Annotated in this window: 49 protein-coding genes and 1 pseudogene (1 of these 50 only partly in view); 22 read left to right on the top strand and 28 right to left on the bottom strand. The window is 64.8% G+C overall.

Annotation, left to right across the window (positions count from 1 at the left end; genetic code table 11):
• Positions 1–22: 22 nt before the first annotated feature.
• Positions 23–2,023, bottom strand: a complete 2,001-nt coding sequence (locus tag C7449_RS17630) for a DUF2075 domain-containing protein (RefSeq protein WP_210204752.1) — start codon at positions 2,021–2,023, stop codon at positions 23–25.
• 272 nt (positions 2,024–2,295) lie between these two features.
• Between C7449_RS17630 and C7449_RS17625 the strand changes: the two genes are divergently transcribed.
• The 5 genes from C7449_RS17625 to C7449_RS17605 all read left to right on the top strand — a co-directional run bounded on the left by C7449_RS17625 (position 2,296) and on the right by C7449_RS17605 (position 7,415).
• On the top strand, positions 2,296–3,123 hold the full coding sequence (locus C7449_RS17625; RefSeq protein WP_108004211.1) for a transporter substrate-binding domain-containing protein: 828 nt from the start codon (positions 2,296–2,298) through the stop codon (positions 3,121–3,123).
• 130 nt (positions 3,124–3,253) lie between these two features.
• Positions 3,254–4,534 (top strand): NAD(P)/FAD-dependent oxidoreductase, encoded by a 1,281-nt coding sequence (locus tag C7449_RS17620; RefSeq protein WP_108004210.1) that lies wholly within the window; start codon positions 3,254–3,256, stop codon positions 4,532–4,534.
• Positions 4,535–4,559: 25 nt separating this feature from the next.
• Positions 4,560–5,531 carry an amino acid ABC transporter permease gene (locus tag C7449_RS17615; RefSeq protein ID WP_108004209.1) on the top strand — a complete coding sequence of 324 codons (972 nt, stop codon included), beginning with the start codon at positions 4,560–4,562 and terminating at the stop codon, positions 5,529–5,531.
• A complete protein-coding gene (locus tag C7449_RS17610) occupies positions 5,521–6,399 on the top strand; it encodes a DMT family transporter (RefSeq protein ID WP_108004208.1) in 879 nt (292 codons plus the stop codon). Before C7449_RS17615 ends, C7449_RS17610 begins: the two co-directional genes overlap by 11 nt.
• A 284-nt stretch (positions 6,400–6,683) precedes the next feature.
• Positions 6,684–7,415, top strand: coding sequence for a GntR family transcriptional regulator (locus tag C7449_RS17605; RefSeq protein WP_108004207.1), 732 nt, complete (start codon positions 6,684–6,686; stop codon positions 7,413–7,415).
• A 168-nt stretch (positions 7,416–7,583) separates the two neighbouring features.
• Here the strand turns inward: C7449_RS17605 and C7449_RS17600 are convergent, their stop codons facing one another.
• The gene (locus tag C7449_RS17600) at positions 7,584–8,423 is read right to left on the bottom strand and encodes a fumarylacetoacetate hydrolase family protein (RefSeq protein ID WP_108004206.1); all 840 of its coding nucleotides are present in this window, start codon (positions 8,421–8,423) and stop codon (positions 7,584–7,586) included.
• Positions 8,424–8,545: 122 nt separating this feature from the next.
• Here C7449_RS17600 and C7449_RS17595 point away from each other — a divergent pair, with 122 nt between their 5' ends.
• Positions 8,546–9,244 (top strand): GntR family transcriptional regulator, encoded by a 699-nt coding sequence (locus C7449_RS17595; RefSeq protein ID WP_108004205.1) that lies wholly within the window; start codon positions 8,546–8,548, stop codon positions 9,242–9,244.
• 140 nt (positions 9,245–9,384) lie between these two features.
• On the opposite strand, the gene C7449_RS17590 is transcribed toward C7449_RS17595, so the two are convergent.
• On the bottom strand, positions 9,385–10,896 hold the full coding sequence (locus tag C7449_RS17590; protein ID WP_108004204.1) for an efflux transporter outer membrane subunit: 1,512 nt from the start codon (positions 10,894–10,896) through the stop codon (positions 9,385–9,387).
• 741 nt (positions 10,897–11,637) lie between these two features.
• Here C7449_RS17590 and C7449_RS17585 point away from each other — a divergent pair.
• Together C7449_RS17585 and C7449_RS17580 are read left to right on the top strand one after the other, a co-directional pair.
• On the top strand, positions 11,638–11,856 hold the full coding sequence (locus tag C7449_RS17585; RefSeq protein ID WP_108004203.1) for a hypothetical protein: 219 nt from the start codon (positions 11,638–11,640) through the stop codon (positions 11,854–11,856).
• Between the two features lie 314 nt (positions 11,857–12,170).
• Positions 12,171–13,727, top strand: coding sequence for a VOC family protein (locus C7449_RS17580; RefSeq protein ID WP_108004202.1), 1,557 nt, complete (start codon positions 12,171–12,173; stop codon positions 13,725–13,727).
• 50 nt (positions 13,728–13,777) lie between these two features.
• Here the strand turns inward: C7449_RS17580 and C7449_RS17575 are convergent, their stop codons facing one another.
• The 3 genes from C7449_RS17575 to C7449_RS17565 all read right to left on the bottom strand — a co-directional run bounded on the left by C7449_RS17575 (position 13,778) and on the right by C7449_RS17565 (position 16,713).
• Positions 13,778–14,338, bottom strand: a complete 561-nt coding sequence (locus tag C7449_RS17575) for an NADPH-dependent FMN reductase (RefSeq protein ID WP_108004201.1) — start codon at positions 14,336–14,338, stop codon at positions 13,778–13,780.
• A 141-nt stretch (positions 14,339–14,479) separates the two neighbouring features.
• Positions 14,480–15,433, bottom strand: coding sequence for a ring-cleaving dioxygenase (locus tag C7449_RS17570; RefSeq protein WP_108004200.1), 954 nt, complete (start codon positions 15,431–15,433; stop codon positions 14,480–14,482).
• A gap of 479 nt (positions 15,434–15,912) precedes the next feature.
• Positions 15,913–16,713, bottom strand: a complete 801-nt coding sequence (locus C7449_RS17565; RefSeq protein ID WP_108004199.1) for a DeoR/GlpR family DNA-binding transcription regulator — start codon at positions 16,711–16,713, stop codon at positions 15,913–15,915.
• Positions 16,714–16,968: 255 nt separating this feature from the next.
• On the opposite strand from C7449_RS17565, the gene C7449_RS17560 reads away from it, so the two are divergent.
• The 5 genes from C7449_RS17560 to C7449_RS17540 all read left to right on the top strand — a co-directional run bounded on the left by C7449_RS17560 (position 16,969) and on the right by C7449_RS17540 (position 25,769).
• Positions 16,969–17,853, top strand: coding sequence for a phosphotransferase (locus C7449_RS17560; protein ID WP_108004198.1), 885 nt, complete (start codon positions 16,969–16,971; stop codon positions 17,851–17,853).
• Positions 17,854–17,861: 8 nt separating this feature from the next.
• Positions 17,862–20,309: a GcvT family protein gene (locus tag C7449_RS17555; protein WP_108004197.1), complete on the top strand. Its 2,448-nt coding sequence runs from the start codon at positions 17,862–17,864 to the stop codon at positions 20,307–20,309.
• A gap of 381 nt (positions 20,310–20,690) precedes the next feature.
• Positions 20,691–21,911 carry a polysaccharide biosynthesis/export family protein gene (locus C7449_RS17550; protein WP_170115927.1) on the top strand — a complete coding sequence of 407 codons (1,221 nt, stop codon included), beginning with the start codon at positions 20,691–20,693 and terminating at the stop codon, positions 21,909–21,911.
• 218 nt (positions 21,912–22,129) lie between these two features.
• Positions 22,130–24,160 carry a capsular polysaccharide biosynthesis protein gene (locus C7449_RS17545; RefSeq protein ID WP_108004195.1) on the top strand — a complete coding sequence of 677 codons (2,031 nt, stop codon included), beginning with the start codon at positions 22,130–22,132 and terminating at the stop codon, positions 24,158–24,160.
• Positions 24,161–24,323: 163 nt separating this feature from the next.
• The gene (locus C7449_RS17540; protein WP_108004194.1) at positions 24,324–25,769 is read left to right on the top strand and encodes a capsular polysaccharide export protein, LipB/KpsS family; all 1,446 of its coding nucleotides are present in this window, start codon (positions 24,324–24,326) and stop codon (positions 25,767–25,769) included.
• A gap of 153 nt (positions 25,770–25,922) precedes the next feature.
• On the opposite strand, the gene C7449_RS17535 is transcribed toward C7449_RS17540, so the two are convergent.
• The 8 genes and pseudogenes from C7449_RS17535 to cysD form a co-directional block, all read right to left on the bottom strand.
• Positions 25,923–26,957: a DUF2793 domain-containing protein gene (locus C7449_RS17535; RefSeq protein WP_108004193.1), complete on the bottom strand. Its 1,035-nt coding sequence runs from the start codon at positions 26,955–26,957 to the stop codon at positions 25,923–25,925.
• A 300-nt stretch (positions 26,958–27,257) separates the two neighbouring features.
• Entirely contained in the window at positions 27,258–27,689 is a 432-nt protein-coding gene (locus tag C7449_RS22160) for an ABC transporter ATP-binding protein (protein WP_245414436.1), read from the bottom strand.
• 94 nt (positions 27,690–27,783) lie between these two features.
• A pseudogene (locus tag C7449_RS22155) lies at positions 27,784–27,927 on the bottom strand (ABC transporter ATP-binding protein); the annotation flags it as partial.
• Complete coding sequence (locus C7449_RS17525; protein ID WP_108004192.1) at positions 27,924–28,715, bottom strand: ABC transporter permease; 792 nt, start codon at positions 28,713–28,715, stop codon at positions 27,924–27,926. The pseudogene C7449_RS22155 and the gene C7449_RS17525, both read right to left, overlap by 4 nt.
• A 39-nt stretch (positions 28,716–28,754) precedes the next feature.
• Complete coding sequence (locus C7449_RS17520) at positions 28,755–30,146, bottom strand: hypothetical protein (RefSeq protein WP_108004191.1); 1,392 nt, start codon at positions 30,144–30,146, stop codon at positions 28,755–28,757.
• A gap of 197 nt (positions 30,147–30,343) precedes the next feature.
• Positions 30,344–31,141, bottom strand: coding sequence for a 3'(2'),5'-bisphosphate nucleotidase CysQ (gene cysQ, locus C7449_RS17515; protein WP_108004190.1), 798 nt, complete (start codon positions 31,139–31,141; stop codon positions 30,344–30,346).
• A gap of 146 nt (positions 31,142–31,287) precedes the next feature.
• A complete protein-coding gene (gene cysN / locus C7449_RS17510) occupies positions 31,288–33,171 on the bottom strand; it encodes a sulfate adenylyltransferase subunit CysN (protein ID WP_108004189.1) in 1,884 nt (627 codons plus the stop codon).
• A complete protein-coding gene (gene cysD / locus C7449_RS17505; RefSeq protein ID WP_108004188.1) occupies positions 33,171–34,070 on the bottom strand; it encodes a sulfate adenylyltransferase subunit CysD in 900 nt (299 codons plus the stop codon). Before cysD ends, cysN begins: the two co-directional genes overlap by 1 nt.
• 423 nt (positions 34,071–34,493) lie before the next feature.
• On the opposite strand from cysD, the gene C7449_RS17500 reads away from it, so the two are divergent.
• From C7449_RS17500 to C7449_RS17470, 7 genes are all read left to right on the top strand, one after another.
• The gene (locus C7449_RS17500) at positions 34,494–35,396 is read left to right on the top strand and encodes a branched-chain amino acid ABC transporter permease (RefSeq protein WP_108004187.1); all 903 of its coding nucleotides are present in this window, start codon (positions 34,494–34,496) and stop codon (positions 35,394–35,396) included.
• 4 nt (positions 35,397–35,400) lie between these two features.
• Positions 35,401–36,792, top strand: coding sequence for a high-affinity branched-chain amino acid ABC transporter permease LivM (livM, locus tag C7449_RS17495; RefSeq protein ID WP_108004186.1), 1,392 nt, complete (start codon positions 35,401–35,403; stop codon positions 36,790–36,792).
• Between the two features lie 20 nt (positions 36,793–36,812).
• Positions 36,813–37,676 (top strand): ABC transporter ATP-binding protein, encoded by an 864-nt coding sequence (locus tag C7449_RS17490; RefSeq protein ID WP_374828299.1) that lies wholly within the window; start codon positions 36,813–36,815, stop codon positions 37,674–37,676.
• Positions 37,676–38,401, top strand: coding sequence for an ABC transporter ATP-binding protein (locus tag C7449_RS17485; RefSeq protein ID WP_108004184.1), 726 nt, complete (start codon positions 37,676–37,678; stop codon positions 38,399–38,401). The genes C7449_RS17490 and C7449_RS17485 overlap by 1 nt, the downstream gene beginning before the upstream one ends.
• Positions 38,402–38,517: 116 nt before the next feature.
• On the top strand, positions 38,518–38,862 hold the full coding sequence (locus C7449_RS17480) for a DUF6867 family protein (protein ID WP_108004183.1): 345 nt from the start codon (positions 38,518–38,520) through the stop codon (positions 38,860–38,862).
• A 118-nt stretch (positions 38,863–38,980) separates the two neighbouring features.
• Positions 38,981–40,099: a branched-chain amino acid ABC transporter substrate-binding protein gene (locus tag C7449_RS17475; protein WP_108004182.1), complete on the top strand. Its 1,119-nt coding sequence runs from the start codon at positions 38,981–38,983 to the stop codon at positions 40,097–40,099.
• 351 nt (positions 40,100–40,450) lie between these two features.
• Positions 40,451–41,251: a diguanylate cyclase domain-containing protein gene (locus C7449_RS17470; protein WP_108004181.1), complete on the top strand. Its 801-nt coding sequence runs from the start codon at positions 40,451–40,453 to the stop codon at positions 41,249–41,251.
• A 163-nt stretch (positions 41,252–41,414) separates the two neighbouring features.
• On the opposite strand, the gene C7449_RS17465 is transcribed toward C7449_RS17470, so the two are convergent.
• The 8 genes from C7449_RS17465 to C7449_RS17430 all read right to left on the bottom strand — a co-directional run bounded on the left by C7449_RS17465 (position 41,415) and on the right by C7449_RS17430 (position 50,988).
• A complete protein-coding gene (locus tag C7449_RS17465; RefSeq protein WP_108004180.1) occupies positions 41,415–44,729 on the bottom strand; it encodes an efflux RND transporter permease subunit in 3,315 nt (1,104 codons plus the stop codon).
• Positions 44,730–44,895: 166 nt separating this feature from the next.
• Positions 44,896–46,101 carry an efflux RND transporter periplasmic adaptor subunit gene (locus tag C7449_RS17460; protein ID WP_108004179.1) on the bottom strand — a complete coding sequence of 402 codons (1,206 nt, stop codon included), beginning with the start codon at positions 46,099–46,101 and terminating at the stop codon, positions 44,896–44,898.
• 323 nt (positions 46,102–46,424) lie between these two features.
• Positions 46,425–47,417: an ABC transporter substrate-binding protein gene (locus C7449_RS17455; protein WP_108004178.1), complete on the bottom strand. Its 993-nt coding sequence runs from the start codon at positions 47,415–47,417 to the stop codon at positions 46,425–46,427.
• Positions 47,418–47,442: 25 nt separating this feature from the next.
• Entirely contained in the window at positions 47,443–48,312 is an 870-nt protein-coding gene (locus C7449_RS17450; protein WP_108004177.1) for an ABC transporter permease, read from the bottom strand.
• Positions 48,309–49,193, bottom strand: coding sequence for an ABC transporter permease (locus tag C7449_RS17445; RefSeq protein ID WP_108004176.1), 885 nt, complete (start codon positions 49,191–49,193; stop codon positions 48,309–48,311). Before C7449_RS17445 ends, C7449_RS17450 begins: the two co-directional genes overlap by 4 nt.
• A gap of 4 nt (positions 49,194–49,197) precedes the next feature.
• Positions 49,198–49,533 carry a hypothetical protein gene (locus tag C7449_RS17440; protein ID WP_108004175.1) on the bottom strand — a complete coding sequence of 112 codons (336 nt, stop codon included), beginning with the start codon at positions 49,531–49,533 and terminating at the stop codon, positions 49,198–49,200.
• Entirely contained in the window at positions 49,530–49,982 is a 453-nt protein-coding gene (locus C7449_RS17435; protein ID WP_245414432.1) for an endonuclease domain-containing protein, read from the bottom strand. The genes C7449_RS17440 and C7449_RS17435 overlap by 4 nt, the downstream gene beginning before the upstream one ends.
• Before the next feature lie 208 nt (positions 49,983–50,190).
• The gene (locus C7449_RS17430) at positions 50,191–50,988 is read right to left on the bottom strand and encodes an ABC transporter ATP-binding protein (protein WP_108004245.1); all 798 of its coding nucleotides are present in this window, start codon (positions 50,986–50,988) and stop codon (positions 50,191–50,193) included.
• 125 nt (positions 50,989–51,113) lie between these two features.
• On the opposite strand from C7449_RS17430, the gene C7449_RS17425 reads away from it, so the two are divergent.
• Positions 51,114–51,539, top strand: coding sequence for a cupin domain-containing protein (locus tag C7449_RS17425; RefSeq protein ID WP_170115926.1), 426 nt, complete (start codon positions 51,114–51,116; stop codon positions 51,537–51,539).
• A gap of 215 nt (positions 51,540–51,754) precedes the next feature.
• Here the strand turns inward: C7449_RS17425 and hydA are convergent, their stop codons facing one another.
• The 4 genes from hydA to C7449_RS17405 are packed head-to-tail and all read right to left on the bottom strand — an operon-like array spanning position 51,755 to position 55,078.
• Positions 51,755–53,209 carry a dihydropyrimidinase gene (gene hydA / locus C7449_RS17420; RefSeq protein ID WP_108004172.1) on the bottom strand — a complete coding sequence of 485 codons (1,455 nt, stop codon included), beginning with the start codon at positions 53,207–53,209 and terminating at the stop codon, positions 51,755–51,757.
• Positions 53,210–53,220: 11 nt separating this feature from the next.
• Positions 53,221–53,586: a type II toxin-antitoxin system PemK/MazF family toxin gene (locus C7449_RS17415; protein ID WP_170115925.1), complete on the bottom strand. Its 366-nt coding sequence runs from the start codon at positions 53,584–53,586 to the stop codon at positions 53,221–53,223.
• Positions 53,583–53,795, bottom strand: coding sequence for an antitoxin MazE-like protein (locus tag C7449_RS17410; RefSeq protein ID WP_108004170.1), 213 nt, complete (start codon positions 53,793–53,795; stop codon positions 53,583–53,585). The genes C7449_RS17415 and C7449_RS17410 overlap by 4 nt, the downstream gene beginning before the upstream one ends.
• Before the next feature lie 32 nt (positions 53,796–53,827).
• Positions 53,828–55,078, bottom strand: a complete 1,251-nt coding sequence (locus C7449_RS17405) for a Zn-dependent hydrolase (protein ID WP_108004169.1) — start codon at positions 55,076–55,078, stop codon at positions 53,828–53,830.
• A gap of 280 nt (positions 55,079–55,358) precedes the next feature.
• On the opposite strand from C7449_RS17405, the gene C7449_RS17400 reads away from it, so the two are divergent.
• A complete protein-coding gene (locus C7449_RS17400) occupies positions 55,359–56,009 on the top strand; it encodes a TetR family transcriptional regulator C-terminal domain-containing protein (protein WP_108004168.1) in 651 nt (216 codons plus the stop codon).
• 16 nt (positions 56,010–56,025) lie between these two features.
• Here the strand turns inward: C7449_RS17400 and C7449_RS17395 are convergent, their stop codons facing one another.
• Together C7449_RS17395 and C7449_RS17390 are read right to left on the bottom strand one after the other, a co-directional pair.
• Positions 56,026–57,444 carry a GGDEF domain-containing protein gene (locus C7449_RS17395; protein ID WP_170115924.1) on the bottom strand — a complete coding sequence of 473 codons (1,419 nt, stop codon included), beginning with the start codon at positions 57,442–57,444 and terminating at the stop codon, positions 56,026–56,028.
• 119 nt (positions 57,445–57,563) lie between these two features.
• On the bottom strand, positions 57,564–57,671 hold the 3' portion of the coding sequence (locus C7449_RS17390) for a DMT family transporter (protein ID WP_245414431.1). The gene runs 831 nt beyond the window's last position; 108 of the gene's 939 nt are visible here — the last part of the coding sequence; its start codon lies beyond the right edge, outside the window; it ends in the stop codon at positions 57,564–57,566.

Below are 57,671 nucleotides of genomic sequence, written 5' to 3'. Positions count from 1 at the left end.
TTCAACGTTCCGAGAGAGTTTCTTAAAGCTCAGGAATTCCGCACGCTTTTAAGAAGGCCATTGTCTGGTTGTAGAAGGATGGCGGCCGCGTGTAGTCGCGTTCATCACCTTTGGGGACGAAGATCACCATACCCTGCCGCGCCCTAGTCAATAGGACTCGATAGGCATTGGCCAGGTAAACGCGGCGGTAGGTGTCATTGATGCTCTGCCACTTGGACCCTTTGAAGGCGAAACACCCCCAACCATGGCGCTCCATCCGGAAATCCGCGTCCCAGCAAACGCCAGCCCAGTCAACCTCAAGCCCCTGGATATCAAACTCCGTCGCGACTTCCTCCAGGTAGTAGGATGAACGGATATCCTCTTTGCCGTTGAGAAACCAATTTGCCGGATCAATGCTTGCCTTCACGTGAATGCCTTCAGGCTTAAGCCGTGTGGCACCGGACGAGGCGACAAGCCCGAGCCGCTCCGAGCCCCTGGCGTGTTGTCTCAACCATTCCCTGGCGCATTGGATGTCACGTGTGAGTGCGAGCGGATAATTGCGGAGCGTAGAATAAATATCTCTCGCCCGCGCAGCATCACCTTCGATAACGGCGCCAACAAAGTCAGAAAGCCTTTCGGCTCGGTAAGAGCGGACTGAGACCGCGAGGTGTAACCCGCGTTGTTCCTCCGCATTGAGGTCGGTGAGTTTTTTACCGAGATCTTTGCCCCAGCTATAGTTGTCGTGCGTTAGCTGCCCTGAATGATATATGTCCCAATGTCGAAAACGCTTCGCTAGCGCATCGAACCATTCCGTGAGCCCTGCCTCGCCGGTGTTGATTTCTTGACCGCCGCCGATCAAGCAAACAATTGTGCACCAGTCTTTCCGGCGATCCATCACGCTAATGAGGAATTCGGGCTCGGACATATCGAAGCTCGATGCGCCCCGCTTTTGCACCATGAATTTTTCAGCGTGAGCCTGGTTCCAGGCTCGCTGGGCTTCATCGAACACGACCACATGCTCGACCGGCGGCGCGTCAGATCTCAGCCCTTCGTCGCGGAAGTGATGAATGTTTTGAATGAACGCGCTCACCTTCTGGATTGCCGCTTTCTTGTTAATCGGTTGGCCTTGCGCTCTGCTGCGTTCCACCTCATCTCTGGCAAGTGCTTCTCGCAGCACTAAGACGAGTGGTCCGTTCCCTGAAAGAAAGACGGCGTGCTCGGTCGTTCCCTCAACCTTCCGGGTCGAGATGTTGAGGCCTGCAAGCGTTTTGCCGGCGCCTGGGACGCCCGTCACAAAGCAGATCGACTTCCTTCCTCCAGTTCTCGATTTCGCGATGATCTCCGATATGCAATCCGCGGTGTGCGTCAGGTTCTTCGCTCCCGCATCTGCGCGCGAGATCTCTTCAACCGCATGCCCTTGATAAAGCGCTTGGGCCGCCTCAATGATGGTCGGCGTCGGTCTGTAGCTAGTATCAGACCACTGCCCGAAAGGTTCTTGATCTCCTTCAGAAACGCCCGGCGGCAAGGCTGTACTTTTGGAAATGGCCGAGAGCACGTAGTCGATGAGTGATCCAAGATCGTCGCAATTTGAAAACATGGGTTTCGCGACGTGATCATTGGACCAGTAAAGCTCATTGCTCTTTGGCTGTGCCTTCGTTGCGATTAGTATCGGCACGATAGCCTTGTCATGGCTGCCTTCGTGGAAGTTCTTCAGGTCGAGAGCGTAATCAACTACCTGGTCGATTGCATACTGGTAGAAATCTTCGGCGCCGGTCTTGTATTCAAGAACGAACACGACTCCTTGGATCAAGAGCACCACATCAGCGCGCTTACCCATCCTTGGAATAGTAAACTCAAAATAGACGTGCCCATATGGGAAAAGTCTAAGCTGATCCTTCAAATTCTCTATCTGGCGTATCCATGCATTTTTCTGCATTTGTTCGAGTGAAAAATTGTGATTGTTTGCCAACATTCCAAGTATATATTGGCTATCTTCTGCTATGAATGATGAAATCTTGTTTCCGTAATAGTAGCGATGCATCATTTCGTGTTGGATGTTCCGGATTCCAGAAGGTCAAATCCAACATGCAATCCATGATTTAAAGAATCGCTTACGTTCGTGTCTGCCTGATTGCAGTTCTCCTTTGCTGCCGCCCCACGCCACCCACCATCCTCATTCCGCATCGCCTCATGCCGGGCTTTCATGGGAGGGCTGCGGTTGGCTCCTTGACTCCGATCGGGGGTTTTTCTCTAATCGCGCGTTGTCAGACATCTTACCGACATTGGGGAGGCTGACGACGGCAACAGGAGGATTGCGTGAAGAAACTCATTGCACAGCTCGCGCTCGGCATCGCGACGCTCGCCTTCGCGGCGACGGCCCAGGCCGGCGAGACGCTCGACCGGGTCATGACGAACAAGACGCTGGTCGTCGCCACCAACAGCGGCTGGCCGCCGCAGAGCTATCTCGACGACAGCAACCAGCTGGTCGGCTTCGACATCGACGTGTCCAAGGAAATCGCCAAGCGCCTCGGCGTCGAGATCAGCTTCGAGACCCCGGACTGGGCGACGCTGACCGGCGGCCGCTGGCAGGGCCGCTACGATCTCGGCGTCGGCTCGGTGACGCCCACCAAGGCGCGCGCCCAGGTGATCGACTTCGCCGGCATCTATTACTACAGCCCCTATGTCTACGTCGTGCACAAGGACAGCGAGGCCAAGTCGGTCGAGGACCTGAACGGCAAGGTGATCGGCGTCGAGACCGCCACCACCTCGGAAGACTTCGTCAACCGCCGCCTCGAGATCGACGCGCCCGGCCTGCCGCCGATCGAGTACAAGCTCGAGCCCGGCGAAGTGCGCACCTTTGCCGACTCCATGCTGCCCTTCGACGACCTGCGGCTCGGCAGCGGCGTCCGCCTCGACGCGGTCATCGCGCCGGAGCAGACGGCGCTGAACGCCATCAACAACGGCTATCCGCTGCGCACGCTCGAGGGCGAATACGCCTTCCGCGAGCCGCTCGTCGTCATCGCCGAGAAGGTCGATCCGGACTGGACGAAGAAGGTCGGCGAGATCATCACCGAGATGAAGACCGACGGCACGCTCGCCGCGCTGACCACCAAGTGGTACGGCAAGGACTACGCCGCCGACTGACGCGCCAAGGCAGGTCCCGTGAGACAGGGTTTCACGCGGCCCTGCCTTTTTGTATCCAGCCATCAGACCGGACGGCGGGCGGCATCCGGCCGCCCGTTGCTCACGTCCCGCCAACCAGTGAATGCGACCCATGGCCTATCCCGACACCTACTACAAGCGAACCATCAGCGACGCCCGGGCGCGGCCGGCGCTCACCGGCACGATCGAGTGCGACACCGTCATCGTCGGCGGCGGACTGGCGGGCCTGACGACGGCGCTGCAGCTTTGCCGCGCCGGCCGGTCGGTCGTGCTGCTGGAGGCCGAAAGCGTCGGCTTCGGCGCCTCGGGGCGCAACGGCGGCTTCGTCAGCCCCGGCTTTGCCACCGGCGGCGACGACATCGCCCGCATGGCCGGCACCGAGGCGGCGCGCAGCATCCACCGGCTGTCGATCGAAGGCGTCGACTTCGTCCGCGACACGATCCGCGAGCTCGGCATCGAGGCCGCCGTGCCGCAGCCCGGCATCTCCAGCGTGCTGCGTTACGACGGCGGCGACACGCTGAAGCGGCATGCCGAGGCGATGGCCAAGACCTACGGCTACGAACTCGAATATTTCGACACCGACCGCATCCGCTCGGTGCTGAAATCGAAGCGCTATTTCCAGGGCCTGCGCGATGGCCGCGCCTTCCACATGCACCCGCTCAACTATCTGCGCGGCGTGGCAGCGGAGATCGAGCGGCTCGGCGGGCAGATCTTCGAACATTCGCCGGCCGAGCGCTGCGAGCTCGACGGCGCCGAGAAGGTCGTCGCCACCGCCGGCGGCCGGGTCAAGGCGCGGCAGGTGGTGTTCACCACCGGCGGCTATACCGGCGGGCTGAACCGGCGGCTGAAGCGCGCCTTCCTGCCGATCGCCACCTATGTGATGGTCAGCGAGGAGGCGCCGGAGCTGATCCGCTCGGCGATCCAAACCACGGACGCGATCGGCGACAACCGCCGCGCCGGCGACTACTACCGCGTCATCGACGGCGGCAAGCGGCTGCTGTGGGGTGGACGCATCACCACGCGCGCCGCCTCGACGGCCGCACTGGTCGCCGAACTGCGTGCCGAGATGACCGGCACCTATCCGCAGCTTTCAGGGCTCAAGACCGAACTCGCCTGGTCCGGGCTGATGTCCTACGCCCGCCACCTGATGCCCCAGATCGGCCAGATGCAGCCCGGCGTCTGGCACTGCACCGCCTTTGGCGGCCATGGCCTCAACACCACGGCGATGGGCGGCAAGCTGATTGCCGAGGGTATTCTCGGGGAAAGTGACCGCTACAAGCTCTTCAAGCCCTTCGGCCTCGTCTGGGCCGGCGGCGTGGCAGGGCTGGCGGTCGCCCAGCTCACCTATTGGAAACTGCAGGCACAGGACTGGTGGCGCGAGCGCGCTGCCTGACCGCCTGAGGGGGAGGGGACACGAAATGATCGGCCGACTGATACTCAACTATCCGGATGCCGCGCAGCGCGCCGGGATTTTCTTGCTGCTGGCGTTCGTCACGCTGGTGATCTACCAGCTCGGCGTCAGCCCGGCCTGGATCGGCCATCTGGTGCCGGCGACCACCGCCTGGCTGACGGAGAACCCGGCGCTCGGCCGGCTGGCCGGCGCCGTGCTGATCGCGCTGATCGCCGCGGCGAACTGGAAGGCGCTGCGGCAGCTGTCGCGCCGCCAGCAGATCATCGGCGTCTGGCTGGAGCTCTTCGTGCTCCTGATGCTGTTCTTCTACTCCTTCGACCTGTCCTTCGCCTTCATTGCCAAGAAGGTCGGCTTCCTGGTCTCGCAGGGCGTGGTGACGACGCTCTACATCTCGGCGATCTCGATCGTCATCGCAACCGTGATCGCGCTGGCCGGGGCGATCGCCAAGCTGTCGAAGAACGGCGTCGTCTACGGGCTCGCCACCTTCTACACCTCGCTGTTCCGCGGCCTGCCGCTGCTGATGCAGATCTACATCATCTATCTGGGCCTGCCGCAGGTCGGCTACGTGATCGGCGCGGTGCCGGCCGGCATCCTGGCGCTGTCGCTCTGCTACGGCGCCTACATGACGGAGATCTTCCGGGCCGGCATCGAGAGCATCAACCGCGGCCAGACCGAGGGGGCGACGGCGCTCGGCCTCAGCCCGACCCAGACGATGGCGCTGGTCATCCTGCCGCAGGCGATGCGGGTCATCATCCCGCCGACCGGCAACCAGTTCATCGCCATGCTGAAGGATTCCTCGCTCGTCTCCGTCGTCGGCGTATGGGAGCTGATGTATCTGGCGCGCACGCAGGGACAGACCGAGTTCCGCCACATCGAGATGCTGATCACCGCCTCGATGATCTACTGGATGCTGTCGATCGTGCTCGAATATGTGCAGTCGCTGATCGAGGCCCGCTTCGGCCGCTTCAATGTCCGCTGACGCCGAGGCCACCCCGAAGCTCGCGGCGCGCCCGAACCTGCGCGCCGCCATGCTCTGCCTGCTCGCCTTTGCGGTGTTTTCGGGCACCGATGTGCTGGTCAAACTGCTGGCGCAGCACTTCGCCGCGCCGCAGGTCACCTTCATGGTGACGATGGCGGCCCTGGTGCTGCTGCTGGCCCAGGCGGCGGCAACCGGGCAGGGCGGCTCGCTGATGCCGCGCTATCCGGGGCTTGCCATGCTGCGGGCGCTGCTGCTCGCCGTCGATACGCTGCTGATCCATTACGCCTTTGCGGTGCTGCCGCTGGCGGAGGCCTATCTGCTCGCCTTCCTGACGCCGGTGCTGGTGGCGATCCTGGCCTTCGTTCTGCTCGGCGAGCGGCTGTCGGTGCTCGCCTGGAGCGGCGTGCTGCTCGGCTTTGCCGGGGTGGCGATCGCGCTGCGCCCCGGCGTCGCGCCGCTCAGCCTGGGCCACGCGGCGGCAGCCGGCTCGGCGCTGGTGTTCGCGCTGTCGCTGCTGCTGCTGCGCCGGGCGAAGGCGGCGGAGTCCGACATGGCGCTGGTCTCGACGCTGCTCGTCGTGCAGGCGGCGCTGGCGCTTGCGGTGACGGGTCCTGCAGGAGGCCTGGCGCTGCCGGGGCCCGGCGACATCGCCATGGCTGTGGGCGCCGGCGTGCTTCTGCTGGCCGGTCACATGCTGCTGGTGCGCGCCTTCCGGACCGGCGACGCCTCGGTCGTCGCCCCGTTCCAGTACAGCCAGATCGTCTGGGGCTGTCTCTACGGGGCGCTGATCTTCGCAGCTCCCGTCGAACTGCACACGCTCGCCGGGGCGGCGGTGATCGTCCTGTCAGGATGGCTGGTGCTGAAATGACAGCCGCGCGGCGGCGGTAAGGGTGGCGGGCCATCAGGCCGGACGGCGTGGTTGGTACGTTGCCTCGCAGGGACCGGTGCGGGTTTCCATGCTGCCGACTTCGCGGGCCTGTATCATGTTGTAAGACAACTTGCCTGGTGAACCGGGGTGAAAGCGGCGGTATGCGACATGGAGTGGCGTAACTCGGATATTGCGGGCAGGGCGAGGGCAAGGCTCGAAGCTTGACGTCGCTGTAATCGTCAGACAAGAAACGTGACAGGCCGAGCGTTTTTCGAGGTCAGCAATTGAACGAGCCCCTTCGCGACACGCGCACCCTGGTCCAACAGCTTCGCGACCGCATCGCCGAGCTCATTCGCGACGAGGGGCTCGGGCCGGGTGACAAGCTGCCGACCGAGGCGCAGTTGACGCAGCGCTTCAAGATCTCGCGCCCGGCCCTGCGCGAGGCGCTGAAACTGCTCGAGCAGGACGACGTGATCTATGTCGAGCACGGTCGCGGCCGCTTCGTCTCGGCCATGGCGGCGGTGCAGGTGGAGCGTCCCATCACCGTGTTCGAAAGCGTCACTGAACTGGCGCGACACTATGGCTATACGCCCGTCAACAAGGTGCTGTCGATCGCCGATGAACCGGCGGACAAGACGGTGGCAGAGAAGCTCCAACTCGCCGCAGGCGCGCGGGTGGTACGCCTGGAGAGGCTGCGCCTCGAGGGCGACGAGCCGATCCTCTACTGTATCGACTATATTCCGCGCAGCATCATCCCGGTCCGGCTCTACGACATCGACTGGAGCGGCTCGCTGCTGGCCCTGCTTGAAGAGTACAAGCAGCGGCCACGCATGTCGGCCGCCACCGTGTCGGCCGTGCTTCTGCCCGACGAGGTGGTCGAGCGCCACGATCTGCGCGGCTTCGGTCCGGCCCTGCTAATCCGGGAAGTCTGCTTCAATGCCGCAGGCACGCCGGTCACCTATGCGATCGACTATCATCGCGGCAGCCATTTCTCGTTCAGTTTCGTCCGCAAGTAGGCCTGCGGACGCGCGGATGAAGCGGAAGACGGCCTCACCCAGGCGCTGAAGCAAAAAATTTCGCTGACACGCCTTGGTCAAATGCCTTTGGGCGTCGCTTGCGCGCGGCCAGAGCCGGGCAGGCGAGGCGGTAGCGGCGGGCGCTGTGCGCGCGACCGCCGAGGGCCGTCAGCCCTGCGCGACGCTCTGACGTTGCGTGCCCAGGCCGTCGATCGAGACTTCCATCCGGTCGCCCGTCTTGAGGAAGCGCGGCGGCTTCATGCCCATGCCGACGCCCGGCGGCGTGCCGGTCGTGATGACGTCGCCCGGCTCGAGAATCATGAACTGCGAGATGTAATGGACCAGGAAAGGCACCTTGAAGACCATAGTGGCGGTCGAGCCGTGCTGGACGCGCTCGCCGTTGACGCTGAGGCTCATGGCGAGGTCGCTCGCATCGATCTCGTCGGTGGTGACGAGCCAGGGCCCGAGCGGGCCAAAGGTGGGGCACCCCTTGCCCTTCGTCCACTGGCCGCCGCGATCGAGCTGGTAGCTGCGCTCGGAAATGTCGTTGCAGATGCAGTAGCCGGCCACATAGTCGAGCGCCTCGGCCTCGGAAACATAGGTGGCGCGGCTGCCGATGACGACGGCGAGTTCCACCTCCCAGTCGGTCCTTTCCGAGCCGCGCGGGATGAGGATGGTATCGTCCGGACCGCCGATGCATGACGGCGCCTTGTTGAAGAGCACCGGCTCGGCAGGCACCGGCATGCCGCTTTCGGCGGCATGATCGGCGTAGTTCAGCCCGACGGCGATGAAGTTCCCAACCGAGCCGACGCAGGCGCCGAGCCGCTCGCCGGCCGGTGCCATCGGCAGGCTAGCCGGGTCGATGGCCCGAAGACGTTCCAGGCTTTCACGGCCGAGCACGTCGCCGGCGATGTCGCTGACCACGCCGGAAAGATCACGGACGTTGCCGTCCGCATCGATCAGCCCGGGCTTCTCGCTGCCAAATTTCCCGAAGCGCACAAGTTTCATGTGGTGATCCTCCCGTGGTGCCGCCGTTCCGGCGGCGTGTCCCGCCGATTTCAGTTGCGTTCCACCTTCCACGAGTCCTAGATGCTGTCAATGATTTTCGAAAATATGTCAGGTTTGGCAAAATGAACGCAGCAGGCACGAGCCGAAGCGCCAAGCCGGGCGGGCGCACCCTGGCCAACGATGCCTATGAACGGGTTCGGGCGGCGATCCTGACCGGCCGCTTCCGGCCCGGCGACCGGCTGCGCTTTGCCGACCTGCAGGCGCTCTGCGGTATGAGCGTGACGCCGGTGCGCGAGGCGCTGGCTCGATTGACGGCCGAAGGCTTCGCTGTGCTCGACGACCACCGCGGCTACAGCGTCGCAAGCCTGTCGCTGTCCGAGTTGCGGGACATCACCGCCAACCGCAAGCGCTGCGAAGGCGAGGCGCTGAGGCTTTCGATCGCCAGGGGGGATGCGGAATGGGAGGCGCGGATCGTCGCGTCCCATCACCTGCTCTCCAGGCTGCCGCAGGGGCGCGAGGACATGCCGTCGGTGATCAGTGCCGGCTGGGACGCCCGGCACGCTGCCTACCACCAGGCGCTGATCTCGGCCTGCGGGTCGCCGATCCTCCTCGACATCTGCGCCCGGTTGTTCGCGCATGCGGATCGCTACCGGCGAATTTCGGTCAGCCTTGCCGGAGCGCAGCGCGACGCGGCTGCGGAGCACCGGCTGATCCTGGAGAGGGCGCTGGCCCGTGATGCCGACGCTGCGGTCGAGGCGCTGCAGGCCCACTACCAGAACACCGCCGATGCGATCGAAGCCTTCCTCGAAACCGCCGGATGAGCCATGAGGAGGGGCGGCGGCCGATCCGGCACCCGCCGCGCTGTTCGCTGCCGGTGGCAATTCGGCCCGCGCGAGCGAAATGCCCCCGAAACCGGAAAGCTTCGAGGGCATCGGGATTTTGTGGTTGGAACCCGTGCGGCTTACTGCGTGAACGGGGCTGAGCCGTTGTCCTTCACGACCGGTGCCTTGCCGACGACCTGGGCGACGCGCGGCGCCTGCGTCGGCACCGGCGTGTCGATCGACGAGCCACCGCCGATGGCGACATTGAGCGCGGCATAATCGGTTGCGAGCGTCCGAATAGAGGAGGCCAACGTCAGACGGCTGTTTGCCACGTTGCGTTCGGCATCCAGCACGTCGAGGATGGTGCTGGCGCCGCCGCGGTAGCTCTCGCGGGCCAGTGACAGGGCTTCCTCGTTCGAGGCCACGAGCCGGCGCAGGGCGGCCACGGTCTGGTAGTCGCGGATGAGGGCCGCCTGGGCGCTCTCCACTTCCTCCACCGCGTTCAACACCGTCTGCTTCCAGGCGAAGTACTGCTGCTTGGCCTGCGAATTGGCAATGTCGACCTGTGCCTGCAGCGCACCGCCGGTGAAGATCGGAATGATAAGGTTCGGCCCGAACGACCAGCCGGTCAGGTTTCCGGTGGCGGCGCTGATGACGCGGGAGGCGTTGATCGTGCCGTCGAGCGTCAGGCTCGGGTAAAGCTGCGATTCGGCCACGCCGATCTGGGCGGTCGCGGCGGCGAGGGTGCGCTCGGCCCGGCGGATGTCCGGCCGGTTGCGGATCAGGTCGGCCGGAATGCCAGCCTTGGCGGAATAGCGCGGCATCGGCTGGCCGCTGCCGGCGAGAAGGCTCGGGGTGACCGTCGAGGCCGGAACGCCGAGCAGCGTCGCTATCCGGTTGGCCGCCTGGTAGAAGCCGATCTCGAGCGGCGGGATTTCGGCGAGCGTCTGGTTGACCAGACCTTCGGCCTGGACGACGTCGAGGCTGGACGCCGCACCCGCTGCGCGGATATCCTCGGTCAACTTCAGGGTCTCGCGCCGCGAAGCCAGGTTCAGGCGGTCCAGCGCCAGCGATTCCTGGTAGAACCGGGCGCTGATGTAGGCGGTCGTCAGGTCGTTCAGATAGGCGACGCGGGCGACGTTGACGTCGTTGTAGACCGCATCCAGGTTCGCGTTGGCCGATTCCCTGGCGCGGCGGTACTGCCCGAACAGGTCCAGCAGCCATGAGGCACTGCCGGATGCAGCCAGGGTCTTCGACTGGGTGTGGCTTGGGCCAGTAATGCCCGGCACGCCGGACTGCTGCGCGCGCAGCAGGGATCCGTCCTGTCCCGCAACGGTAGCATTGGCGTTGGCGCTGATCTGCGGCCATGCGCCGGAACCGGCGAGAACCACGTTGGCCTGGGCCTCGGTGATCCGCTCCATCGCCTGAAGAACCGTGAGGTTCTGGTTCATGCCCTGTTCCACCAGCGCATTGAGCCGCTTGTCGTGATAGTTTTCCCACCAGCGATTGAGCGTGACGTCGCCTGCGGACTTGGCGGCCGATTCGGAGAACTTCACCGGCAGAGCTGCTTCAGGTGTCCGGTAATCGGGGCCGACGACGCATCCCGATAGGAGCAGCATGGTCAGGGGCAGAAGGGACTTTACAATCTTCATGGTCTTCCCCGAGCCCCTTGCAGTGCGGGCTCACAAACTCGATTCGAAAAATTGTCGCGTATTGTCCATCAGTATGGTTAACGCACTTACAACGGTCACAGCCTAAGGCAGTGGCCAGAATCAGCATGCCCACCATAGCTAGCCGAGAAACATTGCCAATCGATTTTCATGCCGGTGCGGTGCCGGAAAGGCGCGAATTAACATCTTCTGTTGCGTTTTGGTCCCGGTTGGCGGTCCCCATACCTCGCCTGGCGGGTGCCCGGGCTGCCATTTCTACTCCTTTTGCGCGAAGATTCGGCGTTCAATTCCGGGCGATTCTGCCCGGATCGCGAGCAAATGCCGCTGTCGTGCGTCGCGCAAGTTCATTTCAAGGGATTAGTGCACGTGCGAACTATTTTCTTTGAAACGATTTGTCACGCGACTGTCACGCAATAAAATCCCAAAAAATCCCGCTTCACATTGACATCGCCGGCCCAACCGATTATCTGGTCATGCAGCGTGAGGGCCCACGCAACCAAGTCTGTCCGGCCTGTCTCCACCGCCATCATCGCGTGTGGCCTAACCAAGGGAGTGTGAACATGCATCTCAATGCCTACATCGCCTCCGCTGGTGATGTTTTCTCCTGTCGCGGAACGAAATTCGAGAAAATGTATTCGGCTCCCTGCCGAATGTGACCCCGTCTCCACTTCGATCGAAACGCAAGACTATGTTGGCCGTGCATGCCGCATGGCAGGAGCCATTATGGAAAAGCAAGTCATTGAAATCGGCGGCGAAGCCGTCGGAGTCGTCGTCCCCGACCAGGACCGGCTGAAGTTCGTCGCCGTGAAATACCACGTCTGGGATCTGGATTCGAAACGCTTCAATTCGGCGGACGAGGTGCGTGCCGCGATCCGCAAGCTCATGAACGACCCCGCCGCGGCCGCCCGCCGCGCCGCGTCGCAGAACCTGACTGCGGCCTGATCTCCATTTCGGGCGTGCCGGCGTATTCGCCGGCCCCCTTCCACCCCCGCAACGACTACCATCTCCCAGCGGACCACCGCGGCCTTCCATTGGTCGCGGTGGTCCTTTCGCGGACCATCTTCCCCTCAGGTAGGTGGATCGCCACGCGTTGGGCAATGGACATCACCGACCCCTTTGGCCGAGATGTTCGGCGCTGCTATCCGCGGCTTGACGGCGCCTCGCGCCCGGCGCAAACAGTGGACACAGCGTCCATGGCGACGGCTCTGGCCTGGGCGCCGGATACCTGCTTGGGTGTTCGTCCACGGAGATCGGACATGACCAGCGGCATTCATCACATCACCGCAATCACCCGCAAGATTCAGGCGAACGTGGATTTCTACGTCGGCTTTCTGGGCCTGCGCCTCGTCAAGCGGACGGCGGGCTTCGAGGACGCCGACCAGTTGCACCTGTTCTACGGCGACGCGGTCGGCTCACCGGGCTCGCTGCTCACCTTCCTGGCATGGGAGGACGGGGCGCCGGGGCGCGTCGGGACCGGCCAGCCGGCGGAAATCGCCCTGTCGATCCGCCCCGAGGCGATCGGCTTCTGGCTGACGCGAGCGCTGACCTTCAACATGCCGCTGAGCGGCCCGGCGCCGGAGTTCGGCGAGCCGGTGTTGCGACTGAAGGACCCCGACGGGATCATCGTCAAGCTCGTCGGCGATGCCGGGCCGCTACCGGCGCCCGCCAGCATGGCGGGGGACATCCCGGCGGAGGAGGCGGTGCGGCGGATAAGGGGTGCGACCATCTTCAGCGACCAGCCGCAGGCGACGGCCGAGTTCATCGCGCGGCATTTCGGTTTCCGACCGGTGGCGGAGGCCGGCGGCATCCGCAGGCTGGTAAGCGAGGCGGCGGACGTGCTCGATATTCGCGATGCCGGCGGGTTCTGGACTTCGGCGCCAGGCACGGGCACGATCGACCACGTGGCGTTGCGGGCTGCGGACCGGGCCGCCGTCGAACGGGTCGGGGCGGCGCTGCGGGCCGAGCGGGCGGGCGCCACAAACATGCACGACCGCACCTACTTCTACTCCCTCTATGTGCGCGAGCCGGGCGGTGCGTTGCTGGAATATGCGACGGACGGGCCGGGCATGCTGGTCGACGAGATGCCGGAAACCCTCGGCAGCACCCTGTTCGTGCCCCGACACTTCCGCACCGATCCGCACGACGTGCGGGCGCGGCTGCCGCAGTTCGGCCTTCCAGGAGAAGAAAGAATGACCCAGCGAGACCTGCCCTTCGTCCACCGCGTCCACCGGCCGGAACAGGCCGACGGCACCGCACTCGTCCTGCTGCACGGCACCGGCGGCAACGAGACCAGCCTTTTGCCGTTCGGTGCCCGGGTCGCACCAAACGCGACGCTTCTCAGCCTCAGGGGGCGGAGCACCGACGAGGGCTACCCGCGCTTCTTCCGCCGCCTGACGACGACGACCTTCGACCAGAACGAGATCGTCTCGGAAGCCGCCGCCCTTGCCGCCTTCATCGAGGAGGCGAACACCGCCTACGGGCTCGATCCCGACAGAACCGTGTTCCTCGGCTACTCCAATGGGGCCAACATGATCGGCGCGACCATGCTGCTGCACTCCGGCGTGATCAGGAACGCGGTGCTGCTGCGGGCGATGAACGTGCTCGAGAATGCCCCCGAGCCCGACCTGTCGGGCGCGCGGGTGCTGATGGTGACCGGCCAGTCGGACCCCTACGGTCCATATGCGGCGGCGCTCGAGACCAAGCTCAGCCAGGCCGGCGCCAGCGTCGACAACCGGCTGCTGCCGGCCGGGCACGACATCGGCCCGGCCGACGCCGACCTGGCGCGGCGGTTCATGGAGAAGGTCGTTCGGTAAAGGATGGCGGCGCTGGCGCTACCAATAGGTAGCGCTGCCGCTATCGGCCGTCAGCTCTGCCGTTCCCGGACGAAGGCGACGAAGCTTTCGACGAAGTCGCGCAGGCGCTTGTCGGTCGCCTCGTCGACGATCCGGCCATCGGAGTCGAACACCGAACCGGCCTTCGAGACCATCAGCTTCATGCCGAACCAGGGGCGGGTCCTGAGCGTGCGCATCACCGGCAGCCAGGCTTCCTGCGACAGGACTGTGCCGAAATTGCCGGGCGAGGCGCCGGCGATGGCGAAGGGCTTGTCGGAAAACACCCGCGAGATATCGGCGGCCGGGCGGGTCATCCAGTCGATCGCGTTCTTCAGCACGCCGGGGATGGAGTTATTGTACTCGGGCGTGAACAGCATGACCCCGTCTGCGGCTGCCACGAGGTCTTTCAGCTTCGCCGCCGCCTCCGGCACGCCGTTTGCGGCTTCCTCGTCGCCATCATAGAGCGGAATGCCGCGGATCGAGCCTTCGATGATCTCGACGCCGTCCGGCGCCATGGCGATCGCCGCCCGCATCAACGCGGTGTTGAACGAGCCCTTGCGCAGGCTTCCCGAAATCGCGACCAGCTTCGTCATCTCTCTATTCTCCTGTTGCCGGCGTTCCGGGACGCAACGCGCGATGGTCTCGTCCCGACGCCATCAAACAAAACCCCGGCGGGAAGGCAAATGTTTCCGCCGGGGTTGGTCGTGTCAATCGCAAGCTAGCCATCGGCGTTGTTACACAAGCGGCTTCAGGCGGGCCTCGATCTGCTCGCGGCGCGGCTCCAGGAAGGGCGGCAGCGACAGGCTTTCGCCGAGCGTCTCCAGCGGTTCGTCGACCGTGAATCCCGGGCCGTCGGTGGCCAGCTCGAACAGCACGCCGTTCGGCTCGCGGAAGTACAGCGAGCGGAAATAATAGCGCTCGACTTCGCCGCTCGAGGGAATGCGGAAGCCGCGGACCCGCTCCGTCCAGGCATGCAGCGCCTCGACGTCGGGGACGCGGAAGGCGACGTGGTGGACGGCGCCGGCCCCCTGGTGGGCGGCCGGCAGGTCAGGCTCGACCGCCACATGCAGTTCCGCCGCCGGCCCGCCGGGGCCCATGGAAAAGACGTGCACCTCGCCCGCGCCGTCCGGCGAGGGATAGGTCGAGGTCCTGGTCATGTTCATCACCTGCACCAGCACCGCCTCGGTGGGGCGCAGGTCGGGCACGCTGATCAGGATGGGGCCGAGGCCCTTGATCTGGTGCTCGGCCGGGACAGGGCTCCTTTCCCAAGGGTTGGAGGGGGCGCCGCTGTCGTCGACCGTCAGCCGGAAGCGCTGGCCCTCGGCATCCTCGAAATCGAGCGTCTGCCGGGCACCGACTTCGCGTATGTCGCCGGCGAGGACCTTCAACTCGTCGAACCGGGCCTTCCACCACTGCAGCGTTTCCAGGCTGCCGACGCGAAGACCGGTGCGGGCGATGCTGTGCGTGCCGCGGCGCTCGCGCCCGACCGGCCAGTCGAAGAAGGTCAGGTCGGTGCCGGGGGAGGCCAGGCCATCGGCATAGAAGAGGTGATAGGCGCTGGTGTCGTCCTGGTTGACGGTCTTCTTGACGAGACGGAGGCCGAGCGTGTGGGTGTAGAAGCGCAGGTTCTCCGCGGCCTGGGCGGTGATCGCCGTCAGATGATGGATGCCGGTCAGTTGCATCGTCATGTCTTTGTCCTCCGGGCTTGGGTTGTGCCGAGGCACTGTGTTGACCGGAATATCACCCCGACGAGCTTACTCTTAAAGAGAGCGGCGTGCGAACGCTGAGTTCTGTTTTATCGAACGGCCGCGGAACTTCTGTTCGCAGCAGGTTGCCGTGCGCGGGGCGAAGCGATCCGGTCCTTTCCGCGCTGCACAAATGCTGTGCGATTTCTGCGCCGCTGCCGGTGAATTAGGCGGCGCCGTTCGCGGCAGCCGCTTTGGCGTCCACGCCGACGTCCTGAAACGGAGCAGTTTGATCTGGCACGGTTTCTGCATCAGGTTCGGCGTGGTCCAGAGGGGACCCGCAAGAGAAGCGTCCACGAAGACTGCTCCGGAAATGCCGTCGTCCAGCGCCAGCGTGCCGAAGTCACGCCGGCCCTGACGGCGGCATTTTTGTATGTGCCCGCTTGGTCCTGGTGGCGTCTGCCTCTTTTGGCCGGGAAGCCTCAGGCGTCGCGGGCGCTGGCCAGCATCAGCCGGACGCCGTTCTCTTCGAGCATGCGGCGGATGTCGGCCGGCGGCTCGGCATCGGTGACGAGGACGTCGTAGGTATCGGGCGGGGCGATGGTGATGGGGGCGGAGCGGCCGAATTTCTGCGCGTCGGCGACGATGATGCGGTTCTGCGCGTGGCGCGCGGCGACCCGCGAGATGTCCGCCTCCTGCATGTCCTGCAGCATGAAACCGGCGCGGGCGTTGATCGCCGTCACCGACAGGATGGCATGCTGCAGGTTGAAACGTTCGATGTAGGTCAGAGCCTCGATCCCGAAGGTGCCGGCATCGTGCGCCCGCAGTTCGCCGCCGGCAATGTGGACGCGGTTGTTGTTGCGGGTGGCGAGCGCGTGGGCGACCGACAGCGAATTGGTGACGACGAACAGGTCGCGGTGCTTCTGCAGGGCGACGGCGATGAAGGCGGTGGTCGAGCCGATGTCGAGAAACAGGCTGTCGCCGTTGTTGACCATGGCCGCTACCTTGGCGGCGATCAGGCGCTTCGCCTCGGGATTGACGCTCATGCGGAAATGCAGCGGCTGCTCGCCGACGCTGTCGGCGATGTGCACGCCGCCGTGCACCTTGGTGACGAGGCCGTTCGCCTCGAGCGTGCGGATGTTGCGGCGGATCGTTTCCTCGGAGACCCGCAGCCGCTCGGCCAGGAACTGGATGCGGCTGGAGCCGCCGGCGAGCCGCAGCTCGTCGAGGATCTCGCGCTCGCGCTGGTTGGAAAGCACCGGTGGATTGTTCGCGATGTCCATGCCGCTCCCCCGCGCCGTCGTCCGGTCCGCGCCGGTTCGCGGAATGCTGTAGTGGTTCTGGCGATCGGCGGCGAGTGCGCTTCGGGCATGAAAGCCAGAACTGCCGCGCAGCCTCCGGCCATTCTGCCGCAACTTGCAACAAAAAACCATGCCGATGATCGCTTTTGTGGAATCGTCTTGACAGGCTTGCAGCGGTGCGGGAACGTCGGCGCAACACGCCCGAGGCATAGCGGTGTGTCCGGGAGGCGAGCAGGCATGGATCCGGCGGCGCTTGAGATGATCCGTTCGCTGCCCCTGTGGAACGGCACGCCGGAGGTGACCGTCCTGAAGGGCGGAATCACCAATCGCAATTTTCGGGTCGTGGACGGAGGCCGGTCCTACGTCGTCCGGCTCGGCGACGACATCCCCGTCCACCACATCAGCCGCCAGAACGAGCTTGCCGCGAGCCGCGCGGCCCATGCCGCCGGGATCTCGCCGGCGGTGATCCATCACCAGCCGGGCGTGCTCGTGCTCGACCACATCTGCGGCCGGACGCTGACGCCGGAGGACGTCCGCTCGCCCGCCTGCCTCGAACGGATCGTGCCGCTGGTCAGGGCCTGCCATCGCGAGACGGGGCGGCACTATCGCGGCGGCGCGATGATCTTCTGGGCCTTCCACGTCATCGAGGACTATGCCGCGACCCTTGGCGACGCCGGCAGCCCGCATGCGGGGCGGCTGGAGGGACTGCTGCGGAGGTCGCGGCAACTGGAGCGGGCCGCCGCACCGTTCGACATCGTCTTCGGCCACAACGACCTGCTCGCCGCCAACTTCCTCGACGACGGTGAGCGCCTCTGGCTGATCGACTGGGATTATGCCGGCTACAACACGCCGCTGTTCGACCTCGGCGGGCTCGCGTCCAACAACGAACTCGGGCAAGACCAGGAGAAGTGGCTGCTGGAGGCCTACTTCGAACAGCCGCTTCGCGACGAGTTGTGGCGGCGCTACCAGGCGATGAAATGCGCCTCGCTGCTGCGGGAAACGCTCTGGAGCATGGTCTCCGAACTGCATTCGACCATCGATTTCGACTACGCCGCCTACACCGCCGACAACCTCGCCCGCTTCGAACGGGCCTACGAGCGTTTCCAGCAGCTGGAAGCATAGGAGCGTGCATGAAGGAACTTCCGGCCAGCGCCAGGGCCGTCGTCATCGGCGGCGGCATCATCGGCTGTTCGACCGCCTATCACCTGGCCAAGCTCGGCTGGACCGACACCGTGCTTCTGGAACGCAAGAAACTGACGTCGGGAACGACGTTCCACGCCGCCGGGCTGGTCGGCCAGCTGCGCACCAGCGCCAACATCACCCAGCTGCTCGGCTATTCGGTCGATCTCTACAAGAGGCTCGAGGCCGAGACGGGCCTCGGGACGGGCTGGAAGATGAATGGCGGCCTGCGGCTAGCCTGCAACGAGGAACGCTGGGCGGAGGTCCGGCGGCAAGCCACGACCGCGCGCTCCTTCGGCCTGGAGATGGAGCTGCTGACGCCGAAGCAGGCGCAGGACCTCTGGCCGCTGATGACGATCGATGACCTGGTCGGCGCGGCATTCCTGCCGACCGACGGCCAGGCCAATCCCTCCGACATCACCCAGGCGCTGGCGCGCGGGGCGACGATGGCGGGGGCGGCGATCTTCGAGGACACGGAGGTCACCGATCTCGAGATCGACGCCGGGCGCATCCGCGCCGTCGTCACGGCACGGGGCCGGATCGAGTGCGAGCGGGTCGTGGTCTGCGCCGGCCAGTGGACGCGGGCCTTTGCCGCCCGGTTCGGCGTCAACGTGCCGCTCGTGCCGATGGAGCACCAGTATCTCATCACCGAGGCGTTCGGCGTGCCCTCCAACCTGCCGACGCTGCGCGACCCCGACCGGCTGACCTATTATAAAGAGGAGGTCGGTGGCCTGGTGATGGGCGGCTACGAGCCCAATCCCGCCCCCTGGGCGGTGAGCGGCATCCCGGAAGGCTTCCACTACAGCCTACTCGATCCCGATCTAGGGCGCTTCGAGCAGATCATGGAGCTGGCGCTCGGCCGCGTGCCGGCGCTGCAGACGGCCGGGGTCAGGCAACTGCTGAACGGGCCGGAGAGCTTTACGCCCGACGGCAACTTCATCCTCGGCGAGGCGCCGGCCTTGCGCAATTTCTTCATCGGCGCCGGCTTCAACGCCTTCGGCATTGCATCGGCCGGCGGCGCCGGCATGGCGCTCGCCGAGTGGGTGACCAAGGGCGAGCCGCCGTTCGATCTGTGGCCGGTCGACATCCGCCGCTTCGGCCGGCCGCATTTCGACGCCGACTGGATCCGGCGCCGCACGGTCGAGGCCTACGGCAAGCACTACGCCATGGCCTGGCCTTCGGAGGAGCACTCAAGCGGGCGGCCCTTCCGGACCTCGCCGCTCTACGAGCGGCTGAAGGCGCAAGGGGCGTGTTTCGGCGAGAAGCTCGGCTGGGAACGGCCGAACTGGTTCGCCGACCTTTCCGCCGGCGAAACGCCGCAGGACGTCTACACCTTCGGCCGGCCGAACTGGTTCGCCGCCGTCGCCCGCGAACACCGGGCGGTGCGGGAGAGGGCGGTGATCTTCGACCAGACCTCGTTTGCCAAGTTCGCGCTCAAGGGCAGGGACGCCGAGCGGGCGCTGTCCTGGATCGCCGCCAACAATGTCGCGCGCAAGCCGGGCTCGGTGATCTACACGCAGATGCTGAACGACCACGGCGGCATCGAATGCGACCTGACGGCGGCGCGGATCGCGGACGACGAGTACTACATCGTCACCGGCACGGGCTTTGCCACACACGATTTCGACTGGATCGCACGCAACATCCCGGCCGGACTCGATGCGACGCTGAAGGATGTGACGGAAGACTGGTCGGTGCTGGTGCTGATGGGGCCGAGATCCCGCTCCATCCTGCAGAAGTTGACCGACGACGACGTGTCGAACGAAGGCTTTCCCTTCGGCACCGTCCGCAACATCACCGTCGCGGGTCTCGCCGTGCGGGCCATGCGCATCACCTATGTCGGCGAACTCGGTTGGGAACTGCACCTGCCGGTCGCCGGCGCCGCGGCCGTCTACGACGCGCTGATGCAGGCGGGCAGGGCGGAGGAGTTGGCGAATGCCGGCTATCGCGCGCTGGAAACCTGCCGGCTGGAGAAAGCCTACCGCGCCTGGGGATCGGACGTCGGGCCGGATCATACTCCGGTCGAGGCGGGGCTCGCCTGGGCCGTGAAGACCGGTGGGCAAGCCGATTTCCGCGGCCGGGCGGCGGTGGAGCGCCAGCTTGCCGAGGGGGTGCGGAAGATGCTCGTCTGCTTCGTGCCGGACGATCCGGAAACGGTGCTGTTCGGCCGCGAGACGATCTATCGCAACGGCGAAAGGGCCGGGTGGCTGACGAGCGGCGGTTTTGGCCACACGATCGGAAAAGCAATCGGCCTTGGTTACGTGCGCAACCGGGCCGGCGTCGATGCGGACTATGTGCGGTCCGCCGCCTATGAACTGGACGTCGGCGGACAACGCCTGCCCTGCACGTCGCATCTGGCACCGCTCTACGACCCGTCCGGCAAGCGGATCCGGAGCTGACGGCACCGGCGCAAGCGTCGGGCCCTCCGGCGTTTCGGCAAAGGCCTCCTGGGCCTTTCCCAGGTCGGCAGGTGACGTCGGCACGGCGGCTACTGATTCTGCCATTCCGGCATGCGATTCGTCCGCCCGAACGACTGTGACCGAAGGTTGACTGCGCTCTTTTTACCGCACTCGTTCGGAAAAATATCGTTGGAAAGCGCCCCCTTACGATGCCGTCGCGAAATCGGCTTTGCTTGACGTAAGGAATGTGCAACCGATTTGGTCCATGGTAGGGCGGAGCTCGCTCTGGGGACGGATTGCATCGATGCACCTGGTCGAGCGGGCCTTGTGTCCGGGATGGCGTCGTCTCCAGCGGGGCGCGACCAAGGGAATTGCAATGCGATGAGCGAGACCACAGGCATTGACATCCCGGGGACGAGGCGGCTGGCTCGATCCCTGATGCGCTTCGCAACGGGCGCGGCGCTATTGACCCTTGCCAGCTGCGTGCCCAGCGACGGACCCCTCACCCGACGGGTGGTCGAAGCGGGTGCTGCGGACGGGGCCTACCGGATCCCGCAGACCAGGACGATCTTCGATGTGGTCACCATAGACCAGCGGGTCGCCAACGGCGTGACGACGCACGGCACCCCCAGCCTTGCAAGGACTTTCGGCTTCGGCAGCGCCGGTGGCGCGCCGGTCATCGGTGTCGGCGACCGGCTCGAGGTGACGATCTTCGAGGCGGGCCCGGACGGGCTATTCTCCACCACGGACCGCAAGTCCACGACGATCCCGGTCGTCGTGCAGCCGGACGGCCATGGGCAGATCCCCTATGTCGGTGCGGTGCGATTTGCCGGCATGACGCTCGCGACCGCCCGGACCACGATCGTGGACGCCCTCAAGTCGAAGGCCGTCGAGCCGGACGCGATCGTCACGCTGGCCGGCAACGAATCGCGCAACGTCGCCGTTCAGGGTGAGGTCAACAAGGCCGGGATGATCCCGCTCGGCCTGAACGCCGAACACCTGAGCGAGATTCTCGCCCGGGCCGGCGGCGCCACCAAGGCGCCCTACGACACCTATGTCACCCTGAAGCGCGGCGGCCGCCAGGGAACGGTGCTGCTGCAGACGATCGTCGACAATCCGAAGGAAGACGTCTTCGTCAGGCCGGCGGACCAGATCTACGTGACGCACGACCCGCAGACCTTCTCGGCGCTGGGGCAGACGGAACGGGTCGGCAAGGTTCCGTTCAATACGAGCAGCCTCAGCCTGATCGAGGCGGCCGCGCTCGCCGGCGGCGGCAACCTGACGACCGCCGATCCCAAGGGCTATTTCATCTTCCGCTACGAGAACGAGAGCGTCTACCGCCATGTGGTCGGCGACAAACGCTTCCGCGACCTGCTCGCCAAGGGCATGACGTCGGATGGGCAGGGACGTTATCCGATCATCTACCGGCTGGATCTCGGCGACCCGCAGAGCTTCATCGTCGCCCAGTCCTTCCCGGTCCGCAACCGCGACGTGATCTACCTGTCGCGTCATCCGGCCACCGATTTCTCGCGCTTCGTCTCGATCATCACGGGCACGCTCGCACCCGTGACCAGTGCCACCCGAACCGTCCAGACTTTCTGAACGGATTGAAAAGGTATAGTTTCAGCAGGCTTCGAGCAGGGCGTCGGGGAGCGGATGGCGTGAAAACGGATTCGCGCGTCCTGCTTCAGATCCCTGTTGCCGTAAAACTTGCCCGGAATGCTGCAGCTGTTGCAGAAACGGCATCGGGTTGACGTCCTTTCGACTTGCAGGCAGCCGGTCCCTCATCGGCATGCGCCTGCGGTACCGGGAGCGTGAGCATGGTGGGCACGGGAAAGCCTAAGACCTATGCCGTCACCTCCGCCGGCCTGTGGCGGATCAGGGCCGACCTGGCACGGCTGCTCGACGCCAACATCGTGCTCTGGCCATTGGCCCGTCCGGGCCGCATCGACGGCTTCGTCGGCTGGGGCCGCAGGCCCTCGGCGCGTCGCGCCGACGCGCTCTCGGCCCTCACCGGCAAGCCGGTCATTCTCATCGAAGACGGCTTCATCAAAAGCTATGCACCGGGGCCGGACGAACCGGCGCATTCCTTTGTCGTCGATGAGGACGGAATCTATTTCGATGCGACGGGCCAAAGCCGTCTGCAGAGCCTGATCGAGCAGGCACGGGGCGAAGCGCCGGACCTGGAGCGTGCGCGGCGGCTGATCTCGACAATCCGGCAGGCGCGGCTGTCGAAGTACAACAATGGAGCGATCCTCGGGCTGCGGGAGGGGGGAATTCCCGGCGGGCGGCCATACGTGCTGCTTGTCGACCAGGTCGCCGGCGACGCCTCGATCGCCGGAGCGCTCACCGACGAGAGCGCCTTTGCGGCGATGCTCGAGCATGCGGCCGGCCACCATGCCGGCAAGGCGATCGTCGTGCGGACGCATCCGGCGGCGGGAGAGCGGAGCCTGCTGAGGCAGGCGGCCCGACGGCTCGGCATCGAGATCGTCGTGCCGAGGCCGATGAACCCCTGGCCGCTGCTGGAGGATGCGGATGCGGTCTATACGGTCTCGAGCCATCTCGGGTTCGAGGCGCTGATGGCGGAAAAGCCCGTCCATTGCTTCGGCGTCGCCTATTTTTCCGGTCGCGGCGTGACCAACGACCACGCCGCCACACCGGCGCCGCGCGCGCCGGCCAGCGTCGAGGCGATATTCCACGCAGCCTACATCCGTTACGCCCGCTACCTGGATCTCCACGACCGCAGCGAATGCACGATCGAACGGGCGATCGAGCAGGCGATCACGGTGCGCGACCAGCGTTCCCGGCTGCCGGGGCGGATCGTCACCGCCGGCATGTCTCCGTGGAAGCGCAAGGCCGTCGCGCCGTTCCTGGTCGGAATGCGGGGTGTCGCACTCCACGCCGGAAGCCTCGACGCTGCGGTCCGCCGCGCGGCCCGGATCGGCGGCACCGTAGCGGTCTGGGGTTCGGACAAGCCGATGCCAGACGGCGTCCCGGCGTTGCGCGTCGAGGACGGCTTCATCCGCTCGAAAGGTCTCGGCGTGTCGCTGGTCATGCCGTCGTCGATCGCGCTCGATGGACAGGCCGCCTACTATGATGCGCGCAGCCCGAGCGGGCTCGAGGCGATCATCGCCGAGACGCAGTTCGATGCGGAACTGCTCCGGCGCGCCGAGGCGCTGCGCCAGTTGATCATCGCGCGCGGGGTCTCCAAGTATAATGTCGGATCGGCGGCGACGCTGCCGCAGCCTCCCGACGGGCGGATGCGGATCCTGGTGCCGGGGCAGGTGGAGAAGGACGCCTCGATCCGCTTCGGCTCGCCGATAGTCAAGACGAACGCGGAACTGGTCGCCGCGGTGCGACGCCTCTACCCGACGGCCTACATCGCCTACAAGGTGCATCCGGACGTGGTGGCCGGCCTGCGTTCCGGCGGCCGTCATCCCGAAGCGGCCGACAAGATCGTGCGCGACGGGGACATCATGCACTGGATCGCCTGGGCCGACCGGGTGGAAACAATGACCTCGCTGGCCGGGTTCGAGGCGCTGATCCGCGGCAAGGCGGTCGGGGTTCACGGCATGCCGTTCTACGCCGGGTGGGGGCTCACCGACGATCGCCACCCGATCGACAGGCGCACCAGGCGGATCGACGTTGCGATGCTGGTGGCCGCAACCCTGATCCTCTATCCGTTCTATGTTCACCCCCGAAGCGGAATGCCGTGCCGGCCGGAGGATCTGGTCCGCGAGATCGCGGAGGGGCGGTCAGATCCGGCGCCAGCCGCCGACCGGGCGTTCGCGCATCTGGCGCGGGCGGCAAACAGGATCGCCGTGCGGTTGCGCGATCGCCGGCTCGGCTGAGCTGGTCTGCTGGCCGGCAATGCCTGCCGGAAGCGTCGCCTGCGCATCTCCTGCGTAAACAAAGTCGCGGCGCTGCAACAATAATTCAACGCGATCGGTTTGATCAATTTAGCACAGCTGCATATGCTAATTAATCTAGCGTGGCCCCTCGCAAAGCTGAATCATGATGTCGAACGAACGCCATTCGACCAATCAGCCGAACGACAGCCGCCCGCATGAGGGCCGGGCGCCCGGACGCAAACAGTCGCGCCTGATCTTCCTCAATCTCCGCCGCAAGCGCGAGCTGTTCCCGTCGAAGAGTGCGCCTCGCGTGCTGCTGTTGCAGGGGCCGGTCGGACCGTTCTTCCGCATGGCGCAGGCGCTCCTCAACGAAAGCGGTTTCGATGCCTGGCGCGTATGCTTCAATATCGGCGACCGGCTGTTCGCACAGCGCGGCAAGACCTTGAACTTTTCGGGAACAGCCGAGGGCTGGGACGCCTGGCTCGCGGAAATGCTGAGTGCGCACGGCTTCGATTTCGTCGTCCTGTTCGGCTGCGAGCGACAGGTGCACCGGGTTGCGATCGCCTGCTGCGAAAGGTTGGGGGTGCCGGTGATCTGCCTGGAAGAGGGCTACCTGCGCCCGGGCAACATCACGCTCGAATTCGGCGGCAACAACTGGCGTTCGCCCCTTGCCGGCAAGTTGCCGCCGAGGAGCTATTCGGGCCGTTACGCCGATCGCCGCAAGGGCGTGGCCTACCCGTCTTCCTTCAGCGCCATGGCCACCTACGCCTTCCTCTATTTCTCGCTGCGCAATCTCTTTTCCACCGCGAGCGAGCGGAAGCTCTTCCACAAGCAGAAGCGGACGCTCGTTTCGGAGGCGTTCTACTGGATCAAGAACTACTACCGGAAATTCCGCAATCTCAGCGCCAACTATCGCTGCGTCGAGTATCTGCTCGAGCATCACGAACGGAAGTATTTCCTGATTCCGCTGCAGGTCCACGACGACAGCCAGCTGGGACTGGCCGCCGGCAGCTGGAACAGCCAGAGGCTGATCCTCAAATCGATCGTTTCCTTCGCGCGAAGCGCGCCGGCAAGCCACCAGCTCGTCTTCAAGATCCATCCGTTGGAACGGGGACACAGCCGCGACCGTCAGTTCATCGAGCAGGTCAGCAAGCTGAACGACGTCGCCGACCGCGTGCACATCATCGACGGCGGTTCGCTTGGGCTTCTGACCCGGAACGCGGCCGGCGTGGTGACGATTAACAGCACCTCCGGGCTCGTTGCCATTCATCATGGCACGCCGCTGGCGGTGATGGGACAGGCCATCTACCGGCATCCGGACCTCGCCTTCTGCGTCAACAAGGGGATCGAGCTCGACGGTTTCTGGAACTGCAAGAAGGTTGCGCCGGCGAAAGTCCGCAGCCGCTACCTGTCGTGGCTGCATGAGCGATGCCTGCAACCTGGAGATTTCTACGCCTATGAAGGCATGGAGGTCGCGATCCGGGCGTTGCGCGACAGGCTCCTGGAGGCAGTCGGCCGGGGGCGGGGCGAGCAGGGCAGGCCGCCGGCGCGCGTGTTGAGCGCCAGCGCTGCCACCCGAGCGGCAAAGCCCGAGGTCCCCCGCGCCTGACAGCGGGGCACACCTAGTCACGGTCTGCTTCGCGCAATCAACACGGCCCTGAGCCAAAGGAGATCGCGCATAAGGACATGCGCGACCTGCCTTCCGTTTGGTCCCATGCAGTTCATGGCCGAAACCGCCATAGGTCGGCTGCGAAAGCAATCGTCAGGTCAGCGCCACCACGAACAGTTCGGTCTTGTCGAACCCGAAGTCGAGGCTTGCGCTGCCCTCGTGCCGCAGGGCGATCCAGTCGTTCTGGGCGATCGGAACCACGCCGCTCACGCAGACCTTGCGACCGGCCGGCGCGCCGGACTGCTGCGCGGTGCCGAACGCGGTCCTGGTGCCGTTGATCACGACATCGACCTGGAACGCCGCCGTGGTGGTCGGCAGCACGCTGAGGACGACGAGATAGTGCGCGGTGACGGGAGCGACGAGGCGATTGCCCGAACCGCCGGGAACCGCAGTGCCGAGCACAAGGCCGCCGGTCGAAAACTCGGTGCTCGTGAAGCCGGTCAGGCTGCTCGCCGGCGGCACCATGATGCCCTGGCGCCAGGCTCTCGCCGCCGGCCGCAACGGGGTGGCGACATGGCCGGTCGCGCCGATGCTCAGGGCGGTGTGCCAGGCGCCGCCGGCGTCTGCCACCTTGATGGCGAAGGCGTTGCTGCCGGCAAGGCCCATTTCCGCCTGGCCGACCCAGTCCGACTGGAAGAGCAGGGTCGCGGTGTCGCCCGCTCCGGCCTTGTTGATTTTCAGCCGATGGTCGGACCCCGTATGTGTAAAGAGGCTGGCGGGCGCTGCGACAGCCAGGCGATTGGCGTCGTCTGCCGTTGCATTGATGCCCAGCGCCGGCAGTGCGCCGATATGGGCGAAGCGCTGCCAGTGCGCCCCGTCGTGGACGTGCAGGCGCTGCTCGGTCACGCACCAGGCGAGCCAGCCTTCCTGTGGTCGGACGAACCGCCAGCCGCCATCGCGCCACTGCGCCACACTGCCCGCCATGGTGCTCCAGGCGCCAGTCGGCGCCGCATCGACGCCGTAACAGGCCCCTTCGGCCGGTGCCGGCGGCGGATCGTTGGCGATGCCTGCGAGGACCAGCTGGACCATCGCATCCAGGGCGTCCAGCGCCTCGTTGTGGGGGACATGCTTCTGCGCCTGCGAGGGCAGGATGTATGGAAGGCCAAGGCGGGTCGTCTGCTCCTGCATGATCGTCTCCTGATCCAGCGTGGCGGCCGGCGCCGTCCATCGACGCCGTTGCCGTGCCGTCAGGATAGGGTTGGCGTGCGGGGCGGGGACGAAAAGGGTGCTCGGAAAATGACCGGGCGACGGGGGGAGGACGCAAACCGGCGGTTCCGGCGCTGTGGCTGGAAACCGGAAGCTCTGGCTATGGCGTTGATACTCCAACTTTAATCTCGGCAGCAGGCGGCGGGCTGAGCCGAGGGCGGGAGCAATGCTGCTGGTTCAGCACCAACGGGCGACCGACGGATTTTGTCCCCGTTCAGGATGCTAGTGGCCGCGGGCCAGATTGTCCTCATGCGCCTGGATCGCATCCTGGATGTCGTCATAGAAGGTGATCCTGCCGTCCTTGATCACGCCGCCGACGTGGCAGAAGGCGCGCAACAGGGCGGGGGAGTGGGACACGAGCAGGAGGGTGGCGTTCTCGCGCCGCTCTTCGAACACCCGCTTGCTCTTCTTCTTGAAATTGGTGTCGCCGACCGCAATCGACTCGTCGATGAGATAGTACTCGAAGTCGATCGCCATGCAGATGCCGAAGGAAAGGCGCGCCCGCATGCCGGCCGAGTAGGTGCGGACCGGCATGTCGAGATAGGATCCGAGCTCGGAGAAATCCCTGACGAACTCGAGGACCTCCTCGCGATCCTTGCCGTAGATGTCGGCGATGAAGCGGGTGTTCTGCGCGCCGGTCAAGCGGGAGTGCACGCCCCCCCCTGAAGCCGAGGGGCCAGGAAATCCTGCCCTCGCGATAGATGCGGCCGCTGGTCGGCGTGTCGAGGCCGGACATCAGGTTCATCAGCGTCGTCTTGCCGGCGCCGTTTCGTCCAAGGATGCCGACGTTGAGCCCCGGCCGGAAAGCGCCTGAAAAGCGATCGAGGACCACCTTCCTGCCGCCGCCGCGGGGATTCTTGAACACCTTGCTGACGTTGTCGAACACAATCATTCGCTGAGGATCCTGTTCCGATAGACCCGCTCGAGCGTCAGGCCGACGACCAGGAAAGCAGTCGCTACGGACAGAAGGTATCGGCGGTCCAGAACGCTGACATAGTCGAGATAGGTCGAGGAGCGGAACCATTCGACGCAATGCAGGAACGGGTTCCACCAGACGATCGCCAGCACGGCGGGCGGAAGCTGCGAGGGAACGAACACGACCCCCGAGGACAGCATCAGCGCCATGTTGCTGAAGCCGAGGATCTTCGCCCACATCGGCACGAGGGTGCCGAAGGTGGCATTGAACACGGCAAACGAGAACGCGAAATAGGCGATCGCCATGAGGCTGGCGGCAAATTCCAGCGGATAGACGATGATCGTGCGCTCCAGTGCGGCATACATGAAGAAGAGAAATAGCGAGCAGATGATCACCCAGATGATCGCCTCCAGCACGAAGGCGGCCACGATCGTGTCGAGCGGCTTGACCAGCGGATAGGACAGCATCGGCTGGTTGTGGGAAAGGCCGTTCGCCGCCTTGCGGGCAATCAGGTTGGTCATGCGGAAGCCGATGACCCCGGTCAGGAAGAACAGCATGGCACTGTCGCCGAACGGAAGGTTTTGCCGGACGAAGGTGTGCAGCGACAGGAACATGCCGACATAGATTGCCGGCTCGGCCAGGGTCCACAGGTAGCCGATCCGGCTTTCACCGAAGCGCGTCACGCCGCTGCGCACGATCAACGCGGCAACGACGCGTGCGTTCTCTTTCAGAGCATATCGAAAGCTCTTTTCCGTCAGATACATGGCAGTGCACCTATGATCAGGCGTCGTGCCGGGCGCGGTTCAGATCGCGTGGTCCTTAATCGACTTGTAAACAAAGAAACCGACGAGCCACGCGGCAAAGAACGCCAGGAATCCGAGCATCGTGTTCAGGATCCGCTTCGGGTAGATCGCGATTTCGGGGATGCGGGGAGCAACGTAGGTGGCAAAAAACCGTTCCTGCTTCTGCGCCTCCACCATTGCGGTCTCCAGGCCGGCGAGCGAGGTGGAGTACGCCTTCACCGCGAACTCCTGCTCGATCATCAGCTGCGAGAACTTGTCGATGACGTCGCTGACGGTATGGGTCGCGTCGGCGCTCCCGGGTTTCTCCGTCACGCCGCTCCCGACGCGCGCCTTCTGTTCGACCAGCTGCGCCTCCAGGGCGACGATCTGGCGCTCGAGGACCCTGGCGGAGGGGGCGTCACGACTGACGGTGTTCACCAGCGCCTTGTAGCGGGTGCGCACGGAGGCCAGTTCCTGCTCGATCGATTCAATGATCGTCGATTCCATCTTGGCCAGCGTGGCCGGGTCGACCGCCTGCTCGGTCTGGCGCAGCTGCGACAACTGCTCGCGCACACTGGCAAGGCGGTTTTCAGCGCGCTCGACCTGCTTGTTGACGACGTCGAGATACTGATTGCGCGATTCATCGGACAGCCGATTGACGAGATTTTCCGAGACCAGCAGGACCGCATCGGTGATCGCCTTGGCGTCTTCCGGCGTGAAGGCGTAGACCTGCAGCGTCACGTTGCCGGTCGTCGAATTGAAGCTGACATTCACCATGTCCCGCCAGTACGAGACGAACTGGTCGAGTGGCGTGTGCGCATCGGTCTTGTAGACGAAGTCGACGTCGTCGCGGGCGTAAAACTTCCTGACGTCGAGTTCCGCCTGCTCCTTCATGTCCTGGAGGATTTGCTGCGAATGGATGTAATTGGCCACGATGTAGGAGTCACCCGCCTCGACCGTGGTGCCCATGAGGCTGCCGAGGCCAAGGGCGCTGAGCGAACTCTGGTTTGCACCCCGCACCGCAAATTGCGCCTCAACCTCGTATTGCGGGCTGGCGACGAAGGCGAAATAGAGCCCGGTGAGGACGGTCGGGACGATGACGGCGAGAAAGAACGATATCGCAGTCCAGGCTATCTTGCGCTTCTTGGGCGCAAGTTTGGGCATCTCGAAGATCGATCTGACCGAAAACTCCTCATCGGCCCGGCGCTGTGCCGGCGACAGCTCGTCGTCTTCATCGAAGGGATCCGGCTTGGTCTTTGCGCGAGCGGTTTCTGACGCTTCGCGCATCAGCCGCTGCTTCTGCCGTTCCGCGCGTCGCAGCATGCGAGCCTTCGGCATGTCCAGCAGATTGCTGCCCTTGGACTGTTCGCCGGACGCGGCTTGTCTGCTTGGGGGATCAGGTTCCGTCTTCATCAACACTCTCGCTGCTGAGCTGAAAGGTTTAGCAACTGCCTGATCGATTGCAGTTTATTCGAGCTGATATGTCGTTACAAGTTCATCGGCCAACCGCCTGCCTCCGGGCGGTCACCGCTTCTACCGCCGAACCGTTTCGATGCTGCAGCCTGTTTCTGGTCTTTTCATGGCCCGGCCCGTTTTATCGTCAGTGCCGCTCAGGGTTGGTATCCCCACGCGATGAACGCCTGATTGGCGAAATCGCTGTCGTGCGGCTGACCGGTCTTGCCATAGATGAGAGGTGTCCCGTCCGGCCGGGTCACGCGGCCGCCGGCGGCGCGCAGCACCGCGTCGCCCGCCGCGGTGTCCCATTCCATCGTGCGGCCGAACCGCGGATAGACGTCCGCCAGGCCCTCGGCAAGAAGGCAGAACTTCAATGACGAGCCCACGGTCGTGCGCTGGATGATGCTGTTCTGGTCGAGGAAGTCATCGGTCAGCGGGTCGCCATGCGAGCGGCTGACAACGGCGGTCACATCGGCAGGCCTGGCCCGGCAACCGATCGTGCGCCGGTCCAGGATCGTAAAGTCCGCCCCGAGGCGCAGCTTCTCGGCGTGGCCATTCGCTCCCGAAAAGGCGACCCCCAACGCCGGTGCGTAAACCACGCCGGCAATCGGCACGCCTGCTTCGATCAGCGCGATGTTGACGGTGAACTCCTTGCGCCCGTCGATGAACTCGCGCGTGCCGTCGAGGGGATCGACCAGGAAGAAACGGCCATCGCCGATATCCGGTACGCGCCCCGCCGCCACCGATTCCTCGGCGACGACCGGGACGCCCGGGAAAGCGGCCGCAAGGCGGGTCAGGATGACCGCTTCGGCGCGTTCGTCAGCCTCGGTCACCGGCGACCGATCGTCCTTGAAACTGACGGTCGGTCCGGACTCGTAGACCGCCATGATCGCCTTGCCAGCTTCGATCGCCGCATCTTCGAGGGTATCCAGCAGGTTGGCGGGCAAGGTCATCACGGCGGTCCCCGGTGAGTTTCGATAGGCATGCTTCAACCCGATCGCACGCGGTCAGGCAAGGGGCTCTGCGCCCTGGGGCGCACCGCTCCGTCCTGCGGGGGAATGTTCCCGGCCGCAAGTCCGGATCAGAGCTTTTTCTTAAATTAGCGGCGGAGCAGGTAGGCCTCGATCTGCCCGGCGAGCTCGGCCGGGTCATGGCCCCCGGTCCGCAGGTGAAGTTCCGGCGTTTCCGGCCGCTCATAGGGGGAATCCACGCCGGTGAAGTTCGTCAGTTCGCCTGCCAGCGCCTTCCTGTAAAGCCCCTTGGGATCGCGCCTGACGCATTCCTCCAGCGGGGTGTCGACGAACACCTCGACGAAATCACCGGGGTCGAACAGATCGCGGGCCATGCGTCGTTCCGAGCCGAACGGCGAAATGGCCGAGACGATCACGATCAGGCCGGCGTCCGCCATCAGTCGCGCCACTTCGGCGATCCGGCGGATGTTTTCGACGCGATCCTCGGCGGTGAAGCCGAGGTCGCGATTGAGCCCATGGCGGACATTGTCGCCATCGAGCACGTAAGTGTGGCGACCTCCGGCATGCAGCAGCTTTTCCAGCGTGTTGGCGATCGTCGACTTGCCGGCGCCGGAAAGGCCGGTCAGCCAGATCACCGCGGGCCGCTGATGCTTCAGCGTCGCGCGGGCGTTCCTGTCGATGTCGAGTGCCTGCCACTGGATGTTTGCGGCCCGGTGGAGCGGATAATCGATCATGCCGGCGCCGACGGTGGCATTGGTGAAGCGGTCGATCAGCACGAAGTTGCCGGTGCTGCGGTTTTCCCTGTAGCTGTCAAAGACGACCGGAGCCTGCGTCGAGACGTTGCAGACGCCGACCTCGTTCATGTGCAGGGATTTGGCTGCCTCGTGCGAGAAATTGTTGATGTCGATCTGGTATTTCAGCGCCGTCACGGTCGCGCCGACGCTGTCGACCTCGGTGCGGAGCACGTAGCTTCGGCCCGGCAGCATCGGCTCAGGGCTGAACCAGATGACATGGGCCATGAACTGATCGGCGCGGTGGGGGCGCTCGGCCGGAGCGGCCAGAATGTCGCCGCGGGACACGTCGATCTCGTCCGAGAGCACGACCGTGACGGCCTGGCCGGCGCTTGCGCTCTGCAGATTGCCATCGGCGGTCACGATCGACCGCACAGTCGAGGTGCGGCCGGATCTCGCGGCGACGATTGCGTCGCCGACGGCGATGCGTCCGGCGGCGATCTGGCCTGCATAGCCGCGGAAGTCGGCGTTCGGCCGGCTGACGAACTGCACCGGAAGCCGGAACGGACCGTCACGCTCGGTCACCGGAACCGTCTCCAGGTGTTCGAGCAACGTGGGACCGGAATACCATGGGGTGCGATCGGATGAGGTCGTTACATTGTCGCCGTAACGCGCCGACATCGGAATTTCGACGATCGTCTCGAAGCAGAAATCCTTCGCGAACGAATGGAATTCGTGTGCAATCGCGTCGAACGTCGCCTGCGCGAAGTCCACCAGGTCGACCTTGTTGACGGCGAGGACGACGTGGCGGACGCCGAGCAGCGAGGCGATGAAGGCGTGGCGGCGAGTTTGTGTGAGAATGCCCTGGCGGGCGTCGACCAGGACGACTGCGAGATCGGCCGTCGAGGCGCCGGTCGCCATGTTGCGGGTGTATTCCTCGTGGCCGGGCGTATCGGCGACGATGAAGCGGCGCCGGTTGGTGGCGAAGTGGCGGTAGGCGACGTCGATGGTGATACCCTGCTCGCGCTCGGCTTCGAGCCCGTCGAGCAGAAGCGCGAAATCGATGTCTCCGCCGGTCGTTCCGTGCCGGGCGCTGTCGCGTTCGAGGGCGGCGAATTGGTCCTCGAGGATCAACCGGGTATCGTAGAGCAGTCGGCCGATCAGCGTCGACTTGCCGTCGTCGACCGATCCGCAGGTGAAGAAGCGTAGCAGCGACTGCTCTTCCTGTGCTGCGGGACTGTCCGGCGCCCTTGCCGTGGTGGTGGAGGCGGCAGCGTTCATCAGAAATATCCCTCGCGCTTCTTCCTTTCCATCGAGCCGACCTCGTCCGTATCGATCAGGCGCCCCTGACGTTCGGAGGTCCTTGCCGTCAGCATCTCGCGAACGATATCGGGCACGGTCGCCGCATCCGATTCGATGGCCGCGGTCAGCGGGTAGCAGCCGAGGGTGCGGAATCGGACGAGCCGCTCCTCGATCCGTTCGCCGTCCGCCAGTGTCATGCGCGAATCGTCGACGACGATCAGTTGACCGTCACGCCGCACCACCGGGCGCTTTGCCGCAAAATAGAGCGGCACGATCGGGATTTCCTCCTTGAGGATGTATTGCCAGACGTCGAGTTCGGTCCAGTTCGACAGCGGGAAGACGCGGATCGATTCGCCCGGCGCAACGCGGGTGTTGTACGTCTTCCACATCTCGGGCCGCTGGTTCTTCGGATCCCAGGCATGCTGTGCGGTCCGGAACGAGAAGATGCGCTCCTTGGCGCGGGCCTTCTCCTCATCGCGCCGGGCGCCTCCGAAGGCGGCGTCGAAACCGAACTTGTCGAGCGCCTGGCGCAATGCCAGCGTCTTCATGACATGCGTATGGATGCCGGGACCATGCGTGAACGGATTGATTCGCTGCTCGAGGCCGTCCTTGTTGACGTGGACGAGCAGGTCGAGGCCGAGTTCGGCTGCGGTGCGGTCGCGAAAGGCGATCATCTCGCGGAATTTCCAGGTCGTGTCGACATGCAGCAGCGGAAAGGGCGGCTTTGCCGGATAGAAGGCCTTCATCGCCAGGCGGAGCATGACCGACGAATCCTTGCCGATCGAATAGAGCATCACCGGCTTCGCAAAGCTCGCGGCGACTTCTCGGAAAACGTGTATGGCCTCAGCTTCGAGGCGCTGGAGATGGGTAAGCGACATGCCTGCTTCTGCTCCTCGACGGACGGTCGGTACAATGCTGGGAAAGGCGCCGGACGGATCGGACGCCGGCCAGATTCCGCGAGCTTATATCCATGATTGCATTCCAACCGCAATGGTTGCGCTGCGGCTTGGTGCTTGGCGATCCAGGCAGGTTAAGCCGCTGTTGCCCCGCATGCCGCCAGAGACGGCATGCGTTGAAGCATTCACGGAGATTCCTCCGCGCCATTACCGTGGACGCGGCTTCTTCATGTTTTTCCGCGCGACAATCGCCAATTTCACCAAAAAACGCCAGAAGTTCGCAAGGGCGCCATTTTAGGCTTTCCTTTTGATCGGAAAACAGTATGGAATCCGTTCATCAGGGCTCGCCAAGGGCTCAAAAAACAAGAGATGCGACCGACAGGATCGCATCCAGGGGAAAGATATATGGAATACTTTGTGCAGCAGCTCATCAACGGGCTGACTCTGGGGTCTATCTATGGGTTGATAGCCATCGGCTACACCATGGTTTATGGCATTATCGGCATGATCAACTTCGCCCACGGCGATATTTTCATGCTCGGCGGCTTCGCGGCGCTCATCCTGTTCCTCATCCTCACCAGCGTCTTCGTCGGCCTGCCGGTCGTGCTGTTGCTGCTGGTGATGATGGCGGCGGCCATGCTGACGGCGTCGCTGTGGAACTGGACGATCGAAAAGCTGGCCTACCGGCCGCTGCGCGGCTCCTTCCGGCTGGCGCCGTTGATCACCGCCATCGGCATGTCGATCACGCTGTCGAACTTCATCCAGGTTACCCAGGGTCCGCGCAACAAGCCGATCCCGCCGCTGGTCTCGTCCGTCTACAACGTCTTCGGGATTTCTGTTTCGCTGAAGCAGATCCTCATCATGATCCTGACGGTCAGCCTGCTGGCGATATTCTGGTACGTCGTCAACAAGACGGCACTCGGCCGCGCCCAGCGCGCCACCGAACAGGATCGCAAGATGGCCGCGCTGCTCGGTATCGACGTCGACCGCACCATTTCCATCACCTTCGTCATGGGTGCCGCCCTCGCTGCCGTCGCCGGTACGATGTATCTGATGTATTATGGCGTGATCGTCTTCACCGACGGTTTCGTGCCCGGCGTCAAGGCCTTCACGGCCGCGGTTCTGGGCGGGATCGGCTCCCTTCCCGGTGCGGTGATCGGCGGGCTGCTGATCGGCCTGATCGAGTCGCTCTGGTCGGCCTATTTCACGATCGACTACAAGGACGTCGCGACGTTCTCGATCCTGGCCATCGTGCTGATCTTCAAGCCGTCCGGCATCCTCGGGCGACCGGAAGTCGAGAAGGTATAGTTCAATGGCAACCCTGTCCTATTCCAAAGAGAGCGCCGCCGGGACCCTGACGGTGCGGGCTCTGCGCGAGGGCTTTTACGCCGGTCTCATCGCTCTCGGCCTGTTCGTCCTGTTCGTCGGTCTCGAGACGACGCAGAACATCCGCAACGAACTCGTGCTGAACCAGCGCTGGGGGCTGCTGGCGATCTTCGTCGCAGTGGCGGCGGTCGGCCGCTTCCTCGGCGTGGCCTATGTCCAGCCCTGGGCCGCGGCCCGCAAGGCGGCGCGCGCCGCGGTGGTGCAGAAGGAGGCGCCGGAAGGCTTCTTCGTCCGCAATTTCAGCAAGCTGGCCATTGTCGCCCTCGTGCTGATGCCGCCGGTGGCCGTTTCGCTGCTCGGTGTGCAGGGGTCGCTGAAATGGGTCGACAATTTCGGCATCCAGATCCTCATCTACGTGATGCTCGCCTGGGGGCTGAACATCGTCGTCGGCCTCGCCGGCCTGCTCGACCTCGGGTATGTCGCCTTCTATGCCGTCGGCGCCTATTCCTATGCACTGCTGTCGCAGTATTTCGGCCTGTCCTTCTGGGTTCTTCTGCCGCTTGCCGGCATGCTTGCGGCATGCTGGGGTATCATCCTCGGCTTTCCGGTGCTGCGCCTGCGGGGCGACTATCTGGCGATAGTGACGCTGGCCTTCGGTGAAATCATCCGCCTCGTGCTGATCAACTGGACGGAAGTGACCAAGGGCACCTTCGGCGTTTCCGGCATCCCGAAGGCGTCGGTGTTCGGCATCTGGTCGTTCGACGTGAGTGCGCACAACAACTTCGCCAAGGCATTCGGCCTGCCAATGTCGTCGGCCTACTACAAGATCTTCCTGTTCTACCTGATCCTGGCGCTGGCGCTGCTGACCGCCTTCGTCACCATTCGCCTGCGGCGCATGCCGATCGGTCGCGCCTGGGAGGCGCTGCGCGAGGACGAGATCGCCTGCCGTTCGCTCGGCATCAACACGGTCACGACCAAGCTGACCGCCTTTGCGACCGGGGCGATGTTCGGCGGCATTGCCGGCTCCTTCTTCGCCGTGCGCCAGGGCTTCGTCTCGCCGGAGAGCTTCGTCTTCCTCGAATCGGCAATCATCCTCGCCATCGTCGTCCTCGGCGGCATGGGGTCACTGGTCGGGATCGCCGTCGCGGCGACGGTGATGGTCGGCGGCACCGAACTTCTGCGCGAGATGACCTTCCTGAAGACCATCTTCGGGCCGGATTTCACGCCGGAACTCTATCGCATGCTGATCTTCGGCGTGGCGATGGTCGTGGTGATGGTGTGGAAACCGCGCGGCTTCGTCGGAAGCCGTGAACCGACCGCCTTCCTGCATGAGCGCAAGGCCGTATCCGGCAGCTTCACCAAGGAAGGGCACGGTTGATGGCGGCCGGGGCGAATTTGATGAACAATGATCCAATCCTGAAAGTCGAGCATCTGTCGATGCGCTTCGGCGGCCTGATGGCCATCAACGACCTGTCCTTCGAGGCGCGTCGCGGCGACATCACCGCACTGATCGGCCCGAACGGCGCCGGCAAGACGACGGTGTTCAACTGCATCACCGGCTTCTACAAGCCGACGATGGGCATGATCTCGATGACGCAGCAATCGGGCAAAAAGTTCCTGCTCGAGCGCATGCCGGATTTCGAGATCACCCGCGACGCCAAGGTGGCCCGCACGTTCCAGAACATCCGGATGTTCTCCGGCCTGACCGTCCTGGAGAACCTGCTGGTTGCGCAGCACAACATGCTGATGCGCGCCTCGGGCTACACTATCCTCGGCCTCTTCGGCTATAGCGGCTACCGCCGTGCCAAGGAGCAATCGATCGAGATCGCCAAGCACTGGCTCGAAAAGGCGGACCTGATCGAGCGCGCCGACGACCCGGCCGGCGATCTGCCCTATGGTGCGCAGCGTCGACTGGAAATCGCCCGAGCGATGTGCACCGGGCCGGAGTTCCTGTGCCTGGACGAGCCGGCTGCCGGCCTCAACCCGCGCGAATCGCAGGCCTTGAACGAACTGCTGCGGTCGATCCGCAAGGACACCGGCACCTCGATCCTGCTGATCGAGCACGACATGTCGGTGGTCATGGGAATCTCCGACCACGTGATCGTCCTCGAATACGGGCAGAAGATTTCCGATGGCACGCCGGACGAGGTGAAGAACGATCCGAAGGTCATCGCGGCCTATCTGGGCGTCGAGGACGAAGAGGTCGAAGAGGTGATCGAGCAGATCGTAGAGATCGAAACCAAGCAGGGGGGCCAGATCTGATGACTGAGACCCTTCTCAAGGTGCATGGCGTCGAGACCTATTACGGCAACATCCGGGCGCTCGCGGGCGTCGATGTCGAGGTCCGGCGCGGCGAGATCGTCAGCCTGATCGGCGCGAACGGCGCCGGCAAGTCGACGCTGATGATGACGATCTGCGGCAGTCCGCAGGCGCGCACCGGCACCGTCACCTTCGACGGCCAGGAGATCACCAGGCTGCCGACCCACGAGATCGCCCGCCTGCGGATTGCCCAGTCGCCGGAAGGTCGCCGCATCTTCCCGCGCATGACCGTCTACGAAAACCTGCAGATGGGCGCAAGCCTCGACAATCTGAAGTATTTCGACGAGGACGTGGAGAAGATCTTCGCGTTGTTCCCCCGCCTCAAGGAGCGGAAGGCGCAACGCGGCGGTACGCTTTCGGGCGGCGAGCAGCAGATGCTGTCCATCGGTCGCGCACTGATGGCGCGTCCGAAATTGCTGCTCTTGGACGAGCCGTCGCTGGGCCTTGCGCCGCTGATCGTCAAGCAGATCTTCGACGCGATCAGGGCGCTCAACAAGGAGCAGGGGCTGACGGTGTTCCTGGTGGAGCAGAACGCCTTTGCCGCCCTGAAACTGTGCGACCGCGCCTATGTCATGGTCAACGGTCGAGTGACGATGAGTGGCACCGGGCGGGAACTGCTGGCCGATCCGGAGGTGCGCGCCGCCTATCTCGAGGGTGGGCGGCATTGAGGACGGCCCGTGCATGACCCTCGGCCTTGCCTGAGGATCGTGCGCCCATTCAAATGAATTACGGCGGCCTTTGCGCGTCAGGAATGACGCGCGGCGCTGTAAGGGGAGTATGTGAGATGCAGGGAATTCTCTACGAGGAGCCGTCATTCATGCAGTTTCTCTTCGTAACCGTCATCATGGGTGGCTGGACGGCGTGGCGGACCGGCAAAAGCGTCGCGGAAAACTGGCGCAACTATGGAACGCTCGTCCTGTACGTGCTGTTGCTTGGCCTTGCGATCCGTTTCATCCACCATGCCTTGTTCAAGGGCAGCATGTTGACGCTGCAGTACTATGCCGTGGACACGGCCGTGCTTTTGTTGTTTGCTACAGCCGGTTATCGCTATTATCGGACAAAGCAGATGACCAGGATTTACTACTGGCTCTACGAGAAGGCTTCACCATTTTCGTGGAGAGACAAATAAGAGGGAACCCCACGCACGGCGTGTAGGCGCCGGACGTGGAATAAAGACGCCGGCGCAATGATGGCGGGGATTGCGAACGGATAGAAAACCAGCCTGCCCTAAACTTGGGAGTAATAACATGAAGAAGTCTCTATTGTCGGCCGTTGCGCTGGCGGCGATGGTTGCTTTCAGCGGCAATGCATGGGCCGACATCCTGATCGGCGTCGGCGGCCCGCTGACCGGCCCGAACGCGGCTTTCGGCGCACAGCTGCAGAAGGGTGCCGAGCAGGCTGCCGCTGACCTCAATGCGGCCGGCGGCATCAACGGCGAGCAGATCAAGGTGGTTCTCGGCGACGACGTGTCGGACCCGAAGCAGGGCGTTTCGGTTGCCAACAAGTTCGTTGCTGACGGCGTCAAGTTCGTCGTCGGTCACTTCAACTCGGGCGTTTCGATCCCGGCTTCGGAAATCTACGCCGAAAACGGCATCCTGCAGATTTCGCCGGCGTCGACCAACCCGACCTACACCGAGCGCGGGTTGTGGAACACGTTCCGTACCTGCGGCCGTGACGACCAGCAGGGCGCTGTCGCCGGCGCCTTCATCGCCGCCAACTTCAAGGACGCCAAGGTCGCCGTCCTGCACGACAAGACGCCGTATGGCCAGGGTCTTGCCGACGAAACCAAGAAGGCGATGAACGAAGCCGGCGTGACCGAAGTCGTCTATGAAGGCGTCAATGTCGGCGACAAGGACTTTTCGGCTCTCATCGCCAAGATGAAGGAAGCCGGCGTGTCGGTCGTCTACTGGGGCGGCCTCCATACCGAGTTCGGTCTCATCGAGCGCCAGTCCGCCGACCAGGGGCTGAAGGCCCAGTTCATCTCGGGCGACGGCATCGTCTCGAACGAACTGGCATCCATCGCCGGCGACGCCGTCAATGGCACGCTCATGACCTTCGCGCCCGATCCGCGCAAGAACCCGGCTGCAACGGAAATCGTGGAGAAGTTCCGCGCGTCCGGCTTCGAACCGGAAGCCTATACGCTCTACGCCTATGCGGCCGTCCAGGTCATCGCCGAGGGCGCCAAGGCTGCCGGTGGAACCGATCCGCAGGCAGTTGCCGAGGCCATCAAGTCCAAGGGCCCGTTCAAGACTGCCATCGGCGAGCTCGGCTTCGACGAAAAGGGCGACATCACCCGTCCGGACTACGTCATGTACACCTGGAAGAAGGGTGACGACGGCAAGTACAACTACTTCCAGAACGAGTAGTCGGCGCGTCTTCTGGCGGGCGGCCAGGTCCGCCCGCACCGATGCAGATCTCGAGCCCGGACGCTAGCGTCCGGGCTCTTTTCATGTCCGCTTGCATTTGGGCAGGCCAAGCTGATTGGCCGGCTGGCGGCTTTGGAAGGTGGGTCACGCGTGGCGGAGATACGCCTCCAATTCACGCCGCGACGGTCTGCCCGTAGCGGCTGCGCTCGACGGCACCAGCGGAGACCAGTTAGCGGAGGCGGGTCCCGCTTCGGCACAACGCCCGCGCGTTCCTTAGATTTTTAACAGTCGTTTTAGCCGAATGTGAAATTCACCCAGCTATGTTCGCTGCGAATGAGTGCGGAGTATGTCATGTTTCGGGACGGTTTGCCTTTGACGAGCGCGCGCCGCGATGATCACGCGGTGGTGACTGCGCCGTGGGTGACGCTTTTGTCCTATGGCATCCTGGTAATCGCCGCACTTGTAACCGGTCTGCAGTTGATACTCGCCGCGTTGCAGGCACCGCTTGGCCTGCAGCCGACGCCGGCGTCCGGTTCGCTTTCGGAAGAACTCGGGCCGCAGCTGCTGATGGCATCCAGTGTGGCGGTCTTGCTGGCGGCGCTTGCCGGACTGGGCTTGCAGGCGCTCGTTCAGCGCCGCACCACCAGGCTGGAGCGCACGGCATTCGTCGAAGTACTCGCAAATGCCAGGAACCCCGCCGCGTCGATCGGAGTACACAAGGCGCCGGCCGCGCCCGGTTTCCTGGTGCTGTTCGACGTGGCGCATTTCACCTTCCTCTCGCAGCGGCACGGCAGCGAGCTCGCCGATGGCGTCATGCGGCTGGTGGCCGACGAACTGTTCCGGACCGCTCGCGCCCCGCATCAGGTCTGTTGCGCCGACGCCGGGGAGTTTGCGGTGAGGTTCGCGAGCCCGGAGCTCGACGAATGCATCCTCTTTGTCGAGCAGGTACGCCGGTCTGTTGCCTCGCGGACGATCACCGCGGGCGGCGTCAGCGTCGTCATCGGCCTGATGGCCGGGGTGGCCCGGATCGGGCCGAACGATCCGCCAACGGCGGCGCGTGAGGCCGCGCGCCGGGCGCTGGAGAACGGCCGCAATGCCGCCTCCGACCGGACGGTCTATGCCTTCGAAAGACACGCCAAGCCGGTCGTCTGAGCGGATCGGCGATCTCCGGGCAGCACGCAGCGAGTGGTCGCCTGAAAAACGCGTCCGCCGCATTGGGCGTTGTCGTGCTTTGCCGGCCGGGGCGCATTTACTTGATCCGGGTGCCGGATGCCGGGCGATCGGCAGCCCGGCTCCGGCTGTTACCGCGTCCGGCTCATTCCGCGGCGAGCGCCGAGTTATGCACGACGCTGAGCGGCTTCTTTGCGGTTTCGCGCTGCTGCTCCAGAACAGCGACCCGGCCCTCCAGCGCTTCGACGTCTTTGGCCGTTTCGGCGGTGGCAAGCGTGAGCGCCTGATTGTCGAGGGGGACCGCCTCCTCGTCCTTCTTGCCGACGAGACGGCCGAAGGCCCAGGCGAGCACGCGGGACAGGTCGTCCATGATGAGAAAGAACGACGGCACGACCACGAGCGACAGCACCGTGGAGACGATGATGCCGCCGATCACCGCGATGGCCATCGGGGCGCGGAAGGTGCCGCCTTCGCCGACGCCGAGCGCTGAGGGCAGCATGCCGGCCGACATGGCGATCGACGTCATGATGATCGGCCGGGCGCGCTTGCGTCCCGCCTCGATCATCGCCTCGATGCGGTTCATGCCGCGGTGCATCATCTCGATCGCGAAGTCGACCAGCAGGATGGCGTTCTTGGTGACGATGCCCATCAGCATAAGAATGCCGATCAGGACCGGCATCGACAGCGAATTCCGGGTCAGGAGCAGGGCGGCTGCGACGCCGCCGATCGCCAGCGGCAGCGAGAACAGGATGGTGAACGGCTGGATGACGTCCTTGAACAGCAGGATCAGCACCGTCAGTACCAGCAGCAGGCCAAGCAGCATGGCATTGCCGAAGCTGTGTACCATCTCCGCCTGGATCTCGGCATCGCCGCTTTCCTGGAAGCGGACCGTCTCCGGCATGTCGATGCTGTTGGCGATCTCCTTGAAGCGGGCGGTCGCCGTATCGAGGGCGACACCCGGGCGGAGATCGGAGCCGATGGTGACGACGCGGTTCCGATCGAAGCGCTTGATGGCGCTCGGGCCCTCGGAATAGTCGATATCGGCGACCGAAGACAGCGGCACGAATTGACCGTCCTTCGTCTTTATCTTGACATTGCGGATCGCGCCGAGATCGCCGCGGAACTTGCGGTCGAGCTGGACCCGGATCGGGATCAGGCGGCCGTCGAGCGACATCTTGGTGAGTTGCGAGTCGATGTCGCCGATCGTCGCCACCCGCACCACTTCGGAAATCTGCGCCGTGGTGATTCCCAGACGGGCCATCTGCTGGTCGCGCGGGCGGATCTGCAGCTCCGGGCGGGGCAACAGGCCTTCCGAGCTGACATTCGACAGCAGCGGATCGGCCCTCAGCTTCGCCTCCAGCACCGCGACGGTGCTGTCGAGGTCGGCCTCGTTGTTCGACAGCAGATTGAACGACAGGTCGCGTTCGCCGCGGTCGTTGAGCTTGAGGATGCGCAGGTCGGGAATGTCGCGGATCGCGGCGAAGATCTTCTTCTCGATGTCCCACTGGGGCGTCGTGCGGCCGGCCGGTGGCAGCTTCGGCAGATACTGGCCAACCAGCGGCAGCCCGCCGATCACGTCATTGACGAGCTTGTTGACCAGCGAGTGGTCGCGCCTGTCGAGGATCACCGTCACCGAGGCGCGGCGCAGCTCGAGGTCGCCCTTTGGCGAAGAGCCGCCGAGCACGAAGACGCTGTTGACGCCGTCGATGTCCTTCACCCGGTCGTAGATCGCCGAGGTGGCGCGATCGGTGTCCTCCAGCATGGCATCGGGGGGCAGTTCGACCGAGAGCACCACGCGCGACGCGTCTTCCGGCGGCATGAAGCTGCCGGGAACGGTGAAGAGCAGCATCACGGAGCCGATCAGGAAGATGATGGCGGCGAGCAGGGTGGCGTAGCGGCTGTACCAGTGTCCGGTCGTCTTCGTCACCAGCCAGGTGTAGCCGCGCATGAAGGCGCCTTCCGCGGCCTCGTCATGGCCCTCGGCGTCGCTGGCGCGCATCAGATAGGCCGCCATGACCGGCGTGATCAGCCGCGCCACCATCAGCGAGAAGAACACGGCGACGGCGACCGTCAGGCCGAACTGGATGAAGTACTGGCCGGGAATGCCCGGCATGAAGGAGACCGGCACGAACACCGCGATGATGGTGAAGGTGGTGGCGATCACCGCCAGGCCGATCTCGTCGGCGGCCTCGATCGCCGCCCGGTAGGGTGTCTTGCCCATCTTGATATGGCGCGCGATGTTCTCGATCTCGACGATCGCGTCGTCGACCAGGATGCCGGTGGCGAGCGTCATGGCGAGGAAGCTGACCAGGTTGAGCGAGAAGCCCAGCAGGTCCATGACGTAGAAGGTGGGAATGGCCGACAGCGGCAGGGCGACGGCGGAAATCAGCGTGGCGCGCCAGTTTCGCAGGAACAGCAGCACGACGATGACGGCCAGGATCGCGCCTTCCATCAGCGTGTGAATCGCGGCCTCGTAATTGCCGTAGGTGAAGTAGACCGAGTCGTCGACCAGGCTGATCGAAACGTCCGGGTTCTTCGCGCGCACCGTGGCGAGCGCCTTGTCGACCGACTCCGCGACCGTCACCTCGCTTGCGCCCTTGGAGCGGAACACCGCGAAGGTCACCACCGGCGTGCCGTTGAAGCGCGAGAAGGAGCGCGGCTCCTCATAGGTGTCGGTGACCGTTCCGAGCTCGGAAAGGCGGACGAAGCGGCCGTTCGGCAGCGCGATCATCGTCGCGGCCAGCCTTTCGACCGAGCGGGCGTCGCCAAGCACGCGGATCGCCTGCTCGGCGCCGGCCACCTGGCCGCGGCCGGAGCCGACGTCGGCATTCATGCTGCGCAACTGACGGTTCACGTCGGCGGCGGAAATGCCGAAGGATTCGAGCCGCCCGGAGTCGAGATCGACGTGGACCTCGCGATTGGCGCCACCGAAACGGTCGATCTTGCCGACGCCCGGTTGGCCCTGCAGGGCGCGCTTGACGGTGTCGTCGACGAACCAGGAGAGCTCCTCCAGCGTCATGTTGGGGGAGGAGACGGCGAAGGTCCGGATGGCCTGGCCTTCGACATCGATCTTGGTGACCACCGGCTCATCGACGGTGGCGGGCAGGTCGCTGCGGATCCGGTCGATGGCGTCCTTGACGTCCTGCAGCGCCTGGTTTGTCGGCACTTCGATCTTGAACAGCACGGAGGTGACCGAGCTGCCGTCGGTCACCGTCGACATGATGTCGTCGACGCCGGAAATGCCGGCAACCGCGTCCTCGATCTCCTTGGTGACCTGCAGTTCCAGTTCTGCCGGTGCCGCCCCGCTCTGCGTCACCGTGATGGCGATGACCGGAACGTCGATATTGGGAAAGCGGGTGATCGGCAGCGTGTTGAACGACTGGATGCCGACGACCAGCAACAGCACGAAGGCGAGCAGCGGCGCGATCGGATTGCGAATGGACCAAGCGGAAAAATTCATGCTGCAGCTGTCCTCATCCCAAAGTTCGCGTCCATGCATGCAATTCGACTATCACGTTCTAGCCCGTGTACCTGAAACGTCGATCCCGCCCACTCGGATCATGCGTGTTCAATCTCGCAGAGCATTGCAGCAGTGATCCGGAACCGATCGGCCCCGAAGGAGATCGCTAGTTGGCAGCAACAGGCGCGGCTGCCTTGACCGCCCTGACCCTGTCGCCGTCCCGCACATAGGCGCCGGCCTTGGCGATCACCTCGTCGCCGGCCTTGAGGCCGCTTGCGATCTCGATCACCTGGCCGTCCTGGATGCCGGTTACGACCTTTACGAGCTTGACGACGCCATCCTCGACCTTACGCGCAACCGTTCCCTCGCGCGAGGTAGTCACGGCCGAGAGCGGCAGCACCAGCCCCTGCCGTTCCTGCGTGACGATCTCGGCGCTGGCGAACATTCCGACCCGCGCCATTTCGGGCTCGTCGAGCCGGATGTAGACGCGGCCAAGGCGCGTGTCGTTGTTGAGTGTCGGCTCGACGAGGCGGATGCTGCCGGTGAGCGTGGCGGCTCCGCCGCCAAGCGTCATCGTCGCCTTCTGTCCGATGGCCAGCTTGAGGATCGCCGATTCCGGCACGTCGGCCTTCAGTTCGATCTCGCCGTCGCGGATGATCGAGAACAGCGGCTGGTTGACGCCCATGGCGATCGCGCCGATCCGGGCGGTGCGGGCCGAGACGATGCCGGAAACCGGCGCCTTGACGGCGGTGCGGGCGAGCTTCAGGTCGACATCGGCCAGCTGCGCGTCCATCACCTTGATCTCGGCCATCGAAACGGAAATGGCCTGCTCGGCCGAGGTGACGCGCGACAGCGCCGCCTTGGACGCCGCCGTCGCCTGGTCGAAGATCGCCTGCGAGGTGGCGCCGGACTTCACCAGCGTCTCGGCGCGCTCACGTGCCTTGGCGGCTTCCTCGGCATTCGCCTTCGCCTCGATCAGCTGCGCCTTCATCTGGGCGAGCGATGCCTCCGCCTTGGCGCGCATGGCCGCAAGCTGGCTCTTCTGCAGGACCAGTGCATCGTCGTTGAGGGTGGCGAGCGTGTCGCCCTGCTTGACGGTGTCGCCCACGTCGGCGGCGAGCGAGCGGATCGACAGGCCGTCGACCAGCGGCGCCACATAGACTTCCTCGACCGGCTGGATCGTGCCGGTGGCAATCACGCGCTCGACCACGGTGCCTTCCTGGGCCGCCGTGACGACGATCGCCGGAAGGTTCTCGACCTGGGCGGCATCGATGTTGCCGACCGAGGCGTCAGCAGCGCCGGCAGCGCCGGCGCAAAGCGCCGTCGAGCAGGCGACGGAAAGGCAGAGTACGTACTTCAGTCCACGCGTCATGAACCCACCCTCTCTATGCCAGGCAATTCGCACGACACGTTGGCCGTTCTTGTGCTTTCCAGACGTGTAGTATCTTGGGGCTGGACGCGCATTCTCGCCGTCCCAACGGGCCTATGTATCAGCCCCGCTCCAAGCTGCGCGACTATGTAATGGGATGGCCCGCACCGCACAAGGTCCATTCAAACTGACATCTTATTATATTACGGCCGGGTTGTCGCCGTGCAACAGAAGGGCCGTTCCATCAGCCGGCCGATGCGGCAAGGCGGAAATGAAAACGCGCGGCCCTTGGTTCGCCGCGCGTTCTCGGGCCGGTGTGGAGCGACCTATTTCAGCGCTTCGTCGCTGATCTCGTGCGTCCAGGCACCTTCAGGCTCCTTCGAGATGACCGGATCCGAGCCGCCCGCCAGCAGCGAAGCGACGGTGCGCTTGTAGTCGGCCTCTTCGAGCGCGCCGTTCGAGCCGGCGGTGAGCTTGGCGACCTCGCCCATCATGAACTTCTGGTGCGCCTCGGTCTGCGCGCCGGTCGCATCGTTTTCAAGGACGATCTCGGCAGCGGCATCCGGGTTCTCCTCGGCCCACTTCCAGCCCTTCATCGAGGCGCGGACGAACTTGACCATCCTTTCCTTGAAGGCCGGGTCCTTCAGCTTGTCCTCCAGCACGTAGAGGCCGTCTTCCAGCGTCGCGACACCCTGGTCCTCGTACTTGAAGGTGACGAGGTCCTCCGGCTTGATGCCGGCGTCGAGAACCTGACCGTATTCGTTGTAGGTCATGGTCGAGATGCAGGCGGCCTGCTTCTGGATCAAGGGATCGACGTTGAAGCCCTGCTTCAGCACGGTGACGCCGTCCGGCCCGCCATCGGTCGGGATCTTCAGGTGGGCCATCCAGGACAGGAACGGATATTCGTTGCCGAAGAACCAGACGCCGAGCGTCTTGCCCTTGAAGTCCTCGGGTCCCTTGACGCCGGATTCCTTCAGGCAGGTCAGCATCATGCCGGACTGCTTGAACGGCTGGGCGATGTTGACGAGCGGCACGCCCTTTTCGCGGGTGGCAAGCGCCGACGGCATCCAGTCGACGATGACGTCGGCGCCGCCGCCGGCGATCACCTGGGCGGGCGCGATGTCGGGGCCGCCCGGCTTGATCTCGACGTCGAGACCTTCCTCGTCGTAGAAGCCCTTGTCCTTGGCGACGTAGTAACCGGCAAACTGGGCCTGCGTGACCCACTTCAACTGGAGCGTGACCTTGTCGGCGGCCCCGGCCTGGAAGGCGGCAAGCGAGAAGGCACTTGCCAAAAGCAGCGATGCAATCGTTCTTTTCATAGCGGTTCCCTCATTATTTTCATTATTACGCCTGCCCACCGCGGACAGACGGATGCCAGAAGGTGACGGCACGCTCGACAAGCGCGACCGCCCCGTAGAAGAACGAGCCGGCGAGCGCGGCGACCGCGATCTCGGCCCAGACCATGTCGACATTCATGCGGCCCACTTCCGTGGAAATCCGGAAACCCATGCCGACAATGGGCGTTCCGAAGAACTCGGCGACGATGGCGCCGATCAGCGCCAGGGTGGAGTTGATCTTGAGGGCATTGAAGATGAAAGGCCAGGCGGCGGGAAGGCGCAACTTGACCAACGTCTGCCACCAGCTGGCGGCATAGGTGCGCATCAGGTCGCGCTCCATGTGGCTGGTCGCGGCAAGGCCGGCGACCGTGTTCACCAGCATCGGGAAGAAGGTCATGATCACGACGACGGCGACCTTCGACTGCCAGTCAAAGCCGAACCACATGACCATGATCGGCGCGACGCCGATCACCGGCAGCGCCGAGACGAAATTGCCAAGCGGCAGCAGCCCCTTCTGCAGGAAGGGCGAGCGGTCGATCAGGATCGCGACGACGAAGCCGAGGCCGCAGCCGAGCGCGTAGCCGGTGATCACCGATTTCAGGAAAGTCTGCCGGAAGTCCGCCCAGAGGGTCGGGATCGAGTTGACCAGCCGCGACCAGATGGCACTCGGCGCCGGCAGCAGCACTGAGGGAACATCGAAGCCGCGCACGATGCCTTCCCACAGCACCAGGATGGTGATGCCGAAAAGCAGCGGCACGGCGAGGCGCGCCGTCCGCTGGGCGAAGGGGCTCTGGAAATGATGGCGCACCAGCCATTCGTTGAGCGCCCAGGCGGCGAGCCAGAAGGTGAGGGCGGAGAAAAGCGGGGCGGCGTTCATGCGCGCTCTCCCATGCGCTTGAGCACGGCTGTGTGCGCGATGCCGACGATGATGACGAGAAGGGCGGCTACGGCCGCCGCCATGAACAGCGCCGCCCAGATCTGCACCGTCTGGCCGTAGTACGACCCGGCGAGCAGCCGCGCGCCCAGGCCAGCGACGGCGCCGGTCGGCAATTCGCCGACGATCGCGCCGACCAGCGAGATGGCGACGGCGACCTTCAGCGAGGTGAAGAGATAGGGCATCGAGGCGGGCCAGCGCAGCTTCCAGAAGGTCTGCGCAGGCGAAGCGCTATAGGTGTGCATCAGATCCAGCTGGATCTGTTCGGGACTGCGCAGGCCCTTCACCATGCCGACGACAACCGGGAAGAAGCTGAGATAGGTCGAGATCAGCGCCTTAGGCAGCAGGCCGGAGAGGCCGACCGCGTTGAGCACGACGATGATCATTGGCGCGATGGCGAGGATCGGGATGGTCTGGCTGGCGATCACCCAAGGCATCAGCGAGCGGTCCATCGCCCGGTTGTGGACGATGCCGATCGCCAGCAGGATGCCGAGCACCGTGCCCATGGCAAAGCCGAGCAGCGTCGCCGACAGCGTCACCCAGGCATGGTAGACGAGGCTGCGCTTGGAGGTGATCGGCTTGTCGACGGTGGTTTCCCAGAGTTCGGCCACGACCTGATGCGGCGCCGGCAGCACCGGACGATCCTGTGCCATGGTTTTCGGCAGCAGCTCCGAGAACGTGATCGTCGTGCCGTTGCGCGCGGCGTTGTCGCGTTCGAAGGGGGCGTTGAGGACGGCGGCGGCGACATACCAGAGCGCGATGATGGCCAGTACGATCGTGCCGATGGGAAGTAGCCGGTCCGTGAGAAAACTTTGCTTCTCCATGCGATCAGCTCCGATCCGCCGCGGGCAGCAGCATCAGCCCCATGGCCAGCACGCCGAGGCCTACGCCGGCGAGCTGGGTGTTGCTGAGCCGCTCGCCGAACACGACGAAGGCGATGACGTTGATCAGCAGCAGCTGCGCGATCGCCGACGCCGAGATCGCCAGCCCGAGCCCGCCCTCGCGCATCAGCCGCACCATCATCAGGTTGCCGACGCAATAGAGGAACAGCGAGAAGACGAGCATCAGGACATTGCTGTTCGACACATAGGCGCGCGACGCGGTGGCTGCGGAAAGGAACACGGCCATGGAGCCGGCCAGCCAGAGGAGGAACTGCGGGTTCATGGGCGGGCCTCGGGCAACAGATGAGCGGCAATGGCGCGCTCGACGGTCAGGAACACATGATCCGGCCCGTCGAGTACTTGGAGGTTGTCGAAACGAAGCACGGTGAAGCCTTGGCTTCTTAGAAAGGCGTCGCGGTTGCGATCATGCCGACGACCACCTGCGGTCTCGTGGCTGTCGCCGTCCACTTCGACGATGATGCGGGCTGATAGCCAGGCGAAGTCGGCTATGTAGGGGCCGATGGGCGTTTCACGGCGGAAGTGGGCGCCGCGTGGACGAAAGTCGCGCAGCAGGTTCCACATTGCAGCCTCGGCTTTGGTCATCTCGCGGCGCAGGCTCTTTGCCCTGGTTCGGGTTTTTGGGTCGATGTTGGAGTGGGGCACGACGCTTCTCCTTCGATGCGGCGCTCCAGTTTGTAGCCAGGAAAACCCCTCCCGGTTCGCTTCGCTCACCACCCTCCCCACAAGGGGGAGGGAGGCCCCCGCGGCGCCCGCTCCGCCATGCCGCCGACGTCCTCCCCGTTGGACTGTCCACGATGATGCTGGTGCCGCAGGCGTCCGAATTCGGTCCGGGAACCTCTCCGGCGGGGCGGCAGGCACTGCCAAGCCCCTCCCCCTTGTGGGGAGGGGTTGGGGAGGGGGCTTAATCTCCGCGCCCACGTCACACCTCATAGCTGTGCCCCGCACGCAAACCTTCGCGGACGCGATGAGCAATCGCCAGGAATTCCGGCGTCTCGCGGATGTCGAGCGGGCGCTCCTTCGGCAGCGTCGACTCGATGATGTCGGTGACCCGGCCGGGGCGCGGGCTCATGACGACGATCCGGGTGGAGAGATAGACGGCCTCGGGGATCGAGTGGGTGACGAAGCAGATCGTCTTGTTGGTCCGGGCCCAGAGCTGCAGCAGCGCTTCGTTGAGATGATCGCGGACGATCTCGTCGAGCGCGCCGAACGGCTCGTCCATCAGGAGCAGGTCGGCGTCGAAGGCCAGCGCGCGGGCGATCGAGGCGCGCTGCTGCATGCCGCCCGACAGCTGCCAGGGATACTTGCGGCCGAAGCCGGTGAGATTGACGAGGTCGAGCGTGCGGGCGATGCGCTCCTTCTGGGCGGCCGCCGAATAGCCCATGATCTCCAGCGGCAGGGCGATGTTCTTTTCGATCGTGCGCCAGGGATAGAGGGCGGCGGCCTGGAAGACATAGCCGTAGGCGCGCTTGTGGCGGGCCTCTTCGGCCGACATGCCGTTGACGGTGATCGTGCCCGAGGTCGGCTTCTCCAGATCGGCGATGACGCGCAGGAAGGTGGTCTTGCCGCAGCCGGAGGGGCCGATGAAGGAGACGAAATCGCCCTTGTCGACGGTGAGGTTGACGTCGGAAAGTGCGTTGACCGGCCCGTCGGCGGTCTCGAAGGTGAGGCCGAGATTCGTCGCGCAGACAACGGACGATGAGGCGGCATTGCGGTTCATTTCCGTGCCCTCGATGGCGCTGGCGGAACCAGACTGCATGCCTGTCGGGCGCATTGCAATCGGCATTGTCTTCATGGTGAGATCGGACACGGGAATGCTCACACTCGATGGTTGGAGGAAGGGCGATGGAACGGAATGAAAGGGCGACCTGCCGCGTCGTCCGGCCGAGCGGCAGCTATGACGGCCGGCAGGGGCTGTCGTATTTCGAGGGAATCGCGCGCGAGACGGTCGGTTCGACCGGCATCTGCATGCACCTCCTGACGATTCCGCCCGGCGCACGCGCCAAGGCGCACCTGCACGAAAGCCACGAAACGGCGATCTACGTGCTCTCCGGCGAGGCGCACACCTGGTACGGCGAGCGGCTGCAAGAGCACGTCGTCGTCAGGGCAGGCGAGATGTTCTACATTCCGGCCGGCGTGCCGCACCTGCCGGCCAACCTCTCCGACGCGCCCTGTTCGGCGGTGATCGCCCGGACCGATCCGCACGAGCAGGAAAGCGTCGTGCTGCTGCCGGAGCTGGATGGGCTGGTGCCGGACAAGGCGGAATCCTGACAGGCCTTTGCTGACTTCAGGCTGTTGGACAGGCGGCATAAGGCGAAGCCGGCGGCATCGTCGGGCCCGAATTCCCCCTCTGCCCTGCCGGGCATCTCCCCCACACGGGGGGAGAAGACTCGGGGCGGCGGCGTCGCGGTCTGGCCCGTCCCTCTTCCTGGAAGGGGGTGGGGAGGGGAATTGCCCGGCGATAAAGGCAGACCGCGTAGACCGCATCACACCCCGCTTGCCGGAATGCCGCTGCGCTGGACCTTGCGGGGTGCTGTGACCTCCTTCCAGGTCGACAGCGCCGTCGCCACCGCCGGGAACGGATCGCGGCGGACGAACTCGCCGTGGCCCTCCTGCGTCTTGACGGTCGACTCCTCGATCGCCACGACACCGCGGGTCAGGGTGAAGCGCGGCAGGCCCGTCACCTCCTTGCCCTCGAAGACGTTGTAGTCGATCGCCGATTGCTGGGTCTTGGCCGAGATGGTCTTCGACCGCTTCGGATCCCAGACGACGATGTCGGCATCGGCGCCGACGAGGATGGCGCCCTTCTTCGGGTAGATGTTGAGGATCTTGGCAATGTTCGTCGAAGTGACGGCAACGAACTCGTTCATCGTCAGCCGGCCGGTGGTGACGCCGTGGGTCCAGAGCATCGGCATGCGGTCCTCAAGCCCGCCGGTGCCGTTCGGGATCTTGGTGAAATCGTCGACGCCGAAACGCTTCTGCTTTGTCGTGAAGGCGCAGTGGTCGGTGGCGACCACCTGCAACGAGCCGGAGGCGAGCCCGGCCCAGAGCGAGTCCTGGTGCTGCTTGTTGCGGAAGGGCGGCGACATGACGCGGCGGGCGGCATGGTCCCAGTCCTTGTTGAAGTATTCGCTCTCGTCGAGCGTCAGGTGCTGGATCAGCGGCTCACCGTAGACGCGCATGCCCTTCTGGCGGGCGCGGCGGATCGCCTCGTGCGCCTGCTCGCAGGAGGTATGGACGATGTAGACCGGGCAGCCGGCCATGTCGGCGATCATGATGGCGCGGTTGGTCGCCTCGCCCTCCACCTCGGCGGGGCGCGAATAGGCGTGCGCCTCCGGGCCGTTGTTGCCGGCGGCGAGCAGCTTGGCCTGCATCTGCGCCACGACGTCGCCGTTCTCGGCGTGGACGAGCGGCAGGGCGCCGAGTGCCGCGCAGCGCTGGAAGGAGGAGAACATCTCGTCGTCGTCCACCATCAGGGCGCCCTTGTAGGCCATGAAGTGCTTGAAGGTGTTGATGCCCTTGTCCTTGACGACGGTCTCCATCTCGTTGAAGACCTGCTCGCTCCACCAGGTGATCGCCATGTGGAAGGAGTAGTCGCAGTTGGCCCGGGTCGACTTGTTGTCCCACATCTGCAGCGCCTCCAGCATCGACTGGCCGGGCGAGGGGAGCGCGAAATCGACGACCATCGTGGTGCCGCCGGAAAGGGCTGCGCGCGTGCCGCTCTCGAAATCGTCGGAGGAGTAGGTGCCCATGAAGGGCATTTCCAAGTGGGTGTGCGGGTCGATGCCGCCCGGCATCACGTAGCAGCCGGACGCGTCCAGCACCTCGTCGCCGGAAAGGTTCGGACCGATCTCGACGATCCTGCCGCCATCGATCTTGACGTCCGCCTTGTAGGTCAGGTCGGCGGTGACGACGGTACCGCCCTTGATGACTGTGGTCATGACTGCTCCCGTTATCCTTCTGGTTTCTCTGGTATGGTCGCCATGTGCGCCAGCCCGACCACGTACACCAGGGCTGCCTCCAGCCTCGTCATGTCGTGGATCGCGAGGCGGCCGACGCGCTGCGCGATGACCTCTTTCCTGATCGGTGTGATCTTTTCGACCATCACCTGGGATAATTGCTGTAGCCCTTTCTCCGCGCTGGGTTGGACAGGCGGCCGGAGAAGCGGAGCATCGAGCAGGTGGGTCGTGAAGGGACAGGCAAGCGCTGTCGTGTAGGTGGTCAGCAATTCGTCGGCTTGAAGAATGACGGCTGGCCGCGGCTTGCCGAGTTCGCCGGGAAAAGCAGCTATGACCACGTCCCCCCGGCTCAGCTTCACGGCTTGTCCCACTCCGTCGGACCGACGGCTGCGATCCAGCCTCCGATGTCGTCTTCCGCGTCGGCTTCCGCGATCCGCCGCGCCTCCAGTTCAACTCGCTTCCGGAACGTCTCGCTCGTCAGGTCCGGCACCCAGATCTCGACCGGCCTGTATCCCTGACGGATGAGTTCAGCACGTTCTTCCGGTGATATTTCCCTCGGGCGCCCCATGTAACTATCCCAGTTTGCTCGGCTGCAGCACTCTACTCCACAATCCCCGCCGTCTCTATTACCGCGTGGAGGAGCACGTCGGCGCCGGCGCTGGCCCAGTCCTTTGAGATCTCCTCGGCCTCGTTGTGCGAAAGGCCGCCGACGCAGGGGCAGAAGATCATGGTCGTGGGCGCCACCTTCGCGGCCCAGCAGGCGTCGTGGCCGGCGCCGGAGACGATGTCCATGTGGCTGTAGCCGAGATCCTCGGCGGCCTTGCGCACAGTGGCGACGAGCTTCGGGTCGAAGGCGACGGGAGCGTAGTGGCCGACCGCCTCGATCGAACAGCCGACGCCCAACGCCTCGCAGATCTTCGGCGCCTCGGCCTCGATCCTGGCCCGCATGCCGTCGAGCTTCGCCTTGTCCGGCGAGCGGATATCGACGGTGAAGACTACCTTGCCGGGCAGGACGTTTCGCGAATTGGGCGTGAAGAACACCTGGCCGACGCCGCCGACCGCGCCCGGCTGGTTGTCCATCGCCACCGCCTGCACCATCTCGATGATACGCGACATGGCCAGGCCGGCATTGACGCGATGGGCCATCGGCGTGGAGCCGGTGTGCGCCTCGCGGCCTGTGAGCGTGAACTCGAGCCACCAGAAGCCCTGGCAGTGGGTGACGACGCCGATCTGCTTGTTCTCGATCTCGAGGATCGGGCCCTGCTCGATATGGTACTCGAAATAGGCGTGCATCTTGCGCGCGCCGACCTCTTCGTCACCGACCCAGCCGATGCGCTTCAGCTCGTCGCCGAAGGTCTTGCCGCCCGGGTCCTTGCGCGAATAGGCGTAGTCGAGCGTCAGCGCGCCGGCGAAGACGCCGGAGGCGAGCATGGGAGGGGCGAAGCGCGCGCCTTCCTCGTTCGTCCAGTTGGTAACGACGATCGGGTGCTTCGTCTTGATGCCGAGGTCGTTCATCGAGCGGACGACCTCGAGGCCGGACAGCACCCCGAGCACGCCGTCGAACTTGCCGCCGGTCGGCTGGGTGTCGAGGTGGCTGCCGATGTAAACCGGCAGCGCGTCCGGGTCAGTGCCGGGCCGGGTGAAGAACATCGTGCCCATCTTGTCGACGGCAAGGGTCATGCCCGCCGCCTCGCACCAGCGCTGGAACAGGCTGCGGCCTTCGGCATCGGCGTCGGTCAGGGTCTGGCGATTGTTGCCGCCGGCGACGCCGGGGCCGATCGTCGCCATGTCCATAAGGCTGTCCCACAGGCGGTCGGCATTGACGCGCATGTTCTTGCCGGGTGCGGCCATGTCACTAGCTCCCAATGTTCCCGGCGGACCTCTTGCGAAGACCACCTATGTGTTCCCGCCGGCCAGCGGGCGCGATTTGTTTTTGTGCGCCTCCGAACGGCGGTTGCGTTTGATCCGCAAGTCGCCGATAATTTGACCGGTTGGTAAACACTACAGCTTCCATGGCGGCACTCAAGTCGAAAAATTGAAAAACCGCCGGCTTCGCCCGGAAATTATGGTGGCGGGCTAAACTGATGATTTTGGCCGCGGTTTTACGTCGGCCGGAAGGCGAAGGGAAGAGATGGTTCCACCGAGAGCAGCAAGGACGCAGCGACGCACGCGGATCCAGGAGCAAAAGGAAGAGCGCATCCTGGAAGCGGCGCTCGAAGTGTTTTCGCTGCACGGTTATCGCGGCGCCACGGTCGACCAGATCGCCGAGGTCGCCGGCATGTCGAAGCCCAACCTGCTCTATTATTTCCGCACCAAGGAGGCGATGCATCGCGCGCTGATCACACGCGTGCTCGACACCTGGCTCGACCCGCTGCGCGAGTTCGACGCGGAGGGAAACCCGGTGGCGGAGTTCCGCAGCTACATCCGCCGCAAGCTGGAAATGGCGCGGGATTTTCCCCGCGAGAGCCGGCTCTTTGCCAACGAGGTGCTGCGCGGGGCGCCGAACATCGAGGACGAACTGAAGGGGCCGCTCAAGGCGCTGGTCGACGAGAAGGCGGCGGTGATCCGCGCCTGGGCCAAGGCCGGCAAGATCGTCGCCTGCGATCCCTACCACCTGATCTTCTCGATCTGGTCGACGACGCAGCATTACGCCGATTTCGACGTGCAGGTGCGTGCGGTGCTGGGGGAGGAGAAGGCGGATGAAAGCCGCTTCGACGATGCCGCCCGCTTCCTGGAGCAGCTTTTCATCGGCGGCCTGCAGATCCGGGATCAGGGGTCCTGAGCCCGATGGGTCTCGTTCAGCCGCGGTAGGCGACGATCCGGTTGCGGCCCTCGGCTTTCGCCCGGTAAAGGGCGGCATCGGCGCGCGCCAGCAGGGCATCCAGCGAAGGGGCGGCAGGTGCGGCATGGAAAGTGAGCCCGCCGCTCACGGTAATCGGGATCCGGTGCCCACTGCCGAGATCGACCTGACGTTCCTCCACCGACCGACGGATGTGTTCGGCAATGGCCATGGCCTCGTCGCGCGTTGTGCGCGGAAAGAAGACGGCGAATTCCTCGCCCCCCAGCCGGCCGAACAGGTCGTCCTTGCGGAGCGCCCGGCTCACCGAATCGGCGAAGGCGACCAGTGCCGCGTCCCCGCCAGCATGTCCATGGCGGTCGTTGACCGACTTGAACCGATCCACGTCGAGCATCAGGACGGCTGCGCTGCCGGGTGTTCCCAGCAGTCGTTCGCTTCGTTCGATGAACGCGCTGCGGGCGAGGGCACGGGTCAGCGCATCGTGATCGACCGAGTCCTGCAGGCGCTTCAGGAGCTCGTTGCGCGTGGCGGTGACGCTGGCCACGGTGAGTGGCGCCAGTGCGATCAAGGCAAGCGCCAGTCGGATCGACTTGCCCCATGTCAGCAGGTCTATGTCGGGGGGTAGCGTCGCGAAGGATCCGGTGACGATCACCATGCCCCACATGCTGAAGACGAGCGTCAGCGCCGCGGTGACAAACAGCGGGTAACTGACCGCGCACCACAACAGCGCCGGAACCGGAAAGGCGAACGAGCCCGGTCCCTCCATCAGGTTGCCAAGCAGGATGCAGACGGCAAGCGCTGCGGCCGGCTTCCAGTCGCGTCCGTCTGCGGCTGTGGCCAAGGCTCGCGTGGTCCAGGGGATGTCGCGCAACCGGGGCGCGGTCAGGATAACCGGCAGGACGACGATGGCGTTGGCCAGTTCGGTGCCGAACCAGTATTCCACGCCGGTCGCAAAGTCCCGGTTGAAGACGAGGCGTGCCGCGCCGGCGCCGATGAAGGCACTCGCGGCCGCGGCGCAGCAGCAGACGGCGAAGAGGAGCATGATCGATTGCGGCCAGCGCAGGCGCTGGTGATCCTCGGACAGGCGGCGGAACAGCAGATAGCCGACCGCTGCCTCGGCGAGATTGGCGCAGGTCATCCAAAGGGTCAGGCCGAGTGCCCCGCCCGTCACGAGATCGGCCGCCACGTAGCCGGCGAAGGCGCCGGACCAGCCCGCAGATGAAGCCAGGTGCGGACTGCGGATCATCATGCCGAGCAAGATGGCGTTTGCGGGCCAGAACGCCGCCAGGAAACCGACGGGGCGGGTCAGGATGCCGAACAGCCCTGCGCAAAAGATGACGCCGGCAACAAGCGACGCAGTGCGTGCTGCGCGTCCCCAACGCGCGGGCAGGTCCGCTACGGACCGGCTGTCGTCAGTCATCTCGAGCCCCTCGTTACCGTGCCCCGACCCCAGGGCCGCGAGCGCCCTGCTTTGACACCCCGGCATGAACTTTTTCTGAACGGCGGGTCAGCTTCGGCATCCATTCGCAGTGCGTGTCGTCAGTCCGGCAAGCGCGCCATGGCGACAAGGCCGCAGGCGGTGACAATGGCGCCGGCGAGGACGGACGCTGGGGGCCAGCCGTGGCCAAGCAAGCCTTCAAGCAGGAT

The organism is Mycoplana dimorpha, from assembly GCF_003046475.1.
Taxonomy (GTDB): domain Bacteria; phylum Pseudomonadota; class Alphaproteobacteria; order Rhizobiales; family Rhizobiaceae; genus Mycoplana; species Mycoplana dimorpha.
Note: the sequence above shows the minus strand (reverse complement) of the source record. Positions and strands in the feature narration are given on the sequence as shown.

Coding starts and splice junctions, on each gene's coding strand:
- C7449_RS17630 (WP_210204752.1), bottom strand. CDS start 2,023: ATGATGCATCGCTACTATTACGGAAACAAGATTTCATCATTCATAGCA.
- C7449_RS17620 (WP_108004210.1), top strand. CDS start 3,254: ATGGCCTATCCCGACACCTACTACAAGCGAACCATCAGCGACGCCCGG.
- C7449_RS17615 (WP_108004209.1), top strand. CDS start 4,560: ATGATCGGCCGACTGATACTCAACTATCCGGATGCCGCGCAGCGCGCC.
- C7449_RS17610 (WP_108004208.1), top strand. CDS start 5,521: ATGTCCGCTGACGCCGAGGCCACCCCGAAGCTCGCGGCGCGCCCGAAC.
- C7449_RS17600 (WP_108004206.1), bottom strand. CDS start 8,423: ATGAAACTTGTGCGCTTCGGGAAATTTGGCAGCGAGAAGCCCGGGCTG.
- C7449_RS17595 (WP_108004205.1), top strand. CDS start 8,546: ATGAACGCAGCAGGCACGAGCCGAAGCGCCAAGCCGGGCGGGCGCACC.
- C7449_RS17590 (WP_108004204.1), bottom strand. CDS start 10,896: ATGAAGATTGTAAAGTCCCTTCTGCCCCTGACCATGCTGCTCCTATCG.
- C7449_RS17585 (WP_108004203.1), top strand. CDS start 11,638: ATGGAAAAGCAAGTCATTGAAATCGGCGGCGAAGCCGTCGGAGTCGTC.
- C7449_RS17580 (WP_108004202.1), top strand. CDS start 12,171: ATGACCAGCGGCATTCATCACATCACCGCAATCACCCGCAAGATTCAG.
- C7449_RS17575 (WP_108004201.1), bottom strand. CDS start 14,338: ATGACGAAGCTGGTCGCGATTTCGGGAAGCCTGCGCAAGGGCTCGTTC.
- C7449_RS17570 (WP_108004200.1), bottom strand. CDS start 15,433: ATGACGATGCAACTGACCGGCATCCATCATCTGACGGCGATCACCGCC.
- C7449_RS17565 (WP_108004199.1), bottom strand. CDS start 16,713: ATGGACATCGCGAACAATCCACCGGTGCTTTCCAACCAGCGCGAGCGC.
- C7449_RS17560 (WP_108004198.1), top strand. CDS start 16,969: ATGGATCCGGCGGCGCTTGAGATGATCCGTTCGCTGCCCCTGTGGAAC.
- C7449_RS17555 (WP_108004197.1), top strand. CDS start 17,862: ATGAAGGAACTTCCGGCCAGCGCCAGGGCCGTCGTCATCGGCGGCGGC.
- C7449_RS17550 (WP_170115927.1), top strand. CDS start 20,691: ATGAGCGAGACCACAGGCATTGACATCCCGGGGACGAGGCGGCTGGCT.
- C7449_RS17545 (WP_108004195.1), top strand. CDS start 22,130: ATGGTGGGCACGGGAAAGCCTAAGACCTATGCCGTCACCTCCGCCGGC.
- C7449_RS17540 (WP_108004194.1), top strand. CDS start 24,324: ATGATGTCGAACGAACGCCATTCGACCAATCAGCCGAACGACAGCCGC.
- C7449_RS17535 (WP_108004193.1), bottom strand. CDS start 26,957: ATGCAGGAGCAGACGACCCGCCTTGGCCTTCCATACATCCTGCCCTCG.
- C7449_RS17525 (WP_108004192.1), bottom strand. CDS start 28,715: ATGTATCTGACGGAAAAGAGCTTTCGATATGCTCTGAAAGAGAACGCA.
- C7449_RS17520 (WP_108004191.1), bottom strand. CDS start 30,146: ATGAAGACGGAACCTGATCCCCCAAGCAGACAAGCCGCGTCCGGCGAA.
- cysQ (WP_108004190.1), bottom strand. CDS start 31,141: ATGACCTTGCCCGCCAACCTGCTGGATACCCTCGAAGATGCGGCGATC.
- cysN (WP_108004189.1), bottom strand. CDS start 33,171: ATGAACGCTGCCGCCTCCACCACCACGGCAAGGGCGCCGGACAGTCCC.
- cysD (WP_108004188.1), bottom strand. CDS start 34,070: ATGTCGCTTACCCATCTCCAGCGCCTCGAAGCTGAGGCCATACACGTT.
- C7449_RS17500 (WP_108004187.1), top strand. CDS start 34,494: ATGGAATACTTTGTGCAGCAGCTCATCAACGGGCTGACTCTGGGGTCT.
- livM (WP_108004186.1), top strand. CDS start 35,401: ATGGCAACCCTGTCCTATTCCAAAGAGAGCGCCGCCGGGACCCTGACG.
- C7449_RS17490 (WP_374828299.1), top strand. CDS start 36,813: ATGAACAATGATCCAATCCTGAAAGTCGAGCATCTGTCGATGCGCTTC.
- C7449_RS17485 (WP_108004184.1), top strand. CDS start 37,676: ATGACTGAGACCCTTCTCAAGGTGCATGGCGTCGAGACCTATTACGGC.
- C7449_RS17480 (WP_108004183.1), top strand. CDS start 38,518: ATGCAGGGAATTCTCTACGAGGAGCCGTCATTCATGCAGTTTCTCTTC.
- C7449_RS17475 (WP_108004182.1), top strand. CDS start 38,981: ATGAAGAAGTCTCTATTGTCGGCCGTTGCGCTGGCGGCGATGGTTGCT.
- C7449_RS17470 (WP_108004181.1), top strand. CDS start 40,451: ATGTTTCGGGACGGTTTGCCTTTGACGAGCGCGCGCCGCGATGATCAC.
- C7449_RS17465 (WP_108004180.1), bottom strand. CDS start 44,729: ATGAATTTTTCCGCTTGGTCCATTCGCAATCCGATCGCGCCGCTGCTC.
- C7449_RS17460 (WP_108004179.1), bottom strand. CDS start 46,101: ATGACGCGTGGACTGAAGTACGTACTCTGCCTTTCCGTCGCCTGCTCG.
- C7449_RS17455 (WP_108004178.1), bottom strand. CDS start 47,417: ATGAAAAGAACGATTGCATCGCTGCTTTTGGCAAGTGCCTTCTCGCTT.
- C7449_RS17450 (WP_108004177.1), bottom strand. CDS start 48,312: ATGAACGCCGCCCCGCTTTTCTCCGCCCTCACCTTCTGGCTCGCCGCC.
- C7449_RS17445 (WP_108004176.1), bottom strand. CDS start 49,193: ATGGAGAAGCAAAGTTTTCTCACGGACCGGCTACTTCCCATCGGCACG.
- C7449_RS17440 (WP_108004175.1), bottom strand. CDS start 49,533: ATGAACCCGCAGTTCCTCCTCTGGCTGGCCGGCTCCATGGCCGTGTTC.
- C7449_RS17430 (WP_108004245.1), bottom strand. CDS start 50,988: ATGAACCGCAATGCCGCCTCATCGTCCGTTGTCTGCGCGACGAATCTC.
- C7449_RS17425 (WP_170115926.1), top strand. CDS start 51,114: ATGGAACGGAATGAAAGGGCGACCTGCCGCGTCGTCCGGCCGAGCGGC.
- hydA (WP_108004172.1), bottom strand. CDS start 53,209: ATGACCACAGTCATCAAGGGCGGTACCGTCGTCACCGCCGACCTGACC.
- C7449_RS17410 (WP_108004170.1), bottom strand. CDS start 53,795: ATGGGGCGCCCGAGGGAAATATCACCGGAAGAACGTGCTGAACTCATC.
- C7449_RS17405 (WP_108004169.1), bottom strand. CDS start 55,078: ATGGCCGCACCCGGCAAGAACATGCGCGTCAATGCCGACCGCCTGTGG.
- C7449_RS17400 (WP_108004168.1), top strand. CDS start 55,359: ATGGTTCCACCGAGAGCAGCAAGGACGCAGCGACGCACGCGGATCCAG.
- C7449_RS17395 (WP_170115924.1), bottom strand. CDS start 57,444: ATGACTGACGACAGCCGGTCCGTAGCGGACCTGCCCGCGCGTTGGGGA.